General features: G+C 33.4%; 52 protein-coding genes and 1 other annotated feature (1 of these 53 running past the window's edge). Of the genes, 9 read left to right on the top strand and 43 right to left on the bottom strand.

Annotated features, from left to right (window positions below; all coding sequences use genetic code 11):
* Positions 1–105 carry the final stretch of a sigma 54-interacting transcriptional regulator gene (locus RT412_RS13935; RefSeq protein WP_313345014.1) on the top strand. Its footprint begins 1839 nt before the window's first position, so the window shows 105 of its 1944 coding nt (coding positions 1840–1944); its start codon lies off the left edge, out of view; the stop codon is at positions 103–105.
* Positions 106–130: 25 nt separating this feature from the next.
* On the opposite strand, the gene mce is transcribed toward RT412_RS13935, so the two are convergent.
* From mce to RT412_RS13855, 16 genes are all read right to left on the bottom strand, one after another.
* Positions 131–532 (bottom strand): methylmalonyl-CoA epimerase, encoded by a 402-nt coding sequence (mce, locus tag RT412_RS13930; protein WP_313345017.1) that lies wholly within the window; start codon positions 530–532, stop codon positions 131–133.
* Entirely contained in the window at positions 516–1463 is a 948-nt protein-coding gene (meaB, locus tag RT412_RS13925; RefSeq protein ID WP_313345133.1) for a methylmalonyl Co-A mutase-associated GTPase MeaB, read from the bottom strand. The genes mce and meaB overlap by 17 nt, the downstream gene beginning before the upstream one ends.
* 94 nt (positions 1464–1557) lie before the next feature.
* Positions 1558–1950, bottom strand: a complete 393-nt coding sequence (locus RT412_RS13920; RefSeq protein WP_313345019.1) for a cobalamin B12-binding domain-containing protein — start codon at positions 1948–1950, stop codon at positions 1558–1560.
* Positions 1951–1966: 16 nt separating this feature from the next.
* Positions 1967–3646 (bottom strand): methylmalonyl-CoA mutase family protein, encoded by a 1680-nt coding sequence (locus tag RT412_RS13915; protein WP_313345021.1) that lies wholly within the window; start codon positions 3644–3646, stop codon positions 1967–1969.
* Between the two features lie 228 nt (positions 3647–3874).
* Entirely contained in the window at positions 3875–5254 is a 1380-nt protein-coding gene (locus RT412_RS13910) for an FAD-binding oxidoreductase (protein WP_313345024.1), read from the bottom strand.
* 35 nt (positions 5255–5289) lie between these two features.
* Positions 5290–6285, bottom strand: a complete 996-nt coding sequence (locus RT412_RS13905; protein ID WP_313345027.1) for an electron transfer flavoprotein subunit alpha/FixB family protein — start codon at positions 6283–6285, stop codon at positions 5290–5292.
* A gap of 1 nt (position 6286) precedes the next feature.
* Positions 6287–7090: an electron transfer flavoprotein subunit beta/FixA family protein gene (locus RT412_RS13900; protein WP_313345030.1), complete on the bottom strand. Its 804-nt coding sequence runs from the start codon at positions 7088–7090 to the stop codon at positions 6287–6289.
* Positions 7091–7165: 75 nt separating this feature from the next.
* A complete protein-coding gene (locus RT412_RS13895; protein WP_313345033.1) occupies positions 7166–8302 on the bottom strand; it encodes a hypothetical protein in 1137 nt (378 codons plus the stop codon).
* 120 nt (positions 8303–8422) lie between these two features.
* Positions 8423–8660 (bottom strand) — a binding site (T-box leader).
* 140 nt (positions 8661–8800) lie between these two features.
* Positions 8801–10615: an ATP-dependent zinc metalloprotease FtsH gene (gene ftsH / locus RT412_RS13890; protein ID WP_313345136.1), complete on the bottom strand. Its 1815-nt coding sequence runs from the start codon at positions 10613–10615 to the stop codon at positions 8801–8803.
* A 105-nt stretch (positions 10616–10720) separates the two neighbouring features.
* Positions 10721–11260 carry a hypoxanthine phosphoribosyltransferase gene (gene hpt, locus RT412_RS13885; protein WP_313345036.1) on the bottom strand — a complete coding sequence of 180 codons (540 nt, stop codon included), beginning with the start codon at positions 11258–11260 and terminating at the stop codon, positions 10721–10723.
* Positions 11253–12638: a tRNA lysidine(34) synthetase TilS gene (gene tilS, locus RT412_RS13880; RefSeq protein ID WP_313345039.1), complete on the bottom strand. Its 1386-nt coding sequence runs from the start codon at positions 12636–12638 to the stop codon at positions 11253–11255. Before tilS ends, hpt begins: the two co-directional genes overlap by 8 nt.
* Before the next feature lie 283 nt (positions 12639–12921).
* On the bottom strand, positions 12922–14496 hold the full coding sequence (locus tag RT412_RS13875; protein WP_313345042.1) for a SpoIIE family protein phosphatase: 1575 nt from the start codon (positions 14494–14496) through the stop codon (positions 12922–12924).
* Between the two features lie 74 nt (positions 14497–14570).
* Entirely contained in the window at positions 14571–15026 is a 456-nt protein-coding gene (locus RT412_RS13870; RefSeq protein WP_313345045.1) for a septum formation initiator family protein, read from the bottom strand.
* A gap of 53 nt (positions 15027–15079) precedes the next feature.
* Complete coding sequence (gene yabQ / locus RT412_RS13865) at positions 15080–15649, bottom strand: spore cortex biosynthesis protein YabQ (protein ID WP_313345048.1); 570 nt, start codon at positions 15647–15649, stop codon at positions 15080–15082.
* 6 nt (positions 15650–15655) lie between these two features.
* Positions 15656–15928, bottom strand: a complete 273-nt coding sequence (gene yabP, locus RT412_RS13860) for a sporulation protein YabP (protein ID WP_313345051.1) — start codon at positions 15926–15928, stop codon at positions 15656–15658.
* Between the two features lie 130 nt (positions 15929–16058).
* Entirely contained in the window at positions 16059–16529 is a 471-nt protein-coding gene (locus tag RT412_RS13855; protein WP_313345054.1) for a hypothetical protein, read from the bottom strand.
* Positions 16530–16690: 161 nt separating this feature from the next.
* Here RT412_RS13855 and RT412_RS13850 point away from each other — a divergent pair, with 161 nt between their 5' ends.
* The 3 genes from RT412_RS13850 (at position 16691) to RT412_RS13840 (ending at position 18443) form a co-directional block, all read left to right on the top strand.
* On the top strand, positions 16691–17263 hold the full coding sequence (locus tag RT412_RS13850; RefSeq protein WP_313345057.1) for a sigma-70 family RNA polymerase sigma factor: 573 nt from the start codon (positions 16691–16693) through the stop codon (positions 17261–17263).
* Positions 17264–17267: 4 nt separating this feature from the next.
* Positions 17268–17411, top strand: coding sequence for a YvrJ family protein (locus RT412_RS13845; protein WP_313345060.1), 144 nt, complete (start codon positions 17268–17270; stop codon positions 17409–17411).
* A gap of 123 nt (positions 17412–17534) precedes the next feature.
* The gene (locus RT412_RS13840; protein WP_313345063.1) at positions 17535–18443 is read left to right on the top strand and encodes a DMT family transporter; all 909 of its coding nucleotides are present in this window, start codon (positions 17535–17537) and stop codon (positions 18441–18443) included.
* 151 nt (positions 18444–18594) lie between these two features.
* Here RT412_RS13840 and tlp read toward each other — a convergent pair whose 3' ends face one another.
* Together tlp and RT412_RS13830 are read right to left on the bottom strand one after the other, a co-directional pair.
* Positions 18595–18828: a small acid-soluble spore protein Tlp gene (tlp, locus tag RT412_RS13835; protein ID WP_313345066.1), complete on the bottom strand. Its 234-nt coding sequence runs from the start codon at positions 18826–18828 to the stop codon at positions 18595–18597.
* Between the two features lie 44 nt (positions 18829–18872).
* Positions 18873–19790, bottom strand: coding sequence for a metallophosphoesterase (locus RT412_RS13830; RefSeq protein ID WP_313345069.1), 918 nt, complete (start codon positions 19788–19790; stop codon positions 18873–18875).
* A gap of 264 nt (positions 19791–20054) precedes the next feature.
* Between RT412_RS13830 and RT412_RS13825 the strand changes: the two genes are divergently transcribed.
* Positions 20055–20378, top strand: a complete 324-nt coding sequence (locus tag RT412_RS13825; RefSeq protein ID WP_313345072.1) for a hypothetical protein — start codon at positions 20055–20057, stop codon at positions 20376–20378.
* Between the two features lie 140 nt (positions 20379–20518).
* On the opposite strand, the gene RT412_RS13820 is transcribed toward RT412_RS13825, so the two are convergent.
* Together RT412_RS13820 and RT412_RS13815 are read right to left on the bottom strand one after the other, a co-directional pair.
* Positions 20519–20704, bottom strand: coding sequence for a DUF1540 domain-containing protein (locus tag RT412_RS13820; RefSeq protein ID WP_313345075.1), 186 nt, complete (start codon positions 20702–20704; stop codon positions 20519–20521).
* A gap of 125 nt (positions 20705–20829) precedes the next feature.
* Complete coding sequence (locus tag RT412_RS13815) at positions 20830–21789, bottom strand: D-glycerate dehydrogenase (protein ID WP_313345078.1); 960 nt, start codon at positions 21787–21789, stop codon at positions 20830–20832.
* 223 nt (positions 21790–22012) lie between these two features.
* Between RT412_RS13815 and RT412_RS13810 the strand changes: the two genes are divergently transcribed.
* A complete protein-coding gene (locus RT412_RS13810) occupies positions 22013–22657 on the top strand; it encodes a hemolysin III family protein (RefSeq protein ID WP_313345081.1) in 645 nt (214 codons plus the stop codon).
* Between the two features lie 134 nt (positions 22658–22791).
* Here RT412_RS13810 and RT412_RS13805 read toward each other — a convergent pair whose 3' ends face one another.
* The 13 genes from RT412_RS13805 to RT412_RS13745 all read right to left on the bottom strand — a co-directional run bounded on the left by RT412_RS13805 (position 22792) and on the right by RT412_RS13745 (position 39125).
* Entirely contained in the window at positions 22792–23541 is a 750-nt protein-coding gene (locus RT412_RS13805; RefSeq protein WP_313345084.1) for an SH3 domain-containing protein, read from the bottom strand.
* A 97-nt stretch (positions 23542–23638) separates the two neighbouring features.
* Complete coding sequence (locus RT412_RS13800; protein ID WP_313345087.1) at positions 23639–24370, bottom strand: zinc dependent phospholipase C family protein; 732 nt, start codon at positions 24368–24370, stop codon at positions 23639–23641.
* A gap of 273 nt (positions 24371–24643) precedes the next feature.
* Entirely contained in the window at positions 24644–26377 is a 1734-nt protein-coding gene (locus RT412_RS13795; protein ID WP_313345090.1) for an S-layer homology domain-containing protein, read from the bottom strand.
* A gap of 73 nt (positions 26378–26450) precedes the next feature.
* Positions 26451–30518, bottom strand: a complete 4068-nt coding sequence (locus RT412_RS13790; protein ID WP_313345093.1) for a M28 family peptidase — start codon at positions 30516–30518, stop codon at positions 26451–26453.
* 73 nt (positions 30519–30591) lie between these two features.
* Complete coding sequence (locus RT412_RS13785) at positions 30592–31560, bottom strand: S-layer homology domain-containing protein (RefSeq protein WP_313345096.1); 969 nt, start codon at positions 31558–31560, stop codon at positions 30592–30594.
* 20 nt (positions 31561–31580) lie between these two features.
* Positions 31581–31937 (bottom strand): hypothetical protein, encoded by a 357-nt coding sequence (locus RT412_RS13780; protein WP_313345099.1) that lies wholly within the window; start codon positions 31935–31937, stop codon positions 31581–31583.
* Positions 31938–32325: 388 nt separating this feature from the next.
* On the bottom strand, positions 32326–32886 hold the full coding sequence (locus RT412_RS13775) for a chromate transporter (RefSeq protein ID WP_313345102.1): 561 nt from the start codon (positions 32884–32886) through the stop codon (positions 32326–32328).
* A complete protein-coding gene (locus RT412_RS13770; RefSeq protein ID WP_313345105.1) occupies positions 32883–33422 on the bottom strand; it encodes a chromate transporter in 540 nt (179 codons plus the stop codon). The genes RT412_RS13775 and RT412_RS13770 overlap by 4 nt, the downstream gene beginning before the upstream one ends.
* 114 nt (positions 33423–33536) lie before the next feature.
* Positions 33537–34511 carry a membrane dipeptidase gene (locus RT412_RS13765; protein ID WP_313345107.1) on the bottom strand — a complete coding sequence of 325 codons (975 nt, stop codon included), beginning with the start codon at positions 34509–34511 and terminating at the stop codon, positions 33537–33539.
* Positions 34512–34538: 27 nt separating this feature from the next.
* On the bottom strand, positions 34539–35750 hold the full coding sequence (locus RT412_RS13760; protein WP_313345109.1) for a DUF819 family protein: 1212 nt from the start codon (positions 35748–35750) through the stop codon (positions 34539–34541).
* Positions 35751–36006: 256 nt separating this feature from the next.
* Entirely contained in the window at positions 36007–37047 is a 1041-nt protein-coding gene (locus RT412_RS13755; protein WP_313345112.1) for a Wzz/FepE/Etk N-terminal domain-containing protein, read from the bottom strand.
* Positions 37048–37125: 78 nt separating this feature from the next.
* Positions 37126–37698: a GNAT family acetyltransferase gene (locus RT412_RS13750; RefSeq protein WP_313345115.1), complete on the bottom strand. Its 573-nt coding sequence runs from the start codon at positions 37696–37698 to the stop codon at positions 37126–37128.
* Between the two features lie 77 nt (positions 37699–37775).
* The gene (locus RT412_RS13745) at positions 37776–39125 is read right to left on the bottom strand and encodes an MATE family efflux transporter (protein WP_313345118.1); all 1350 of its coding nucleotides are present in this window, start codon (positions 39123–39125) and stop codon (positions 37776–37778) included.
* 202 nt (positions 39126–39327) lie between these two features.
* Here RT412_RS13745 and RT412_RS13740 point away from each other — a divergent pair, with 202 nt between their 5' ends.
* The gene (locus RT412_RS13740) at positions 39328–39549 is read left to right on the top strand and encodes a FeoA family protein (protein WP_313345121.1); all 222 of its coding nucleotides are present in this window, start codon (positions 39328–39330) and stop codon (positions 39547–39549) included.
* 14 nt (positions 39550–39563) lie between these two features.
* Positions 39564–41669 (top strand): ferrous iron transport protein B, encoded by a 2106-nt coding sequence (feoB, locus tag RT412_RS13735; protein WP_313371032.1) that lies wholly within the window; start codon positions 39564–39566, stop codon positions 41667–41669.
* A 332-nt stretch (positions 41670–42001) separates the two neighbouring features.
* Here feoB and RT412_RS13730 read toward each other — a convergent pair whose 3' ends face one another.
* Entirely contained in the window at positions 42002–42682 is a 681-nt protein-coding gene (locus tag RT412_RS13730; RefSeq protein WP_313347038.1) for an S-layer homology domain-containing protein, read from the bottom strand.
* A 252-nt stretch (positions 42683–42934) separates the two neighbouring features.
* Between RT412_RS13730 and RT412_RS13725 the strand changes: the two genes are divergently transcribed.
* On the top strand, positions 42935–44920 hold the full coding sequence (locus tag RT412_RS13725; protein ID WP_313347041.1) for a methyl-accepting chemotaxis protein: 1986 nt from the start codon (positions 42935–42937) through the stop codon (positions 44918–44920).
* A 46-nt stretch (positions 44921–44966) separates the two neighbouring features.
* On the opposite strand, the gene RT412_RS13720 is transcribed toward RT412_RS13725, so the two are convergent.
* The 9 genes from RT412_RS13720 to RT412_RS13680 all read right to left on the bottom strand — a co-directional run bounded on the left by RT412_RS13720 (position 44967) and on the right by RT412_RS13680 (position 57208).
* Positions 44967–46352 (bottom strand): sodium:solute symporter family protein, encoded by a 1386-nt coding sequence (locus RT412_RS13720; protein ID WP_313347043.1) that lies wholly within the window; start codon positions 46350–46352, stop codon positions 44967–44969.
* A gap of 164 nt (positions 46353–46516) precedes the next feature.
* On the bottom strand, positions 46517–46837 hold the full coding sequence (locus RT412_RS13715; RefSeq protein ID WP_313347046.1) for a DUF4387 domain-containing protein: 321 nt from the start codon (positions 46835–46837) through the stop codon (positions 46517–46519).
* A gap of 5 nt (positions 46838–46842) precedes the next feature.
* Positions 46843–48213: an acyclic terpene utilization AtuA family protein gene (locus tag RT412_RS13710; RefSeq protein ID WP_313347049.1), complete on the bottom strand. Its 1371-nt coding sequence runs from the start codon at positions 48211–48213 to the stop codon at positions 46843–46845.
* 199 nt (positions 48214–48412) lie between these two features.
* Positions 48413–49771 carry a sigma-54 dependent transcriptional regulator gene (locus RT412_RS13705; RefSeq protein WP_313347052.1) on the bottom strand — a complete coding sequence of 453 codons (1359 nt, stop codon included), beginning with the start codon at positions 49769–49771 and terminating at the stop codon, positions 48413–48415.
* Positions 49761–51362, bottom strand: coding sequence for an ATP-binding protein (locus tag RT412_RS13700; protein WP_313347055.1), 1602 nt, complete (start codon positions 51360–51362; stop codon positions 49761–49763). Before RT412_RS13700 ends, RT412_RS13705 begins: the two co-directional genes overlap by 11 nt.
* A gap of 121 nt (positions 51363–51483) precedes the next feature.
* Positions 51484–53103, bottom strand: coding sequence for a D-aminoacylase (locus tag RT412_RS13695; RefSeq protein ID WP_313347058.1), 1620 nt, complete (start codon positions 53101–53103; stop codon positions 51484–51486).
* Positions 53104–53124: 21 nt separating this feature from the next.
* The gene (locus RT412_RS13690) at positions 53125–54540 is read right to left on the bottom strand and encodes a C4-dicarboxylate ABC transporter permease (protein WP_313347061.1); all 1416 of its coding nucleotides are present in this window, start codon (positions 54538–54540) and stop codon (positions 53125–53127) included.
* A 379-nt stretch (positions 54541–54919) separates the two neighbouring features.
* Positions 54920–55930, bottom strand: coding sequence for a dihydrodipicolinate synthase family protein (locus tag RT412_RS13685; protein WP_313347064.1), 1011 nt, complete (start codon positions 55928–55930; stop codon positions 54920–54922).
* Between the two features lie 39 nt (positions 55931–55969).
* The gene (locus tag RT412_RS13680; RefSeq protein ID WP_313347067.1) at positions 55970–57208 is read right to left on the bottom strand and encodes a DHHW family protein; all 1239 of its coding nucleotides are present in this window, start codon (positions 57206–57208) and stop codon (positions 55970–55972) included.
* Positions 57209–57671: the final 463 nt, after the last annotated feature.

The raw sequence follows: 57671 nt of genomic DNA, 5'->3' as shown, positions 1-57671 counted from the left end.
TATATGGACAAATATGACGGAAATCGCTTAGCAATTTGCAAATCACTTGATATAAGCAGGACAACACTTTGGAAAAAATTGTCCGATATAAAACAGGAGAATTAAAAAAAAAGTTGCTGCGCAACTTTTTTTAATCTCTCTGGCAAAGTTCCACAAGAACTCCCCCCGTACTTTTCGGATGACAAAAGGCTATTTTAGCTCCGCCCGCACCATAGCGGGGCGTTTCGTCTATCATTCTCATTCCTTTAGCTTTCATTTCTTCGATTGTCTTTTCAATATCATCGACTCTGTAAGCTATATGCTGTATACCTTCACCGTTTTTAGCGATATACTTTGCTATAGGGCTGTCCTCTGACGTTGCTTCCAATAATTCCACCTCCGAGTCACCGGTAGGCAGAAAAGCAACTTTAACCTTCTGTTCTTCAACAACTTCAGTGCCGTCTGCCTTCAAACCAAGCACACCTTCGTAAAAGTTAAGAGCTTGCTCAATGCTGTTAACAGCAATTCCTATATGATCAATCTTTTTTACCATTTATACCTCCTAAAAATTCGTCACGAACTTCATACATATTTTTTTCTTTATTAAGTATATTGATTACTTCCCTGTCTAAGCGATTTTCACTATCGGTATGGGTAATAACTATTTTTCTGAGCTCTGACTCAATGAGCTCCACAACCTCAAGCTTAAGATTCTTCGTTCTTCTTTCAATAAGCCTGCCGCTTTCCTTCAAGTAATCAATATGGTTTTTAATTTCAACTATTAAATCATCAATACCTTCATTTTTAGAAGCAATAAGTTTAATTACAGGTGGTCTTCTGTCCATATCCATACTCAAATCAAGCATCATATTTACTTCAGTTGCAGTTCTGTCTGCTCCGAACAAATCACTTTTATTTATAGCGAAAATATCACCGATTTCCATTATTCCTGCTTTTATGGACTGAATATCGTCACCTAATCCCGGTACCATAACCATGAGAATTGTATCAGCTGTTTTTACTATATCAACTTCAGATTGACCGACTCCTACAGTTTCTATGATTATATAATCATAACCTGCAGCATCAAGGATTTTAAGAGCATTTTTTGTATACTTTGAAAGCCCTCCAAGATATCCTCTTGTTCCCATGCTTCTAATGAATACATTGGGATTTAACGCCAAATCCTGCATACGGATTCTGTCTCCAAGTATTGAACCGCCTGAATAAGGACTTGTGGGGTCAATAGCAATTATGCCAACCTTATGTCCTTGATCAATAAGACCTTTTGCAAGTTTATCCGTCAATGTACTTTTTCCTGCTCCGGGAGGTCCGGTGATTCCTATAACGTGAGCTTTTCCTGTATATTGATGTATTTCTCTTAATACTTTTTCAGCTTCTTCCGGGTAATTTTCAACTAAGGTTATAAGCTTTGCGCAAGCTCTTTTGTTTCCCTTTAAGCTTAGCTGAATTATATTTTCCACTAAATCACCTCTTATTACAATTGATTTGCAATAGATAAGCGATTGATTTGCGATTGCCAATCCATTACTTATCCATTGCCAATCCATTGATATTCTATCGTTTTACGTTTGCTTTTATGAATTCTATCATTTGTGTTGTTGTTGTTCCGGGTGTAAATATTTCAGCGATACCTGATTCTTTTAATGCCGGTATATCATCGTCAGGGATAACTCCGCCGCCAACTATCAACACATCGTCAACATCTTGTTCCTTTAACAATTCAACCACTCTTGGGAATAAATAGTTGTGAGCTCCTGACAACAAGCTCATTCCTATAACATCAACATCTTCTTGAACAGCTGCAGCAACAATTTGCTCAGGTGTTTGTCTAAGACCTGTATATATTACTTCCATACCTGCATCTCTAAGTGCTCTTGCTATTAATTTTGCACCTCTGTCATGACCATCAAGACCCGGTTTAGCTATTAAAACTCTTATTGGTTTCATTTTTTCCTCCTACAAATTATAGCAATACTGCTTGCTCATATTCTCCGAATACTTCTCTCATAACATCACATATTTCGCCTAATGTTGCATATTCCTTAACAGCTGCTAAAATATGAGGCATTACATTTTCAGTACCCTGGCAAGCTTTTCTTAAATTATTTAATTTAGCTTGAACTGCTTCGTTACTTCTGTTTGATTTAACTTCATCTATTTTCTTTTTCTGCATTTCAGCAACTATAGGGTCAACTCTTAACAATCCTTTTGGAGCTTCTTCTTGAACCTTGTATTTGTTAACACCAACAACAATTCTGTCAAGTGATTCAATTTCCATTTGATAATTATAAGCAGAATCCGAAATTTCTTTTTGTATGTATCCAAGGTCTATTGCTCTTGGCGCTCCACCTAACTCATCAATTTTTGTTATGTATTCTAATGCTTTTTCTTCGATTTCCTTAGTTTTAGCTTCTACAAAGTATGAACCTGCCAATGGATCAACAGTGTTTGTAACTCCTGTCTCGCTTGCTAATATTTGCTGAGTTCTAAGTGCAATTGTAACTGACTCTGTAGTAGGAAGTGCCAAAGCTTCATCTCTTGAATTAGTGTGCAATGATTGTGTTCCGCCAAGTACTGCAGCAAGTGCTTGCATAGCAACTCTTATAATATTGTTATCAGGTTGCTGCGCCGTTAATGTACAGCCTGCAGTCTGAGTGTGGAATTTAAGCATCATTGATTTTTCATCTTTAGCTTCAAATCTGTCCTTCATTATTTTTGCCCATAATCTTCTTGCTGCTCTGAATTTAGCAACCTCTTCAAATAAATCGTTATGAGAATTAAAGAAGAATGACAATCTTGGTGCAAAGGTGTCAACGTCAAGTCCTGCGTTTATAGCTGCTTCTACGTAAGCGATTCCGTCGGCTAATGTAAATCCAACTTCCTGTGCTGCTGTTGAGCCGGCTTCTCTGATGTGATAACCGGATATACTTATTGTATTCCATTTTGGAACTTCTTTTGAACAGTATTCAAAAATATTAGTGATTAATCTCATAGATGGTTCTGTAGGATAAATGTATGTTCCTCTTGCTATGTATTCCTTTAATATATCATTTTGTATTGTTCCTCTTAATTTATCTGCAGATACACCTTGTTTTTCCGCTACGGCAATGTACATAGCAAGCAAGACAGCTGCAGGTGCATTTATTGTCATAGATGTGCTTACTTTATCTAAAGGAATTCCGTCGAAAAGAATTTCCATATCCTTAAGTGAATCTATTGCAACTCCAACCTTACCAACCTCGCCTTGAGCTAAAGCATGGTCTGAATCATAACCGATTTGTGTAGGTAAATCAAATGCAACAGAAAGTCCTGTTGATCCCTGGTTTACTAAGTATTTGTATCTTTCATTTGATTCTTCCGCAGTTGCAAAACCTGCATACATTCTCATAGTCCATGGTTTGCCCCTGTACATTGTAGGTTGATATCCCCTTGTAAACGGATATTGACCCGGATAACCGATTTCTGTCTCGTAATCGATGTTGTCTACATCTTCGGGAGTATATAACCTGTTAACAACTGCTCCTGATACGGATTTAAATTCTTGCTTTGACTCGGGAGCTTTTGTTAATGATTTATTCAATACTTTTTCTTCCCAATTTTCTCGAGCTTGCTTTATTTTTGAAAGTTCTTCTCCACTAAACATGACTACCTCCTGATTTGCTTAAATCTATTCAGCATTTAATATAATCTAATTTACCTATTTTTGCAAGATGTTTACATAAAATGATTTTAACTTTTTATAACTTGCAAAATTTAACCTTGCTGGACCGACTTTATAGCAGACGACCCAAATCTTCCGATTTGGTGTCGATCGCTTATACTGTAAGTGCAAAAAAGGAGCCAGACGCACGTCTAAGCTCCCTATTAAATATCACAATGCTGTTCCCGGATTTAAAATGTTGTTCGGGTCGAAAACTTTTTTTATTTCTCTCATCAGGTGCAATTCAGCTTCCGAAAACTGAAGATTCATTTTTTTGTTTCTTACCTTACCGATTCCATGTTCTCCTGTTATTGAGCCTTCACATTCAATCACTAAAGAAAATATTTCATCTGCTATTGCCTCATAATTATTCGGTTTTACAGCTCCATTTGTCAATATGCTGTTATGCAGATTTCCATCTCCTATGTGACCTATAGTGGAAATTTCTACATTGTACTTTACTGAAATTTTTGCTATGTTCTCCATATATTTCGAAAGATTTTTAATCGGAATTGCAGCATCTATGGCATCTACTACCTCATCGTGTATGCTTGGATATACGTGGCTTCTGATATCAAGCAACGTTCTTTGATCCTTTGAGCTTTCAGCAACAAAGCTGTTCAGAGCATTATTTCCCTCACATATTCCGACTATCGTTTCATACATTTCATAAAGGTCATCTTCTTTTCTTTCTGATACTATAAAATACAAATCCACTGCTCCGTCATTTGAAGGCCACGTTAATCCTATGTCATTTGATGCTTTTAATATTGCCTCTTTCTCCATGTATTCAATAGCAAGTGGCTTAATACCGGCTTTGAATATTTCTGTTACTGCTTTTACAGCATCACTTTCATTATCAAACGAAGACACAAGGCTGCCTATATGCTTATCTTTTGGCTTAATAGACAATGTGGCTTTTGTAACTATACCTAATATTCCTTCGCTGCCTATTATCAGATTTTTCAAATCCAGTCCCGCGTTATTTTTAATAAGATTTTTGCCAAGTTTAATAACTTCGCCTGACGGTAATACAACCTCTAACTCTTTGATTTGATCCCTCATTACGCCATATCTTACAGCCCTTACACCTCCTGCATTCATAACAACCAAACCACCTACCTGAGCTCCTTCATCCCCGGGATGAATGGGAAAATACAGGTTATCATGTTTGTTAAACAATTCCACCAGCTGAAGCAAGGTTACTCCTGCTTCACATTCAACCGTCAGGGATGTTTCATCAACTTCAATTATATTATTCATTCTTTCCATTGATATAATAATGCTCGGCATTATAGCTACCGCTGCTCCCGAAATGGAAGTACCGCCGCCTCTTGCAATTACAGTCAGTTTGTTTTCATTGGCATATTTCATGATTTCAGATATTTCTTCTGTTGTTGAGGGCTTTACTACCACACAATCAGTACAAACTTTGGGCTTCATTGCCTTTTCAGTCTGGTCTTCGCAGTAACTTTTCACCTTTTCCAAATCAGTTACTACCCATGCTTCTCCTAAAATTTCCTGCATTTTTTTAATTATTGTTTCGTTCATATTTCCTCCGATATAAGTTTTAAGTATTATCGTTTTTAAATGGTAAGATTATTATTGCGAATTGCGCTTATGATTTCCGGAATAATTTTATACATATCACCTACTATTGAATAATCGGCAACATTAAATATAGGTGCCGAAGGGTCATTGTTAATAGCTATTATGACTCCTGATTCTTTCATGCCTGCCAAGTGCTGCGGAGCTCCCGATATGCCGCAGGCAATATATACTGTTGGTTTTATTCTGTTTCCACTATATCCTACCTGATGATCTTTTGAAATGATTCCTGTTTCAACCAAAGCTCTTGATGCCCCTACTTCTCCGCCTAACATGACAGCAAGCTCTTTTATCATATTTAAATCTTCCGCACTTTTAACGGAAGCTCCTGCGGCAACCACTACCTTGGCATCTTGTACATTAACACTATTGTTTGATATTTCTTCTAATACTTCAATTAAATCATTACTCGTTTTGACGGTAGGAATTTTAATTATTTCTCCTATCTTGTCCGTATCTCTTTTTTTTTCTTCGAATTCCTTGTACCTTACGGTTGCCATCTGCGGATATATGTCCGATTTAATGTGAGCAAGAATATTTTCGCTGAATGCCGGTCTGATCTGTATTAATTTCATATCATCATCTATTTTGAGGTCCGTACAGTCTGCAGTAAGTCCTGTCTCCAATAATGCTGCCACTCTTGGTGCAAGGCTTCTTCCAAAAGCTGTTGCTCCGAAAAGGCATATTTCTGGTTTAATATTTTTTATTAAACTAACTATATTTTCTGTATATATCAGCTCATCCGGCTTATTAAATACAGTTGTATCAACGATGTGGTATACCTTGTCAGCTCCTCTGTAAATCAGCTCCTGCGCCTCAATTTCTTCAGGTCCTAAAATAACCGCACTTAAGCTGCAGCCGATTTTTCGGGAAAGTTCACTGCCTTTTCCTAAAAGTTCATAAGATACTTTATGGATTATATTGTTTTTTTGCTCAGCGAAAATCAATACTCCGTTGTAATTTTTTTCTGTCATCTTATGCCTCCCTAAGAATCTTATGTGATTTTAAGACATTTAATATGTCTTCAACAGCTTTTTCGTCATCTTCTTTGTATAATTTACCTTCTCTTTTTGACTGCCGGGGTACCTCAATTTTTTTAACCTTTGTGGGGGAACCCTTTATCCCGATTTTCGAATCATCCAGCACTTCTTTTAAATCCTCGCAGGTCCATTTTGTAATTTCTGCCTTACGGGCTTTTATTTTATTTTTGAAGGAAGGAAGCCGCGGAACATTTACATCCTTAGTAACCGTTATTAAAAGAGGATATTTGCCTCTTTTCAAATATTGACTTTCCCATACGCTGCTTACTACCTCAATATCTTTTTCAGTATAACTTTTTATTGCTTCAACATTGCTTATATGAGGTATGTTAAGATAGCCTGCTACTTCTGCACCAACCTGTCCCGTATCTCCGTCAACACTTTGAATACCTGCAATTATTAAATCATATTGCCCTATTTTCTTGATTGCAGAGGATAATATTGTGGATGTTATCATAACGTCAGATCCGCCGAATTTCATGTCTGTTAAAAGAATCCCTTCATCAGCACCTCTTGCAATTGCTTCCTTAAGTGCTTCCTCTGCCTGCGGAGGTCCCATTGTCAAGGCTGTTACCTTACCATTCATGTTTTCACTGATTTGAAAGGCAGCTTCCAGCGCATTTAAATCAAAAGGATTTATTTCTGTGCCTGCGGATGATCTGTCTATTCTTCCTGCTTCTCTGTCAAATTTTACTTTTTCCATATCAGGCACCTGTTTTACAAGTACTATTATATTCATTTCTACCTCCTGTCACTGTTTGGAAGTGAAGAATCCGAAGAATCTCTTCAGGAAATTCTTCACTTTTACAGGTAATTATGTTGCTTTATTAATTTCTTTATTTTTTTTAATTCCCACCATTATAAATGGGAACAGTACTACAAATATAGAAAAATATCCGAGGTATTTGTAACCTATATTGATTATTTGGGCAATTCCGAAAGTTGATACAATTACGTCCAATGTTAGCATTACAAGAACTATAATCAGGCTTATATTTCTTTCACTCCTGATGTTATTAACAAATACCGGCTTATTCTTAAACCTTACAATCAATGAAAATGCAAATGTAATTATAGTTGACAATGATGCCATAACAACAAACAAGACATATGCGGTTTCTAAAACAGGAATTCCTATTTGCTGGACTATATAAAAGTTTGGAAGAAGACTGTTTATTGATTCCGGCTGAAATCCATAATTGACAATAACTATTAATGCAAGCATTAAACCGTTTAAAGCTACTCCTAATATGGCTGTTTTTGCACTGTCTCTCTTTGATGATAAGCCGTCGGAAACCGAAATACAATTTCCGATTATTCCCGTTGACTGAAAGCCGGCATATGATATTGCAGTCCAGATTGCTGCCAAAATGCCGAAATCAGAAAGTGACGAATTATTCCAGTTTAAAACTATATTTCCGCTGCCTTTGCTTATGCCGAGAGATACTATAATTGCCAGTATCACTAATATTCCCACAGTAAGTCCTGTAGAAGCAGCTTTAACCAAAGCAGCTCCATATATAACTAATATTACAGAAAGCAATGCCATCAGTACTGTTCCGATCCACACATTAAGACCAAAGAACTGCTGCATAAGCTGAACACTGGTTGCTATGCAAAGACCGGGAGCCAATAAGCATGTTACAAGGAAACATATTTCAAAGAATGTGCTGAATAATTTCTCATAAGGATGAAAAAACTTGTTTGTAAAGGTTTTAAAATTATTTATGTTATTAACTCTTGAGTATTCTAATGCAAAATAAATTGCCAATCCCAAAAGTGCCATAGCTATTAAGGGTGTAAATATACCAAGTTTTCCATATTCAGCGTAGTAAGATACTACCTGCTTTCCCGATGCAATTCCCGGACCTACATGAGTGCCGAACCATACTGCCGCAATTCCTATATAAGGCGGGATTGAAGATTTTTGATTGATTGATTTGTTCTCCATATAATGCTCCTTTTTAATAAAATTATATATCTAACTTTGGCCAAAAGTTGTATATCTGTTATGAATAAAGCATAAAAAAAATCTTTCATTCCTATAAACACATTTGAATCCAACTGTGCTTATAGGGACGAAAGATCTATTCCGCGGTACCACCCTAATTATGATATGTAAATATCATCACTTCAAAGTCTGACAACTTCTAACTCTGTAACGTGAGTTCACGTATCTGTCTACTTGGTATCCCTTTGAACAGATATGCTCCGCAGTGAATATTACATATCTTCTTCAATGTTGGCTTTCACCTATCCCAACTCTCTGTGTTTGTTAAAAATATCTTTCTCTGCATCAACGCAATTTTATATTGTTCTCTATACTAAATTATACAAACAAGTTTGTCAAGAGTTATTTTGAAAAAAATTAGAAAAAAATAAGATTCTTTACTGCCGCTGAGGATGACAGAATTGTCATTCTGAACGCAGTGAAGAATCTCATTAATATCTACTGTACTCCGTCAAACAACGTCTCAAATTCTTTTCCGGATATTGTTTCTTTCTCTAACAAAGCCTGAGCAACACGGTGTAACTTTTCCATGTTTTCACTAAGAAGTGTCTCTGTTTTATGATATGCAGCATCAATTATTCTACGCATTTCGTTGTCAATTTTAGCTGCTACTTCTTCTGAATAATTTCTTATTTTGTTGAAGTCTCTGCCGAGGAATACTTCTTCATCATTTGTTCCGTATGTCATAGGACCTAAATCATCACTCATACCGTAAGTTGTAACCATTGCTCTTGCAATTTTTGTTGCTCTTTCTATATCATTTGAGGCACCTGTGGATATATCGTTCAGGGCTAATTTTTCAGCAACTCTGCCGCCTAATAACCTGACAATACTTTCTTCCATGTCTGATTTTGACCTGTATGAACGGTCCTCTTCCGGAAGATACATAGTAAATCCGCCTGCTCCGCCCCTCGGTATGATGGTAATCATATGGACAGGGTCTTTACTTGATGAAAGCTTTGCTACAACCGCATGACCTGCTTCATGATAAGCTGTAAGCTTTTTCTCGTTTTCACTTATAACCTTGCTTCTCTTTTCAGGTCCTGCAATAACCTTTGTAATTGCTTCTTCTATTATATCCATTGATATCAAAGTTTTATTTTGTCTTGCAGTCAATAATGCCGCTTCATTCATTGCATTTTCCAAATCGGCAGGTGTGAATCCGGGAGTTCGTTTTGCAACTATTTCTAAATCAATATCATCCGCCAATGGTTTTTTTCTAACGTGAATTTTTAATATTTCTTCTCTTGCTTTTACATCCGGAAGTCCAACGTGTACTTGCCTGTCGAATCTGCCAGGTCTCATTAATGCAGGGTCCAAAATATCCGGTCTGTTTGTTGCCGCAATGATAATTATTCCTTCATTGCCTGAGAATCCATCCATTTCAACCAACAATTGATTCAATGTCTGTTCTCTTTCATCATTTCCGCCGCCAAGTCCGGCTCCTCTTCTTCTTCCTACTGCATCTATTTCATCTATAAAAATTATACATGGCGCATTTTTCTTCGCCTGGTCAAACAAATCTCTGACACGGGAAGCACCCACACCAACAAACATTTCAACGAAATCTGAACCGCTTATACTGAAAAACGGTACTCCCGCTTCTCCTGAAACGGATTTAGAAAGATATGTCTTACCTGTTCCGGGAGGTCCAACCAACAATACTCCTTTTGGTATACGAGCTCCGAGTCGAGCGAATTTAGCAGGATTCTTTAAAAAATCAACTATTTCGCTCAATTCTTCTTTTTCTTCATCTAACCCCGCAACATCTGCAAAAGTAATTTTTTTACTTGGATCATCGTCCTTCACCATTCTTGCTTTGCTTTTACCGAAGGACATTGCCTTGCCTGTTCCTCCGCCCTGAGACTGCTTCATAAATACATACCAAAGAACTCCCAAAAGAACTAACATTCCGATTGTGGGAAGTGCTTGAACCCACAAAGGTGTAGCAGGAACCGGTTCACCGACTAATTGTATTTCACCGGTTTCAACCTTATCTGCAAGATATCTGTCATAAAAGCTTGAAGAAAATAGAAATACTGTAGGCACATATGAGGTGAATGATGTATCATCCTTATAAACACCCTTCACTTCACTTTCTGTAAAGGACAGTGATTTTACATTGTTATTTTGTATCTGTATTATAAGCTCGCTGTAACTTATACTTTGTGCATCCTTTGCAGGTTCAACCATACTCTGAACCAACATTATTATTACTACAAATATAAGAATATACATGGCGATGCTTCTCATGAATCCTTTCAATTAAGCCCTCCTCTTAAATTACATCTTTACATTATGATGTAATTGTATCATAAAATGCAAATCATTACAATTGGTTTATATATTAACTCGAAATCAATTGGAATATACTTCTTCCTTTAATACTGCAATATATGGTAGATTTCTGTATTTTTCCGCATAATCGAGACCATAGCCAACCACAAATTCATCAGGAATTTTAAAGCCGGTGTATTTTATGGCTAAATCAATTTTTCTTCTGTCAGGTTTATCAAGTATCGTACATATTTCAACCGATGCCGGACCCCTGCTTTTTAAGTTTTCCACAAGGTACGACAATGTTAAGCCGGAATCAATTATGTCTTCAACTATTAGAACATGTTTACCTTCTATTGCTGTGTTCAAATCTTTTAATATTCTTACAACACCGGATGACTGAGTATTTGTTCCGTAGCTTGAAATTGCCATAAAATCTATGTCTAAAGCTGTATCGATTTGTCTCATCAAATCGCTTACAAATATAACCGCACCCTTCAAAACACATACTAACAATAAATCCTTATTATTATAATCTGCTGTTATTTTTGCTCCAAGCTCCTTAACCTTTTCTTGCAGAACTTTTTCTTCTATAAGTATTTCTCTTATATCCTTATCCATTTAGCTGCTCCCTTATTGTAATATTTAATATTTTCTTTGTTGATGAAGTTATTTTGAAACTATTGTGAATTCTAAAATCCTCTAACCACAATATGTTATTGTCGTCTGCTATAATCAGTTTTTTATCTCTTTCTTCTTGAGGTATTTTCATATCAATTAAAATATCTTTGACTTTCTTGATACCTGTCATTCCGCAAGGAATCATACTATCACCCGGCAATCTGTTTCTTGCAATCAGATTTCCTTCTACTAAATCATAATCCACACTGATTGTGTCCTTGTCCTCCGGATTGAATTCAGAAACGTCCAGCACTTTACAATGTATAACTTTTCCAACCTCAGAAATTTCCAATGGTTCATGTAATACAATATTATATTTAAATTTTGGAATATTTTCAAGATTTTTATTGATTATTAAATTTTTATAGCTTATTTCTAAGTTTACAGCTTCAGTCAGGTTTATTTTTTTGCCTGTCTTTCCGTTATTAATAAAGTCAATTGCATAATCTATATGCTTCATTTCAATGTTGACAGTATTGCCCTTCAACATATCTAAGGCATATCTCAAAATTCTTCCGGTTTCTTCCGGCTTTGTTTTATTCAATTTTTCTATACTTAGTATAACCTTATTATCGTCATTTGAAATAAGTACTTCATAAAATATTTTTTTTATATATTTTTCTATGATTTTTTTGTCCCTGTCCATTGCTTCAGACATTCTATACAGTGTATTCTGAATATTCGGATTAAAATTATTCTCTAAATAAGGTATCAAATCCAGTCGAATTTTATTCCTGCCGTATATACTTTGGGAATTAGTTATATCTACACAATATTCGTAATTATTACTATGAAGATACTCTAGAATTTCAGATTTAGGAACGTTAAGCATAGGTCTGATAATATTATCCTTTTTAACAGACATGGCACTCAGTCCGTCAATGCCTGTTCCTCTTATTATCCTTTGAAGCACGGTTTCTGCCTGATCATTTAAATTATGAGCAACCGCAATTATTCCGCCGCCTATTTCATTTAAGTTGTCTTTAAAAAAATTATATCTTAAAATTCTACCTGCTTCTTCTTCTGTTACCTTAAGCTCCTTGGCATACTCAGAAGCATGTTTTCTTTTAACAAAAAGCTTTATGCCATGCCTGCTGCATAGCTGTCTTACAAATTCTTCATCATTAAAGGCATCCTCGCCTCTATACATATGATTTATATGAGAAGCATACAGGTTAAAACTTAAATTTTCCTTTAGTTTTATTAAGTTATAAAACAAAAAAACAGAATCAGACCCTCCGGACAATGCTAATAACACATTATCACCGTGGCTGATTAAGTTTTTATTCAGTATATTATTTTTAACTAAATCGTGCATAGTTTTCCTCATGTTCTTGACATATTTAAAATTATACCACGAATTCATATTATTAAAACCACTTTTTTATTTTTTATTAAAAATAGAGGTTCCTACTGACGATGGGTGAACGATAGCACAACGATAGGTGAACAATTGTTAAAGGGATGCAAAGCATCCCCCCAGATTATTGACAAACTCTGTTTCGTCTTCCTGAGCAATAGCGAAGGATCTCAGCACTTCAAAATCTGAGATTCCTCGCTGACGCTCGGAATGACAATACCAGAATTGTTCTCCTATCGTTTTATCCGACTTTCGTTACTAATACCGTCATGTCATCTATAACTGAAGCCTGTCCTCTTAATGCATAGCTTAATATAGAATTAGCTATGGTCTGAGGATCTCTTTTTACAAGAAGCTCTAAATATTTATCCAGATTTTTCTTTTCATCCATACTGATGGAATCAGTAATCCCATCTGAAACCATAATTATTATATCCCCAATATGGATATTCTTTTTAAAAGAGCTGTATTCGAAATTGTCAAGTATACCAAGCGGCAGGCTTTTGCCTGATATTTTATCTACGTTTTTATTGCTTATTATATAGGTGGGAGCTGCTCCTGCCTTATAAACCCGCATTTCTTTCGAGCCGTAATCTATAATATTCAAATCAAAGGTTACAAATCTTTCGTCTCCTAATTTAAGCATTAATATTGAATTTAATGTTCTCAGTATTTGCTCTTCGGTAAAATCAGTGTATAAAAATTTCGACAGCAATTCTACGGCACCGTTACTTTCACTGCAGGCCTCTTCACCTGAACCGATACCGTCACACAAGACTGTATAATACTTGTCGGCTCTTGCTGCATGCGCGAAGTTATCTCCCGATACAATACTTCCATCCTTAGTTGCAGTTGCACTGTATGTCCTGATTTTAATTCTTTTTATATTCTTAAATTTAAATACATAATAGTTAGGAGATGCAATTATTCTCTCCGTACATTTAAGCTTTACACCGCTGACATTTCTTACAATTAACTCTATGGCACTTTCAGCTTCTTCGGAACTTTTTTCCGTTTTAACCGTTAAGCTTAATATAATGGAATTTTTATTGTAAGATACAACCTCAAAAAATTTTATGTTTATATTTTGCCATAGAAGCTGTTCCTTAATTTTCACCTTTGCTTTTTCAGAAAAAATATTTATATGTTTGGATTTTTTGTATTCATCTATATTTGTAATTGCAGGCGCAGCTGTTGTGGCAGCCTCATTTCTGATATGTTTACCATTTTCACGATTCAAATTATTATCTTTATTTTTAATGGATTCAAGTTTGAGAGATTTTTTTATATCACTTTTTAGCCTGTTAATATTTATTTTTTTCGTACCGCTTCTTATACCTTTAATAAATTTTATAGCTTCGTTGGATAAAATTATTGCACTAAAAATAAAAAAAGTTTCAAAAATATTTAATATCAATCCATTTTTGCTGAATCCGTCTGCTAACAGTATGGTAGTTTTGGAAACCAATAAAACCATGGCCGAATATCCTGCTGTCGATAGGATTGATTTGTCACCTTTTTTATAAAAGTAAGCATATACAGCCAACAGTATTATAATGTATACAAAGTTAAAATTAACTGATAAAACAGCTAAGATTGTAATAATAAGAAGAGATAATGACGCACCCTTGTTAAAGCTGTATACACTGAAAGCAATAATTGCAAAGGGAAATATTTCATGTATTATATTTTGTCTTGCAATCAAAAAACACACCAAAAAAATAATTAAATTATGTTTGATGTGTTCTAATTCATTTTTAACAATGTTTTCAAATAAGTTTAAACTGACATTTTTGTCATTTGTTTTACCGATCATATACTCCACCCCTTTATGATTATGGTAGCAGAGATATAATGTAAAAGGCTGTCTAAATACGCGATAAAAGAATTCTAATTTTCTAAATCTCCTTGAAATCCAATGCCTTGTATCAGCTTATTGTCGTTTTTGTTTTTATCTATGTAAATTGTTTCATTTGGTTTAACCATTTTATATTGATTTCTTGCAATTTTCTCTACAAGCTCTAAAAGTTCTTCTTCATTGTTCATTTTTTCAACATCAGTCTTAAGCTCTTGAACCTTTTTTTCTACTTTTGCTTTTTCAAACAATTTTTCATCAATCTGGTTGTTTAAATCATTCAACATCTGATATTGATTAATCGCAGTATAAGCAAAATATATGACAAAGACGGAAAACAAAAAATTAATTATATTAAATCTTCTTCTCTTCTTAATAGGAGCTTCAAATTTTTTCTGTCTGTTTTGTTCTTTAATTGCTTTTTCCTGTTGTCTGAAATCTTCATTGTTGATTCTTCTTTTTAATGCTATTATCTTTTGTTCGTCGTGCATTTGCCTGCTCCTTTCTTCGTCTTTTGCCCATCTAAGTTTATCTTTTATTGATTTTAATATTTAATTGATTTTTTCTTTTGTTGATTTTTTCTTTTGTTTGTTTTTTTTAATTGCTTCTTTTTATTATATAACATTTTTTTGTTTTTTGAAATCTTTTTTAATCTGAATTTATAAAATTTGTATCTCTTTTTTGCATTATTCCTTATTTTTTCGTATTTTAATTTAAAAGGATACAAAATAATCTTTAATTTTCTGATAATAGCTTTAATTGGTTTAATTAACAAATCTATTGTTTTCTTAATAAGCTTTAATATCTCATCAACAATAAAAATTAAAAGCTTTAATATATATCGGCTGATTCCATAAAAATATAATAGTGCTCCAATCATAAATCCCATTAGAATGAAAAATCTTACATTTCCGTAGCTTAAATCGAAGATAAGAGTAATGCCTATGTAAATACTTGTCAGCCAGTAAATCAAGTCTCCGATTGCAGTACCAAAGGGACCTAATTTGATATAACGTCTCAACAGCCTGTAAATATCCCACATGCTTCCAAGGAGCATGCCAGCCATTATTGATACTGCAAGCATATATTCTTGAGAATATGGTAAGTAGTCCATTATAACCTACTTAAACAGCTTCTTTACCAAGCTTACTTTTTCTCTCTGACCTACATATTCAGAAAAAATTAATGAATTAATCTCACCCTTTACAATAAGCTTTCCTTCATCTACGTTTAATTTGCTTATGTTTAATCTTTCACCCTTAATTGTAAGCTTTCCTTTATTAGTTAATAAAACAACCACTTCATCATTGAAATTATCAACACCTTCAACACCTGTTACATTTAATATTTCCTTATTCTCAAGCAACAAGCTTTGAGCTACTTTTTCATCCATATATTTTCCCCCTGATTCCGATAATATAAAAACAATTTTATTACTAATTATATGTCCAATTATTCATAATATGACGAGATATGTATAAAGGAGATTCTCAGTCTCATGCTCAGAATCTCCCTTGTTACTTTTAACTTTTTTTATGCTTTTCCTTGTATATATCCCTTGCTAACCTGCCGTTAAGAATGCTTCTTTTTAAAGATTTAATGCTTTGCCTTGTCTGAATAATATAACCTGAATTCATTATAATAGCTGCATGGCCATCCTTCAAAAATACTTCTTTGACAGAGTTAATATTTACATACCCGTATGCCGCATCATGCTTAAATATCGGTTCTCTTACATTAACATAGACATAGACTATGTTCTCGTTTATTACTATGGGGACTTTATTTGTAATACCAAGTTCATTACCATAATTTATTCTGTTGTGATACAAGCTTATATTATAATAATCAGCCAAATTCTTTACACATGTTTCTATTGTTGCACTTTTTATAAAAGAGTCGTCTTTTGTTAAAATTTCCGTGCAGTTTCCAGTATCTTTCACATATATAGGCAACATGGCTTCGATTTCGTTGAATTTCATCATTTTTTTCATTTTACACAAATCCTTTTATTAAAATTCACATTGAAATTTTAACATTATTTTTTTCTTGAATTTAATCAGTTTCCACTCTAACTTGCATGCTACCGGCATTTTTACATTATTAATGCAATTTGTTATCCTAAAGCTGCATTGTACGAGAAAGCAGGTGAAGCATGGATAAAAAGGCAGATACTGATATTAATTATATTATTCAGATGTCCCTAAAAGGGGACAAGAAATATCAGGAAATTTTATTAAATGAATTGAAACCTCTTATATGTAAGAACATTTTTATGTATTGGAGCTTAAGTGACCCGATAGCAGAAGATTTGTTGCAGGAAGGATACATTGTAGTGCTTCAATCTCTAAAAGACTTCGATATGAACAAAGGAGTGCATTTTCTTGCATTTATACACAGTAAGATAAAATATTTTTACATTAATTGTTACAAGAAAAGCTTAAAAGATGCAAAAAACTTAAACTGTTATCCAGATATTGATGATTTGGGAATAGTTGATTTTAAAGAGAACACAGAGAAAAAAATCCTTGAAAATGAAAAAATTTCTTTGCTTAAAACCTGCATTGATATGCTGTCGGCAGAGGAACAGCAATTAATATATTGCTTCTATTTTGATGAAATTCCAATAGGCGAAATAGCTAAAGATTTAAATATTTCCTACAGTGCTGCATGCAGCAAAAAATCAAGGATTATAAAAAAATTAAGGAATTGTGTTCTCAGGAGGTGACGATATGGAAGATATCTTAAATTTGATTGGTAATTTTGGATTTCCAATTGCCGTTGCAGTATATTTGCTGGTAAGAATTGAAGCAAAATTAAATCAATTAACAGAATCAATTTGCGAACTCACTACTGCTATAAAAAGCATGAGATAGAAAAGAAGAAATAGAGTTATAGCATCTTTTTTCCCTCTTCCATAATTTCAAAATACGTGATAATATAATTGTATATTATACGTCAATCTTCATGTTGACATTTATGGCAGAGGGAGAATTTTTATGAAAAACAAAGAAGTGAAATCAGTACTTATATTACTTTTAACTGCAGCCATATGGGGTTTTGCATTCGTAGCCCAAAGAGTAGGTATGCAGCATGTGGGAGCATTTACGTTTAACGGTGTAAGATTTGCATTAGGAAGCATGTCATTACTGCCGGTTATTTATTTTTTCGGTAAAAAGTCTACGGAAAGCATCGAAAAAACTGAAGAAGCAGATTTTAAAACCACTGTTAAATCCGGAATCATCGCAGGAAGCGTATTGTTTATTGCAGCATCACTTCAGCAAGTAGGTCTGATTTATACTACTGCGGGAAAAGCAGGTTTTATAACAAGCTTATATATTGTGTTGGTACCTATTTTAGGAATATTTTTAAAACAAAAAACCCATGTTACCACATGGCTGGGTGCACTTACGGCAGTAATAGGTCTTTATTTTTTAAGCATCAACGAAAGCTTTACCATTGAATTCGGAGATTTGCTGGAGATTATCGGTGCTTTCTTCTGGGCTGGGCACATTCAACTGATTGATAAATTTGTTAAAAACGTGGATGCAATTAAGCTTTCATCAGTTCAATTTGCAGCCTGTTCAGTATTAAGCTTAATTGTTGCATTCATATTTGAAGATATCAACTTGGGAAGTTTATCAAGAGCTATGGTTCCAATATTGTACGGCGGTATTATGTCGGCAGGCGTGGCATATACGCTTCAGGCAGTGGGACAAAAACACGCAAAACCGTCACATGCAGCAATTGCACTAAGTATGGAATCAGTATTCGCAGCCGTTGGCGGCTTACTTCTGCTTAATGAAATTTTACCGGCAAGAGGTTATTTAGGCTGCGCATTGATGCTTTTGGGTATGTTAATAGCTCAATCGGAAAATTTTAAAATAGATAAATCATTAGCGGAATAAATTACATTAAGCAGATGATCCAAATCTCAGATTTGGTGTCAGTCGCTTATACTGTAAGTGAAATTAGGGAGATTCCTCGCTTCACTCGGAATGACATAAACTGTCATCTTAGACTTTAGTCTGGAGGATCTCCCTGATTATTTGGATTAATCTACTTTATATTGCCGTTTCTTTTATCAAGAGCTTCATCTCTTATTTCTCTTCTCATATTTTTAATTGATTGTTCTCTTCTTTCGTTTTTTTCCTGAAGATCATTTTTTTGCTTATTACTAACGCTGTTTCTTATCATGTCTTCCGTTTCTCTGTAGTTTGCTATAGTATTATCAATATTTCTTTGAATTCTATCAACATTATCTCTTCTATCATCCTGTCTTGGTTTATTCATTTTTTTCACCTCACTGTTTTTTATTAAAGATTATATATAATCTATTAATTATTATGTGTAAGTATAAAGTTATTATTAATGTAATTTTTAATTTTTACAGGTCCTGCCAATATGTCCTTACCTATAAACAACTCTCCCGTATCTCTTGCCTTGACGCTCCATTTAACAAGCTGAATATTGCCTTCTGCTATTTCTAAACCTGTTATGCAGCGTGGATGAACACAACTTCCGTCATTAAAATACGAAACCATATTGTCTGAATCCAACATAGGTTTGTGATTATGTCCGGCTATTATTATTTTATTTTCTTTTATTGCCCATTCCGTTAATTTCTTTGCCATTTCATTTTTCTTCTCATAATTTTTCGCAGTCCTTGTTACATCATTTACACCGAAGTTTTCTAACGGCTTCCAAAAGTACCTCACTAAAAATCTTGCTATTTTCCATATATCACAGTTTAAAAAATCCACCTGATGTCCATGCAACAGCAGTATTTCTGTTCCGTCTTCTCTGTGCTTTAAAACCAATCCTTCATGAACTTTTATATCTTTAAATAAAGTAATAATTTTACCGTCTCTTTGTCTTAAATATTGGTATAAATTTTCCTCTGCAAATTTTTCTTTTTTCTTTACCATGTCATGGTTGCCGTAAATCATATAAAAACGGTTTTTATCGTAAAATTCTTTCATTATCCAAAAGGCATCTCTGTGCTGGTCAACGATATTTTGAAAATTTCTGTTTTCCCACAATTCATCTCCGTCACCTATCTCAATATAAGTATAACCTTCCTTATAGTAATGAGACAATGCAGCAAAAAATATATTACGATTTTTAGAAAAAGAATCTGACCAACTTCCGTCTCCCCTATGACAGTCACTCATAAAAATGAATTTGGAATCGTCATCGAAAAGTATTCGTTCTGCAGAGTTGTAAACTTTAGATATACGGTTTAAATAATTCATAATACACATCCCTTATCCCAAGGCTGTTGAAAAAGTTCATCCTGCAAGGCGCCGGAGGACGGCAACGAAGCAGGGGGCTTTTTCAGCAGCCTGAAGCATATTATTCATAATATGCTTCAGGAAAAATTATGTACTTCAAAATTCCCGACTTTTTGCAAAGTCCCTGCGTTTATACAATAATGAGACATACAGTAACAATCTTTATTTGACGGAATATGATAATAATGGGCTTGGCTCAAAATTAAAATAAGAAAAGGTGTTATTATGTATAATAATGAAGATAATGTTGCAGGTGCAAGCGATAGAAAAATAAATTTTGCTAACGTAAATGCAGCCGGAGATTTCGGCAGAAAAGACAGAAATAATAATGTTGCAGGTGAAGCAAGACGTATAAGATGTGACTGTGAATGTGTTTTTGAATGCTTATTAGAATTATTAGAAGATGCTCTTGATGATAAAAAAGATTGCAGACGTGATAGAGTAAGCCCAGGCGGCGGACGCAGATGCGAATGTGTTTATGAATGCTTGTTAGAATTATTAGAAGACGCTCTTGAAAAAGACAAACATCATCATTGCAGAAAAAGATAGTTAAAACAACGGAGATATCCCGTTTGATATCTCCGCCGTTCATATTGATGACAAAATCATCACAATAGCAGGTTGTTGAAAAAGTTCGTCCTGCAAGTCGCCTGAAGACGGCAACGAAGCAGGCGGGCGTTTTCAGCAACCTATCTCATATTATTATGCGGTGTATATGTCGCACAGTCAGTTTCATGCTTGCTTTGAGCATCACGGCTTGTAACTTCAATTTTTTGCGCATTGCAATGATCTCCCTGTGCCCAATAATGACATGAGTTTACAAGACATTTAATACCAGGATTATGTTGATCCATTCTTTGTATTTTGCCTTCCATATTATTTCTCCTTGTTTTTTATAAATTTAAAAGTTTATAAACTTTCATTTAGTATTATTTCACTTTTAAAACTATATATAAATAGAAATAATGGATAAATGCTCAAATATTGGCTTTTAACTTGTTTATTTCAATTCAGGAACCATATTAGGCGGAACTTCTCCATTAAGCGCCGCTACTAAATTTTCAGCAGCTAAGCGTGCCATATCATTTCGTGTTTTTATTGTTGCAGATCCAATATGCGGCAACAATACAACATTTGACATTTTAAGAAGCGGATTGTCCTTTTCTATCGGTTCTTTTTCAAAAACATCAAGACCTGCTCCTAAAATTTTCTTTTCACTAAGTGCTTTTATAAGTGCTTTTTCATTGACAGTTGCACCCCTTGATGCATTTATAAGTATTGCATCACTTTTCATTAAATTAAATTGTTCTTCATCAATCATATGATAGGTTTCGTCTGTTAATGCAGTCATAATAAGTACAAAATCGCTTTGCTTTAATAAAACATCTAAATCTGCATATTTTACGCCTAAGCATTTTTCTGCATCGTATTTTCTGTTTCTGTTATAATAAAGCACATCCATATCAAAACCATACTTTGCTCTTTTTGCAACAGTTTCACCAATTCTGCCCATGCCGATTATTCCTAATGTAGCATGATGCACATCTTTAGAAAATATTATACTTTCGTCTTGCTTATTCCACTTGCCATCTTTTACGTATCTATCCATTTCGGGAAGTTTTCTTGCTGTAGAAAGAATCAATCCAAAAATCAAATCTGCTACTGTATCATTCAGAACTCCCGGAGTATGAGTTCCGATAATATTTTTCTCCTTCATATCTTCGATATTAAAATTATTATAACCAACTGATATATTGCTTACTACTTTTAATTTTGGAGCGTGCTCAAGCAAATTTTTATCAATTTTTATTCCTGACAACATCAATCCATCCTTATCATGAATTATATTTATAATATCGTTATATCCCGCATCTGCAAGGATTTCATAATCGCAATAATTTCCTATGTATTCATTAACGTAATCAGGTATTTCTTTAGCTATTAAAACCTTTGGTTTCATAAAAGTCTCCTATCATTCTTCTTTTTTCTGTTCTATTGATTATATCATTTCTGTTTCATTAACTCAATATTTAGTCGTTCTGTACGCAGTAAAGAATCTACTTAATTGTACAATTTTTGCATAAAAATAATTAATAAATTAAAAATATCATTTATAACTTTGACATTTTTTAAAATTCATAATATTATTAATATATCACTTCTTAACCTTGGAGGTTTTATTATTGAATACAGATAAAAAAGAAATTACAAGTGCGTTGACTCATTTAGGCGGTGCAGTATTTGCGGTGGCAGGTATTTTAGTTTTCTTGTTCACCAACAAAATATCAAATTTAATTACTGCTGTTGCATTTTTGATTTTTGGAATAAGCATGTTTTTGTTATATTCTACAAGTACTGCTTATCATTTCATTGATAAATCAAAACAGAAAGCAAAGCTCATTATGAGAAAGCTTGACCACATTATGATATTTGTCTTTGTGGCAGGCAGCTATACACCTGTTTGCTTGCTTGTTTTAAACAATTACATAGGTTATAGATTATTAGCAGTGGTATGGTCAATAACCATTATCGGAACATTTATTAAATTGTTTAAAATTAATACTCCGAACTGGTTCAGTTCCGTACTGTATATCGGAATGGGATGGTTGGCAGTAATGGTATTCTCTCCGCTTGTTAAAAGTATGCCGTTAGGAGGTATTGTCTGGCTCATGGTTGGCGGATTGTTTTACACGGTGGGCGGCGTTATCTACGGAATTAAAAAGCCAAATATAAGCAAGAAATATTTTGGCTTTCACGAGCTGTTTCATATATTTGTTCTGGCAGGTTCCTTCTGCCACTATATAATGATGTATTTTTACGTAAGTTGACAAGATGGGAGGCTGTTGAAAAGTTCATCATGTAAGGCGCCGGAAGGCGGGCAACGGTCGCGTATTCAAAAATACGTGAGGATTGACCGGCTGAACGGCAACGATGCAGGGGGGCTTTTTCAGCAGCCTGAATTTTAAATTATTCTGATATATTGACCAAATACATATCCGTTTATATTGTTGTAATTGATTTGATACCAATCTCCGACTCTTCTGATTATTTCTACAGTTGCTCCGTTTGGTGCCATCCCTATGACAGGATTACTAAGTGAAGGACCATTTCGTATATTCAGGTAGCCGCTGTTTAATGTTACTCTTCCCATTGTTCGACCATTTTGTGTGCTTGCATTAGTAACCGGAATACCAAAATATTGCGCTAATGAATTGGCAAGAGCCAAAGCAATTAATTCCGTATTGTTTACTATCCAGTTTGCATCTGCCCAGTTATCATGAAAAGCAACTTCAACTAATACCGATGGTGCTCTCGTTCTTGAAACTTCACCTAATGTTGTTGTTGACATTGTTCTTACAAGATCAGGTAAAGGATAGATGCCTGTAAAATTCTGTCTGATAATTTCAGCCATTCTTTGTCCGTTAGTGCTTGAAGGATAATAGAATATAATAGGTCCTCTGTTTTGACCCGCATTTGCAGGTGGAGAAGCATTTGAATGAAGTGCCAAATGAAAATCGTAATTTCCTGCATTTGAGGCTGCAATTGAGGAGGATGCTGTCATATCGGGTGTATTTCTTGAAAAGTCGATGCCGTATCTTTGCAAATAAGGTATCATGGCATCAGTTATATCATTCATATGCTGCTCTTCAGAGCCGCCGTTTACAAATAAATTATATTCTTGAGTCGAAGGACTTAAATATACAGTAGGCATAAATCAACCTCCGTTTCCCTTAAATTTGTGTTACAATTTATTTTATGCATGAAGGTTTATTCAGTGCGCATATGCAGAGTATATAATAAATAAAACATTATCCGGCTCTTCTGATTTGATTAATCGCCTTTAATCTTCGAATGTCATAGAAAAAGTTATTCATTAATCCGGCCGTAGTTTTCTGTGCCATAATTAATGAAATAGATGTAATTTTATAAAATTTCATATTTTCATTTTTTAAGCTTGAATAAATTTGATATATTTCAATAGCTTTGTGCGTATTTAAATTGATATAATATTCCAACGAATCAAGGTAAATTCCCCCTCTTTCCACCTTAAACCTGCGATGCTTGTTATACATCTTTATAACCCAATTCTCATATGACCTGTGACTGTTTAACAGCTCAATATTTGCATGCTGCGGAATGGTCAAATCCTGAATCAGGTGACATGCTGCACCTAAATAAAACATAGCATTTTTAATATCTCCCTGAAAATACTCCTTGATAGCTCTCCTGTAATAAGTAATGCATTCTATCTTGGCATTGCTGTTACCGTACAGTCCTCTTTGAGTTTTTGGATTATAAAAATGATTGCTGCTTTTAAAATCCTGGTCAGCCCACACAGCTCCTTCGTTTATATCTTCAATATATTTTGAAACTATGTTATAAACAGCAATATGGTCGTCATTTCGCAGTATTTCAATTGCCTGATTATTAATAAATTTATGCACTATGCATTCTGTTTTTATTACCTTCTTTTTTAGCGGATTTACTGCTTTAACTGCTTTTTTATATAAATATGAATAAGATTTTTCGATTGCACTCATAGTATTCTATCTCCCTTTTTGCCATTCCAAGCTCACTTCTGTATATCAAGATTATTTTATTCATGTTTTAAACTATTATCCAATATTGATGACAAAGTCATCAAGATGGTAGGCTGTTGAAAAAGTTCATCCTGCAAGGCGCCGGAAGACGGGCAACCGCAGCGTATTCAAACATACGTGGGATTGACCGGCGCAGCGGCAACGAAGCAGGGGAACTTTTTCAGCGGCCTGAGAATCTAATTTATCATTAGATTCTCTTTTAATAATGTTGTTTTATTTATTTAGTATATTATAGATTATTGTTGCAGCTTCTGCTCTTGTTAAGCTGTCCTGAGGTTTAAACGTGTTATCAGGATAACCATTGATTATGTTTTCTCTTACTGCTGATGATACATAATTCATTGCCCATGCCGATATTTTATCTTTGTCGTTAAAATGCATTTTACTGAATTCAATTTTTAAATTCAGTGCTTTAGCTATAACCACTGCCATTTGTTCTCTTGTAATCATTTCATCAGGTTCGAACATATCATTTCCGTGACCTAATATAATATTGTTCTCTATAGCCGCAGAAATATAATCCTTTGCCCAATGATTCCTTGTATCATTAAATACATTGAATTTACTGCTTTCTAATCCAAATGTCTTTATAATAAGAGTTATGAATTCTGCTCTCGTAATGTTTTTATCCGGTCTGAAAGTGTTATCAGGGTAGCTGGATATAATTCCTCTTTCTACTAAGTAATTAACGTATTCTTTCGCCCAATGACCTTCAATATCAGTCGGTAAAGCTTTTTGCTCAGGAACAGGAATCGGAGCAGGTTTTGTTCGCCCACCGCCGCTGCTTCCGCCACCACTCGTCGTATCCACTATATTAACGGTAAATGTTGATGATAAGCCTTTATCAAATTCAATGCTAAGCACAAAACTGCCTTTTTCCTGTAGTGCGAGATACTCCTTCTTTATAGTCAGTTTATAATTATCTATTTTATAATTGTCTTTTCCGATAGATAAATTACCTGACTTTATGTCAATTACAGTTTCGGCATCATTCCAAATAATATTAGTTATAACATCCCTTTGATTTGCAGGATTTTTATCGAATGTTTCACTTGCTGGTGATATTTCGGCACTTATTATCGGTTTAGTATGAGATACTACAAATTTATCTGAAATATACTGTCTGTTTCCTGTGCTTATAACGGCGAAGTATGTACCGTTTGGTAACGTAAAAGCAAAGCTTAAGTTTCCGTTTCCATCTGTCATTCCTTGATCTAAAAAGACCCTTGTATTATCACTGTCTTTGTAAACTATCAGTGATATATCTTCATTAGTCTTATTTATCTTTCCTGTTATCCTAACATTATTTTCATTAACAACTGCATTAATATCTTCAGGTTCTTCATTATCAGGCTCTTTATATACTACTATTTTTTCAGTTGTATATTGCTTTTTATCCGTGCTTATTACAGCTATATAAGTTCCGTTAGGCAGTGTAAATGAAAAGTCAAAATCTCCGTTTGCGTCTGTCAATCCTTGGTCTATGTAGAATCTTGTATTATCGCTTACTCTGTAAACCATCAGAGACACATCTTTGTTCTTTTCATTTATCTGTCCTGTTATATTAACATTGTCTTCACTAACATCAACGTTAATACTTTCAGGCTCGTTTCCTTCAGGATATTTATATACAACAATATTTTCAGTAGTATACTGTTTTCCCCCTGCGTTTAGAACTGCGAAGAAAGTACCGTTCGGTAACGAAAATAAAAACTTAAATTCTCCGTTCTCGTCTGTTTTGCCTTGGTCTATATAGGTTCTCGAATTGTCCGAGCTTCTGTATACTATAATTGTTATATCCTTATTTGCTTCATTCAATTTTCCGGACACCGTTATTTTGTTTTCATTCATGCCTATGTCGATTTCTTCACTGATTGATTCAGCAAAAATATTGTCAGGCATACATATAATTAGCATTAAGGCTAATATAAATAATACTCTTTTCATTATATTCCTCCTTTCAAGGAGAGCTGTGTTATGGTATAGAGGAGAAAATTTCTCCTCTATAATATATATGTTTTTATTTAATAACACCTATTTCTAAAACATTAGATAATGGTCTTGCATTAGTCCAATTGTCCCAAATAAATGCTTTAACTCTATAATCTCCGGTTGAAGGAATTCTGAATCCTGTAGTAATTCTCCCGCTTTCTCCCGGTCTTGAACTTGTGCTGATGTAAGAGTAGTTAACCATCATATTGGTAGTTTTGTCATATAGTGCAACAATTAGAGCAGCATCCTTGGTTTCCTTTGTATTGTTTGTAATTTCTACTGTAACGTCAGCATCCCCGCCAAGTTTAAATGATAGTTTCGGATCTATGAATTTAATATTAAATCCATATTCATCTACTTCAGGCGTTCCATCATAGATTGCATTAGCAAGCATTCTAAATTGATGAGAAGGATGCGCTCTGTTTGTTATATGATTTGCAAACAATGTTATTGTAGCATCTCCTACATTGTCTTGAATGATATAAGGTTTGCCCTTTGCTGCTTCATGTCCCGGCCACCATCCTGCAACATAGAAATCATCTTCATCGCTTAATGTAGCTAAAACCTTTGAAGTAGCTGGTACAGATGCTATCCAAGAACCCGACTTATTGTATAAGAAGTCATTTTCACTGTAATTGCCTGTAATAACGCTGTCAGTATCTATTACTGCTCTAAGTACTCCCTCATGGCTTCCACCAGTTCTGCCTCTGGAAAGACCTGATAGAAGACCACTGTTTCCAACTGCATTTATAGGATTTCCGCCTATTCCTACGTAAGACATTCCGCCTTGAATAAAGTTCCTTACTGTAGCGCTTAGTGAACTACTCGACGCATCAACTATAATATCAGCTTCATTGTATGAACTTACTAAATTAAATCCTAATCCTTGTAAAACATAAATCAATTCATTTCCTATAGCCATAACCTTAGGTTGTTGTAATACCTTCATTTCAGCTTCTTCAGCAAACGGATATACTTCAAGGAAATATTTATTCTTAATAGTATCTAAGTCATTCTTTGCCACTACGAAATCACCCTTGTTGAATAATTCTCCTGCAGAATAAGTCATTTGAACTAATTTATCCTTACCTAAAAGTTCATTTACCGCTTTTATAACATCATTATTTGTATTTCTAATTACTATTTGTTCAACATTCCACGGAATATCTGTAGTCGGAATGTTTACGCCTGTAACTCTTTGAGTTATACCATTAAATGCTCCTGCTTCTCTCACTTCAAATTTGTCAAAACCTCTTAAGTGTGGGAAATTCATAGTTACTTCTGCATACATAGCTCCCCAATCAGAAAAATCAGAACCATCATATAATAATGAATTTACTAATCCCCGCTTAGCTTGATTCATTGAAATTACATAAGTCCCAATAGGATAGGTTATACCATCTACAGTAACAGGAGTTGTTGTTTTCTCAACCTTAATACTGTTTCTGATTAAATATTGAGCCATTTCAAAAGCAGCTAACGGATTTTTCTGCAATCCTTTATCAACAGGTATTATGAAATAGTCAGGGAAGAAATTTTCATTATCTCCTCTTGGTCTTCCTATTTCCACACCTTCAGCATTAATAAACCATTTATCAGCTGAGCGGTCATCTATACCTTCAACGCCACGTCTGTAAATTTCTAACTGATTTTTAAATAATCTTTCTTTATTTTCCAAAGCATGAAGAATCGAACCAAAACCTGCATACATAAATGCATCATTTGATTCTTGATTTAGCTCAGGAATTTCAAGAGTGTGTCCCATTGTACCATGTAACATAGCTGCCACAGGAGTGTACATCGGACCACCATCATCCCAACCGTCTTCATAATCAAATAAAGGAATAATGTAATTATTATACTTTGAATTAGCGATACCGGCCTTGCCCATGGCATGTGCATGATCAATCATTCCATCCATTAGGAGATCATACTCGAAGTTTGGATCGTGAGGAGGTGTACAAGGTTCTATCAAAAATGCTGATACATAACCATGGAAGTCATTCAAAATCATAGGTGACCACTTTCCGATACCTTCCATAACATTTACCATTTCTATCTGAGTTTGATAAGAAACGTCTCTGTTAGGGTCAAATCCCGCTAATGTTTCTCTTCTGTTATAATATCTTCCATCAGGGTTGTTGTTTAGGTTAAATAGTATTATGAAATTATCAAGAACTTCCTGAACATCTAAAGTAACTGTTTCTAATTCTGATTTATCTTGATTATTTACTGCTCTTTTAAAAGTGATTGTATCTTCGGTAGCCAATCTTCTCAGCAAATCTAACTGTGCGTCGACACCGTTAGCTTCATCCGAGTGAATGTTATTAAACCATATTGCCGGCTTATACGTACCTGCTTCGCCTTTATTTATTTTGTCAATAAACAACGCAGGCTCTTCCAACATCATAGGTAAAGTTTCATTTAAATATTTGTTAAGGTCGGCTTTGCTTCTTGCAAACATTACAAACGGAATCTCTCTTCCTTCAGAGGAATAACCCATTGCCTCATATTCTAAATATCTGTCTTTCTTAGCTATACTAATAATTCTTTCTACTTCCGGTTTTATTTGGTCGTAAGTATGATATGAATCATAAGCATTTAATTTCATAACAGTCTTTGCTGTTGCGTTAGTAGTGATATCTGAAACCGCAAGATTATATTCTCCAAGCAAAGCAGGATACGCAGTTCTTGGATAAGGTCTTCCCTGAAGATTTGAAGTTCCGTAAGGCAAGTCGCACTTAATCGTTGCTCTTACAGTATCTCCGTCAAGATATGGAGCCACTGTGAATGTAATAAACGGTGAACCTGTATAAGAACCGGACGCGAACGATTTCCAGTCAGTAAACGGTTTATTTCCAAGTGTCCATTGTAAATTTTTCAATTCAGGAACATAACCCAAGTTAACAGCAACTTCTACTTCTCTTGCCTCTGACATTGACAACAGGTTTGTACTGACATTGATACCAATCTTTCCTTCAGATGTAGCCGGCGGTGTTATGTTAACCAATAAATTTGAAAGTAGCGTTGTATATGTATATAATCTATCCTCCACTCTGCCCGGGAAATTTTCGTGCATGAAAGCAAGGTTGTCTTTTGATGTATGCATTATAGAACCATGCGATTCCGTTTCTTCATATCCGTCAAATTCACCTATCTCCCAGTTTGTGCTTTCAAAATATAACCAAGGTAAACCTAATCTCTTAAACGGTGCATGATCACTCCAGTCGCCTGTCGTGCCTGCAGGATAATCAGGATGTAACCCTCTTTGAGTAACTACTTCTAAGCCAAGTGTTTTAGCTAAAAACAGTGCTTGCTCTCTAACCCATCCAGCTTCTCCTAAATTGCCGTATGCGTACATATAATCTCCGACCAGCACGGTATCTAAATTTATCATAGCAATGGTGTTTGCTATGTCTTCTTCAGACATTTGAGAAGCATAATAGTTTGAACCTTGTAAACCTACTTCTTCAGCTCCGAAAGCTACAAATTTAATTGTGTAATCAGTTTGTACATCTTTAAGCATTTCGGCTGTTGTCAACATAACAGCTGTACCTGAAGCATTATCGCTTGCACCTTTGGTGTTTACTGAATCATAATGCGCACCTACGATAATTTGTTTTGCTGATTTGCCTTCTCTTGTTGCAATAACATTATTAGAATTTCTACTACTTTGGTATGTAAATGGTTGCACTACAGGCGAATATCCGGCATCTGAAAATACTTGAACTATATAATCTTTCGCCTCTATCTCTTTATCAGTATTAGCTCGTCTTGTACCAATTGTTTCCGATAAATGATACAAATGAGCATACATTGCTGAAGCGGTTGTTTTATCAACTTCCGGCAATAATGCTCTTTGAACAGTAAACTCACTTGATGAGCTTACTCTGAGCTCTCTCTCCACATCGTCATGAGCTTGCAATGCTCCAAAAGGATTGCTGTACTCTTCTATCTCGTAAGTTATGTCTTGTACATCGTATGCTCTATCACTGCCTTGATATATGTCCGGTATATCAGAAGCATATGCTGTTGGTACAAACATTGATAACAACATTGCAACAACAATAAATAGTGATAACCTCTTCCTTAACATATAAATTCCTCCTCTTATTTATATATATTTTAGACAGTTACATATGCAACCGTTAAAATAGTCATTAAATAATTTATCGATTAGTACCTTCTATTACTTCCATTAACCTGAAGATCATAACCGAAGCCTGAGCCCTTGTGGCATTTTGTTTAGGTTCAAATGTGAATTCAGTCATACCTTTAATAATTCCTTTTTGGGATGCCTTGCTTACACTATCCACTGCCCATTCTGATATATTATCTTTATCAACAAAGCTAACTCTATCGGCATCAATAATAACTTCTCTAAGCTCCATTGCTCTTACTATCATTACAGCCATCTCTTCTCTTGTAATTTCTTTGTTTGGATGAAAATATCCATCAGATCCTAAAACAATTCCTTTCTTAGCTACAGCTTCAACAAACAGAGAAAACCAGTCACTTTCTTTTACATCAGCAAATTTACCTGTATAATTCTCAGATTTAAGATTTAAGAGATTAAATAACAAAATTGCAAATTGAGCTCTTGTAATTTTTTCTTCAGGTTTAAAGACATCATCACCCATTCCGGATATAATGCCTTTACCAGCTAACAATTCAATTTCATTTTTAGCCCAATGATTTTCTATATCTTTAAAACTCTTCTTTATATCTACTTTCTCAATTATTGGAACATCAGCAGGTGCAGGATTATTGTTTTGACCGCCTGAACTTCCACCTCCTGGTCCAGGGTCAGAAGGTTCTTGGCTTGTCCCCTTTTTAACTTCAAATTTAATGTCATATTGGTTTATTTCTGTACTTATCTTTCCGGTATACTGTCCTTCTTTTAAGCTAAATTCAAATTTAAAACTTCCATTTCCGTCTGTTTTAACTTGATCCAAGTATTGTCTCTCATTGTTTCCATCCAATATTATTAGTGTTACATTCGAATTAAGCTCGTCCAACTTACCTTCAATTTTTACAGCATTGTTGCTTGTAACAACATAAGGTAAAGTAACAGCCATGGCCTTCAAAGAGAACAATAATATAATTGCGACGAAAAATAATACCTTTAATTTTCTCATACAATTCCTCCTTTTGCTCCTTAAGAATAATTTCCCCTATAGATACTATCACCATCTATTTTCCATCCACCAAAATCAGAAATTACATTGATAACGATATCCCTTTTCTTATTATTAATTTTTACAGTAATTTCAACAGCAATATAATCTTTTTCAAAGGTTATGCTTGTTACTTCTAAAATTGTTCCTAAATCAATATCATAATCCGAGTGAATTAAAAAATAGTTTAGTGGTATTTCTCTTTGAAATGATGTGTTAAGATAACTATAAAGCTTCAATCGGTCCGTTTTGTAATATGTGTCATAAAAATCAAGAATATAATTTTCGATCGTTTTTTTTAGATCAGCATTATTTGTTTTTTTACTAAAATCTTTCATTTCATAAATTTCACCTCCGGAGGAAAAGTCTTTAATAATATTATACTTGAATAAATCGCAATATTTGTTTAATTATGCAATAAGTGTATAAAATTTTTTAAGTAAAATAATGTATAAAGGTGTAATAATGAAAAGTATTTTGGTAAAATTTATATAAATAATACTAATTTATTAAAAAAAATATTTTCGACAATTAAAAAATCTAAGGGTTAAACCTTAGATTTTTCTAAATTTTTCTATATTATACAAAGAGAAATATATGCGGTAAATTCAGGTTGTTTCATTAATGAGTACACCTTTATCTTTTCTTTCCAACCAGACTATATTCTTTTTCGCCTGCTGTATTATTATATGTGAGAAATTGAGATATGACCCAACTTCTCAGTGATTACAGTTTAAAGATTATACCTATTATACCGGAGATTACTATATAGGAAACAGGATGTTTCTTGAATTTTATTATTGAATAAAATATAGCTAAGAAAATAATTGATTTTAATATATCTATGCTGTTAAATAAACCAGCTGTCAATATTAAGCTTTTATTTAATATTGCTACACTTAATAAATCTAAACCTACGTAGGCAAGCAAGCCTGCAACGCATGGTCTTATGCCATAAAATGCATGCTTAAAATCCTGGTTATTTTTGAATTTGAACAAAAAACTGGATACTAATGCAACTATTATTATAGAAGGCAAAATTTCCGAAACAGTTGCAATGATACCGCCAAAAATTCCTGCAACTTCATTGCCAACATATGTTGCCATATTTATGCCTATTGGTCCGGGTGTTGATTCTGATATGGCAATCATATCCGTTATAAATGACACCTCATACCAGCCGGTTCTCTCTGCTAAATCTTTCAAATAAGGTATGGTAGCCAGTCCGCCTCCAAAGGTAAATAATCCTATTACAAAAAATTCATAAAACAATCGTAAATATATCATGCTTTTAACCCTGATTTCTTGATAACTATTCCAATAACCGCACTTATTATAATCAATATAACCGGTGAAATATCAAATACAAACATTATTACAGCTGTTAAAGCAAAAACCGCCAAGCAAATTTTATCAATAACGCTTTTTTTCCAAAGTCCCACTATAGCGCTGAATATTAATGCTGTTGCACCAAGTGTTATGCCGGCAAAGGCATGCTGTATAATTTCTATGTCTCGGAAATTTGATATAAATGAAGTTAAAATAGTTATGATTAAAATGCATGGTGACACTGTTCCTAAGCTTGCAGCCATATCGCCTAATAAGCCTTTTCTGTGATGGCCTATCATAGCTGCTACATTAACAGCCAATATTCCAGGCAAGCCTTGACTGAGCGCATAATAATCGATCACTTCTTCATCAGTTACCCATTGCCTATCCTTTACGATTTCCCTTTGAAGTATCGGCATCATAGCCATTCCTCCTCCAAAGGTTACCGAGCTTATTTTAAAAAAAGTAAAATATATTTCCAGTAATTCTTTCATTTGTCTCCTTTTCTGTCATTTCATAGTTTTATTAATTGTAACATTAAAATTAATTTTTTTCCATATAAATTAAAGCCCCTAAATTCAATGGGGCTTCTTATGATCAAATTGACCTCACTTCAAAACTCTATCCATGAAATCTAAAAAATTTTTATAGGAAATTTTCTTTATTTCATCTTCTGAAAATCCTCTCTCTGATAGTTTGTTTATTAAGTATTTACCTTTTGTTATATTTTCAAGTCCAAATGTAGAATTAAAACCTCCATTGGTAAAGCTGTCTGTAGTTTCACTCTCCAAATAATCAAAAAAGTCAAATCCAAGTGCAACAGAATCAATTCCTATTAAATTGACCATGTGCTCTATATGGTTAATATAATGATCAATTGTTTTATTTGCCGGTTCTATGCTGATAAACTCATTAAATGCATTTAATCCTACAAGACCCTTCTTTTCTCCGATTGCTTTAATTTGTTTATTACTTAAATTTCTTGGTACATCACATAATGCTTTAGCATTTGAATGGGAAGCTATAAATGGATATTCTGTTTCGCTGATAATATCCCAGAATGTTTTTTCATTAACATGAGAAACATCAAGAATCATATTTAATTCATTGATAATTTTAATAATACTTTTACCTTTTTTGGTAAGTCCTCTGTTTTCATTACCTTTAACACCTGTTGCCAAGCCGTTTTCTTCGTTCCATGTCAAAGACGCATGCCTGAACCCCAATTGATAAAGAGTATATAAGCTTTCAATTTCATCTTCAATAGAGCTTAGTCCTTCCAGACCTAACATTACTGCAATTTTATTTTCGTTTAATGCCTCGTAAAAATCGTTGGAATTATAAATGACTTTTAGGATATCCCTGCTTTCCCACAGTTCACAGCTCATTGCTTTTACACTTTCTATTAATCTTTCTCTGGGGTTTTTGTCATATGGCGGATCTGCCCATATAACAAATATTCCTCCTGACAATCCGCCTTCTTTAAATCTATCAAGATGTTCATTACGTATTATATTTTTTCTTCCTAATCCTCTCTTAATCGTAACGTCTGTCCATATATCCCCATGTATGTCAAAAAGCATAATCTACCCCCTGTAATATTGTTTGCATTACATTAAAGCCAATAGATTTCCCATGAATATACCAAGATAATTTCCTATTATATATCCAAATATCCCTGCTAAAACAGTTGGTCCAATCAATTTATTCCATCCTTTTGCAATAGCCATGGCAGCTGCAGTTGTCGGTCCGCCTATGTTAGCATTTGAGCAAAGAAGAATTTCTTCAAGATTGAACTTAAATATTTTTCCGAAAATTAAAGATATAGCCATGTTGATTGCAACTATTATCAATGTAAATACAAGCAACAACGGAGCCTGTGACAGAATTACCGGAATAGAAGCAGGTACACCAATAACTACAAGGAATATATAAATTAGAAATGTACCTATTTCCTGAGCACCATTAATACTTCCTATAAATTTAGGAGCATAGGTTGCCAAAAGCATTGTGAATGTAGTTATTAATAAATACTTGTTTCCTAAAAAACCATTTATTAAATCAAGAAAGAAATTCCCTGTTGGGATAACACCTGCAAGTATAACTGCAAGCTCAGTTGATATCCATACTATAATAAATGAAATAGCAACTGCAAATGCAATATCTCTTAAGGATATATTTTTTCTGCCCCAATATTTTGCAGCTAAAGTTTCTCCTTCTTCCTTATTAACATTTTCATTAACCGAATCTATATGTGGATGGTTGAATTTATTGAGGAAAAAATTAATTGACGGTATTGCTAAAAGAACAAAGAAATATAACGCCATCAACAAATTGTCAGCAACAGTCAAAGCAGATATCCATTCTTCCCCTGTGCCAAAAGTACCCGCCATAGCTGCAAAATTTACTCCGCCTCCAATATATGAACCGGTCATCATCCCTGCCATTTTATATAAGTCAGGAATATAGTTATTCAGCATGAAAAACGCAGCAAATACACCGGCAATAGTTCCAATTGCACTTAACAAGAACATGATTAAAAATCTACCGCTTTCACGCCATATTTTTTTAATATTTGCATCAAACAGCAATAACGGAATAGCCAACGGTACAACGTAACTCCATACCACATCATAAGCAGGAGCATCTGTCGGAATCACATTAAAATTAGCTAACAACATTGCAATTACTAATCCGATTATAGCTCCTGTTACCTTAGCTGCCCATTTATAGGTCTGTTCAAGATAGATGCTTACTGCAGCAATACCAACTAAAACTGACCACAACGCCCACGTGTTTTCAGCACTAATTAAGGTTGTCATAAAATCCTCCATTCATTTTTTTAAAAAATTTTCGTTTTACTAAACGATTTGATACATTATATTTATAACTATCCTCAATTATTACTTACGCTATAAAAAACATCGCAGGGGAATGCATAAAATTTGTTTGCTCTCTGCCGTTCGCACAAATTTGGCATTCTGTGCGTTTGACCTGCCAACCATTTTTCAGAAAAAAGACTCTGAAAAATGGGGTTAGGGCATAAAAAAAAGAAGGTCATATTGAACCTTCCATAAACTATGCTTTTTTAAACCAATATTCTTGAAATAAAGCTACCATAACTCCCAACATACCGCCTAATACAGCACCTATTGCAATGTTTAATGCATTGCTTGGGCTTGTCTTTTGAGTTGGTGCAACAGGAGGTGAAGGTAAATAAACATTTGTCTCTACTACTCCGATTACACTTGATTCTAATTTTTCAGCTTGACCGGTTCTGTAGTATCTATATATTGCCTCTCTTTCCCTGTCTAATTCTTCTAAGTATTGGTTATTCATTCTGACAGTATTTTCTAAACTGCTAATTAATTGCTTGTTTGCAATAATATCATTTTCCAATTTTATATAGTTTGGATTTATAGTATCAACCGGCAGAATATAATCGCTGCTTCCGTTTAAAGGAGATTGTATTTCTATATTTGCATTACCGGAACTTATATTTTTAGGTGTTTGTGCCAATAACTCTTCATTACTTTTCAATATATCTTTTTGACTGTTTAATGAATTTTCTAATGCTCTTAATTCTATGGTGAAGTGATTATAATAATAATTAACGGCTCTTTCCTTTGTCATAGAATCTAAGAAATCTAAATAATTACTGTATAATGCTTGAGCTAATTTCAGAGATTCTTCGGGATTATTTGCTGAAACGGTCACTTCAAAGCTGTTTTGAACAGACCCTGACTTTGCTTCATTACCGATTGTAATTCTTTTCTTCAATCCTTCTATGCTGATAGTTCCTTTGTCATAACCCATTTTTTCAATCGTATGCAGCAGCACATCATTACTTGTAATTAAATTGATGTATTGTTCATTTGTTGTAATAGGTAATGCATACTCTCCGTATCTCGTGATATATTTTTCCGGCATGCTTATAACTATATTTAATTTTGTATTGTAAACAGGTGATAAAACAAACATACTAAACATCCCTGCTAATATTGCTGCTATAAGAGTAAAGCATATTATCATTATTTTTCTTTTCCAAAGAGCCATTATAAGCTCTCTTAAATCAATTTCATCTTCATAACATTGCACATTGTTTTGGTTTTCGTTCATTGTTTGCTCCTTTATCACTAATAAAAAGTATTGCTAATATATTATAACAGCAATTAAAATTATATTCAATTAATAAATTTATATATTAGTCCCTTTAGTTTTCTTTGTCATGTCGTATCCTAACTCATAGTAATTATTATTATTAAAATCAAAATTTTTTATCACTTCGAGCCCAAGCTTGCGGGTGTGAGCCTCGTAGGATCTGTTATTTGTATGATTTATAAAAGTGATTAAAACAGGGTATCTATCCTTCATCTGTAATCTCGAAAATTCAAACAAATTAGGCAGGACATCAGTTCCTCTGTATTCCATGTCTATACATATAGGGCCATATTGATAGGAATTTTCAGTATTTAATACAGTGTTTAAATATATAATATTCGGCAAGTCATTAATCATATGTTGAAACAAAGGCCACGCTGACCAATATTGCCATGATGCTGCCATTGCATATCCGACTATTTTTTCACCGTCACAAGCTATGGCAAGTCCATTTTCTTTTTCTATCAGTTCCTTAAATTGATTTTCCGTAAATAATGTTGTTACAAAGCCATGGGATTTATTATCATCGCTTATGGTTGATATATGATACTTTTGTTGCAGTAATTGTACCTTACTAATATCCTGAAGATTAGCATTTTTATATTTCATAAAACTACCTTCCTCTCAATTTTTATTGAACCATACTGATATGATAGTATCATTACAGAATTTTATCAAGCATTTTGTCATTCAGTTACAATTCTCTTCCTGCTCCATCTTCCTGTCAAATAATATGCAAATGAAATAATATAATTTGCTGCCCATCCCATTGGAATAGCATACCAAACAGCCTGAACTCCCCATTTGGGTGAGAAATAAAATGCTACAAAAACCCTGATGCTTAAATTTACAAGATTAGATATGGTAAACAGCAGCATATCACCCGAACCTCTGAGTACGCCGTCAGTAATTGATTTAAAACCGATAAAGGCAAAGAAGTACCCTATAAATTTCAGATATCTGATACCTGTATTAAAAGCTAAACTTCCATTTTCAACATCCAAAAATATTGAAATAATAGGTCTGTAGAATAACGCTATAATTATGGCAATAGCTGCCGCGAACGATATAATTATTCTATAGCCGGAATAATAGCCCTCACGTACCCTGTCTAATTGTCCTGCGCCAAGGTTTTGAGCCGTAAATGTGGAAATAGCATTTCCTGTTGCAATCATTGGAACAATACATATTGATTCTATTCTTGTTCCTGCCGAATATCCCGCTAAAACGGAGGAACCAAACCCATTTACCACTGATTGAACGAGCACCATACCGATTGAAACAATTGATTGCTGCAATATAGACGGTACTGCAATAAAAACCATCTTCTTAAGCATTGATTTATTAAATTTCTCTATATGCTTTGTTTCAGTAACGTAGCTTTTTAATGTGTTTATTAAAATGATATATGAAATTACCGCAGATATTCCTTGTGCAATAACAGTAGCGGTTGCAACACCTGCAACCCCCATATGCAATACCAATACCATAAACAAATCGAGAGCAACATTTAATACAGAAGAAAAAATCAAAAGATACAGAGGTATTTTAGATTTGCCTAACGCATTAAATACCGAAGCAAATATATTGTACATAAACAAAAACGGAAGACCTATAAAATAAATTGTAAGATACAACAATGCATCATCAAAAATATTTGCAGGCGTATTTAGTAAAAACAATAACCGTTCCTTTGTAACAGTGCCGAAAATCAACATTAATAAACTTAAAAGCATGAAGCTTATTAAAGCAGTATAAACGGATGTCTTCATCTTTTCATATTCTTCAGCCCCCAAGTATTGGGAAATAATGACTGACGACCCTATTCCGCCGCCTATTGCTATCATTATAAAAACTGTTGTCAAGGAATATGACGCACCTACAGAAGCAAGCGCCTCTTCGCCTACAAATTTACCGACTATAATCGAGTCAGCCATATTATAAAACTGTTGAAAAAGATTACCCAAAATCATAGGCAGTGCAAAGAATAATAATGATTTTCCGGGATTGTCTTTTAACATATCGTATTCTTTCATTATAAACCTCTACTATATCAAATAAAAATAACCCTTCAGACACTGTATATTATTGTCTTATATTTATTCTGATAAATCAAGAGGAAATTATTCTTGATACTTTTGTGTCATTTTTTATATTAAAACATAAGATAAAGCTAAAGAAGTTAGCTTCGGCTAAATTATTTAGTATAATAAAATATTTTATGACAGGAGATATGATATGAAAGCATTAACAGATGCCAATGTAGGTGAAGTTGTAAAGGTAAGAAAAAATACCGCACAGGATTCATTAAAAGAAAGATTGCTTGCCTTAGGTCTTACAAACGGGGCTGATATAGAAATATTAAGAAAAGGACCTAAAAACAATTTAACTGTTTACAATATACGCGGAGCTATGATTGCCCTAAGAAGAGAAGAAGCTCGACTAATTGAAATATTATAACAAGGGGTGATCATATGGGTTTAACTGCACAATCCGTCAAAATAGACGCTATGAAGGATGTTTTTGATATAGTAAAGACCGATTCTCAGCATGTAATAGCATTAGCCGGGAATCCAAACACCGGAAAAAGTACCGTTTTTAATTATTTAACAGGTCTTAAACAACATACGGGAAATTGGCCCGGAAAGACAGTTGTTTCAGCAAGAGGAGAATATTCATATAATGATGAAGAATATATAGTTGTAGACCTTCCGGGCTCTTATTCATTGTTTACTTCTTCAAGGGATGAAGAGGTTTCCAGGGATTTTATCTGTTATGGTAATTATGAAGCGGTAGTTGTTGTTGCAGATGCAACATGTTTAGAAAGAAATTTAAATTTAGCTTTTCAAATATCCGAAATAACAAACAAGGTTATTCTCTGCATAAACCTAATAGATGAGGCAAAGAAAAAAAATATAGTAATCAACAAGGAAGATCTCGAAAAAGAGCTTAATATTCCAATAGTTTTAACTGCCGCAAGAAACGGTATCGGAATGGATGAGTTGAAAAATTTAATAGAAAAGGTAACATTCAAGAATGAAAAAGGAAAGCCAACAATAATAAAGTACGATGATTATATTGAATCAAAAATCAATGAAGTTTCACCTCACTTAGAGGATTTAAATATTTCAAACATACGTTGGACTGCCTTGAGATTATTAGACAGCAGCTCAGATATTTTTTCAATAAATAAAGAAGACCACTTAACAGTTTCTGAAGCAAATAAAATAAAAAAAGCACTTAATATCAATACAGATAATATAAAGCTCCGTGAAATGATATCAGAACATAATTATAACTATGCTAATGAATTAAAACAAAAATATGTAACAGAAGATACAAAAAAAATAAAAAGAGACAAAAAAATTGATGATATAATTACCTCTAAAGTGTTTGGGCTGCCGATTATGCTTTTACTTTTGGGATTAGTATTTTGGATAACAATTCAAGGAGCAAACATTCCATCTCAAATGTTAGCAAACTTGCTGTTTGGACTTCAGGATAAATTATCGGCTCTGTTTGTTCAGGGTGGAGTACCAATGATTTTACACAACATACTTCTTGACGGTATATTTCGAACATTGGCATGGGTTGTTTCGGTAATGCTTCCGCCAATGGCAATATTTTTTCCATTGTTCACATTCCTGGAGGACTTAGGATACCTGCCAAGAATTGCATTTAACTTGGATCATATGTTTAAAAAGGCATGCGCCCATGGAAAGCAGTGTCTCACTATGTGTATGGGGTTTGGCTGCAATGCTGCAGGAGTTATCGGATGCAGAATAATTGACTCTCCAAGAGAAAGAGTTATTGCTATTTTGACCAATAATTTTGTGCCCTGCAACGGCCGGTTTCCGACAATAATAGTAATATCGTCCGCTTTCTTTGCAATTTCTTCAAATGCATATGTCAACAGCTTAATACCGTCATTGTTTATTACACTTATGGTTTTGTTTGGAATTGTTGTAACCTTACTTGTTTCATATATATTATCAAAAACGCTTTTAAAAGGAGTGCCTTCAACATTCACTCTTGAGCTTCCTCCCTATAGAGTACCAAAGATTGGTCGGCTTTTATATACTTCAATTATCGACAGAACCATATTTGTATTATCAAGGGCAATAATCGTAGCAGCCCCTGCAGGTGCTGCAACATGGCTTTTGGCAAACATTTATATAGGAGATATGAGTGTTCTGTCACATGTGGCAGGCTTTTTAAATCCTTTAGGCAAAGCAATTGGGCTTGATGGTTTTATATTGATGGCATTCATAGTTGGAATACCAGCCAATGAGATAGTCCTTCCGGTTTTATTGATGGCATACCTTTCTACCGGAACATTGACTGATTTTGATAGCATTCATTTTTTAAAACAGGTCCTGATTGAAAATGGATGGACCGGGCTTACAGCATTTAATGTAATGTTGTTCAGTTTATTACATTGGCCGTGCACAACCACCATATGGACTATAAAAAAAGAAACCGGAAGTATTAAATGGACACTGCTGTCATTTCTCATCCCAACAACTATAGCCTTTTCTGTTTGTTTTATTACAGCAAGCCTATATAAATTAATCTTTTAATACTAACCATATTAAGCAATTGACAAAAATAGCACCATATAGGTGCTATCAGATTGATGACAAAGTCATCAAGATGGTAGGCTGTTGAAAAAGTTCATCCTGCAAGGCGCCGGAAGACGGGCAACCGCAGCGTATTCAAACATACGTGAGGATTGACCGGCGCAGCGGCAACGAAGCAGGGGGACTTTTTCAGCGGCCTGATAGCACCATATAGGTGCTATTTTGCTTTTGTCATATTATTCGTTTAATGTCTCTTCTTCGTTACTGTCGTCAGAATCATCTTCAGATGTTTCTTCTTCTGTTGGTTCTTCATTGTTTTCTTCTTCTGCCGATTATTCACCTTCTACTGGTTCTTCACCTTCTACTGGCTCTTCTCCCTCTACCGGCTCTTCACCTTCTACAGGAGTTTCCCCTTCAGTATCTTTTGCTTCTATTGCTCTGTCTAAAGTTACTAAAGCTTCTGCTCTTGTTATATCATCAGTCGGATTAAAATTTCCTTCATCATTACCGATCATAAACTCAGCTTCTGCAACTGCTCCAACATATTCAACAGCCCATTCGGCAATTTTATCAGCATCAGTAAACATAGAAACATCAGAGTTTTCTTCTAAAGTATTTAGTCTTGTTATAACAACCGCTACTTCTTGTCTTGAAATTTCATCGTTAGGTCTTACTGCTTCGTCATTGTCACCAACAATATATCCTGCAGCTACTGCTTTTTGAATTTCAGCATAATACCATGCTTCAGCATCAGCATCCTCATAACCGATTTCCACTAATTCTTCAAAATCATAAGCGCTGTTTATCATAGTCATAAATTCAGCTCTGGTAATTGAATTGTTTGGTTTAAATGAACCATCCTCATATCCTGATATCTTTTCATCATCAAACCATTTTTGAATAGTTGCCTCTGCCCAATGACCTTCAAAATCTAAGCCAAATGCTAAACCTGACAATGAGGTTGACATAATCATAACTGTTGCTAATATTAAAGATAATTTTCTTTTAAACATTTATTGTCCTCCTAAGAATGTCTTTATTGTATAAAAACATTTTTACATAATTCATCTCCAATGTCAAAGTACTAAATATGTCAGCATAAAAAATATTTACCATTAGTTTGGGAGCTGCCCCTTTATTTGATTTATAAAGTTTATTTTTTTATTTATGTTTAAATCGATAATATATCGGTATATATTACATTGTAATTATTACAACTTAATATTGATAACAATAATTGTTATTACAACTAATGGAGGAGCAAAATGAAAAAAAATATCTTAAAATTTCAAAGCATAAGTACGGCTATATTAAAAATAAGTACAATCACACTGGTTTTGACCGTGGCAATAACATCATTAATTTCTTTGCTTTATTTTAATAATATAATAATTGAGATTTCAGAGGATAAGGCATTAGCATCAATGGATATTGTAGAAAAAGAAATAGAATCAATTAAAAACAATCTATCCGAATATGTAAGTGAAACAGCTAAAGATACAAAAATAATAAATTATATAAACTCTAATAATACAAGCATGCTTCAATCATATATAAACAACCTGAATGAAACGTCTAATTATAACAATATAACGGTAACTGATTTAAGCGGTACAATAATTGCCAGCACAAATGACGTATATAAATCAGGAGATAACATTTCAAGTAATACCATTATTAATTCAGCACTTAACAGAAAAGTGCTTTCAGATATAGGAAGAGAGCCTTCAGGTTTCTACGGTATAAATGTCGGTTCCCCTATTTATCAAAATAATAAATTGTTAGGTGTTTTATCAGTAGGATTTAAGCTCGAAGATATTAATTTTGTAGATAATATGAAGTCTTTAATAAATAATGAAATATCAATATTTGAGAATGATGTAAGAATAAGCTCTACAGTAATTCAAGACGGAAAACGGTTGATCGGAACTAAGCTTGATCCTAAAATAGCCGATATGGTAATAAACAATAAAAAGAATTATGTCGGTAAAACAGATGTGTTCGGTGTACCGTATATAACAGTATATAAACCCACCCTTTCACCGGATGGCTCAGTTAAAGGAGTAATAGTTACAGCAAGCGACTATTCTGTTATTGAAAAAAAGATATTAAATGAAGTTATAATAATAAATATTATTTCACTATTAGCCATTGTATTCAGTATATTTATAATGCAAAGATATTTTAAACTAAAGCTGAAAAATCCGTTAAGCAGTGTAGTTAACGCAGCAAAGGCTATAGAAACCGGTGATATACGCGAAGATATTATAAGCCAGATTAAAGAAATTAATTCTAATGATGAAATCGGCTCTTTGGCTAAATCGATGGATGGTGCAGTTGCATCGGTTAATATGCTGGCAAACAGCATAAATGGATATAAAACAGCTTTAACGAATAATGATTTAACATATACATCAGATACAACAATACATAAAGGAATATATTTTACAATTATTAAAATTGTAGAAACATTGTTTAATGACCTTAGAGCAATTTTAAATGAAATTAATTTGGCGGCAGATGGAATTAATTCAGGAGCAGAACATGTTTCTGCAGCTGCGCAAATGTTAGCACAAGGTTCTACAGAGCAGGCAGGCTCTATTGAGGAATTGGCTGCTACCATGTCAGAAGTAGCAAATCAAATTAAAAATGATGCTGAGAGTGCTGTTGATGTCAGCAGATTGTCTGATGAAACAGGATCTGTTGTACTGCAAGGCAGTCAGTATATGAATGAGTTAATGAATGCAATGGCAGAAATTAATCATACATCAAGTGAAATCGAAAAGATAATTAAAACAATAGATGACATAGCATTCCAAACCAATATATTGGCACTTAATGCAGCTGTTGAAGCAGCAAGGGCAGGTGCAGCCGGGAAAGGATTTTCTGTAGTTGCAGATGAAGTTCGAAACCTTGCATCCAAAAGTGCTGAAGCGGCTAAGAGTACTACTCTGCTGATTGAAAGTTCAGTAAATGCAATTAACAAAGGAACATTAATCGCAAAGGAAACTGAATCAGCACTAAAAGATGTTGTGGAAAAAACTCATAAAGCTAATTCTTTGATAAATGAGATTTCTGAAGCTTCACAAAAACAAAGCGATAATATTTATCAGGTTAACATAGGTGTTGAGCAAATATCAAGTGTTATACAATCTAACTCAGCAACCGCAGAACAAATAGCTGCATCAAGTGAAGAACTGTCAGGACAAGCTCATTCATTAAAAGGAATGGTAGGTAAATATACATTGTAATAAGTGCAAAAGCAAAAACCGGAAAGATAGTAATATCTTCCGGTTTTCACAATTTCTTATGATGCTTGTTCAAACCGAAAAGAATTGTTAATGCACTGATGCTTACACCGATAAATAAAGAATTTATATTCAAATCAAAGAATATTTCACATATTAAAAACGATAAAAACCCGAACGCACTTGATAAAACAGCGAAATTACTATTAATCTTGTTTTTGAAAAACAATGCTCCAATCATCGGAATTATCAATACTGTTGCTCTTAACCCCATTGACATGAATCCCCATGTCAATATGGCCGTTTTTAAATTTCCTAAAGTAAATATTGCAGATACTGCCAAGGTTAATAAAATTACAATCCTTGTGATTATTAATTCATTTTTGATATTTTCATTCTTGCTTATATATTTTTTATAAATATCATTAATAATAATTGTGCTGAATCCAAGTGCCATTCCTGCTCCGGTTCCTACTAATGCTATCAGCAATGTCGCTAATATAAGACCGCTGATAAAAGGCGGAATATTGTTAATAATAAATAACGGAAATGCCTGACTTGATTCTATGTAAGGATAATTAATTTTCATATACATTCCTACAAAAATACTGCCGATTCCTATAGGTGGTATAATAGCAGCACTTAATAATGCACCCTTTTTAGCTTCCTTTATATTTTTCCCTGATATAATAGCCTGAATATAGGTCTGAGTGGATAATACTCCCAAAACAACCGAAATTCCATCACCTACATCAATTCCAGCTCCTCTTGATACAATATTAAAATATTGTTGGTGATTAAGGTTATTATAAAATCCGGAAAATCCTCCCCCTAACTTAAGAGCTATAGCGGCACCTAAAAAAACAGAAAAATATATTAAAATAAGCTTTATAATACCTAAAATACCTGTACTTAAAACTCCGCCAAAAATAACGTAGACACTCATTAGTAATATACTGACAAAAGCACTTTCTACACTGCCTAAACCAAACATTGAAGATAATAATGCATTAGCAGCTAAAATTTGTGCAACGATATTCAATATTATCCCAAAGGATGACAAAACTGTAGTAATAATACCGGAGGTTTGTCCATACTCTGAAGATATCATTTCTTGTATTGTATTGCAGCAGCTTAATTTAAGAGGCTTAACAAAGACTAATCCAAGAGTTAAGCACCCCAAGCCGGCACCTAAAGTAAACCACCATGCAGAAAAACCATAATTATATGCCAGCTGTGCGGTACCTACAGTAGAAGAACCGCCTACCAATGTTCCGATTATTGTTCCTGCAACTAATAAAGAACTCGCTCTGTGACCGCCTGTTGAGAAATCCGATGCATTTTCAACTTTTTTTCCTGAATAAACTCCTATCCCCATTATAATTATCAAAGTAACCAATGCTCCGATAATATGAGATGCTGTAAGGTTTTCCATAAAATTCTCCTGTGAGCAATTAGGGTCGAACCCTAATTATCATAATATATAAGTCTTTCCTTTTTAGATTATATTAAATAATTATTAGAATAGCAATAATAAGAATTCATCTAAGAACTACACCGCAGCCTTAAGCTGCGGTGTAGTTCTTAGATTTTAATAAATTATACAGGTATTTCAATATCTAACAGCGGCGGATACTGCTGACACCCAAACACATCACCTTCACCGGGGCTTCCGCTTGGCTGAAGTCTTAGTATAGTAAACTTTATTGCATATGCCGGATCAAATTCAACAAAATCTGAAATCCTGCTTTCACAAATTTGAAATAGATTTGCTATAAATTCTTTTGTAATTATTTTACTTTCCTTAACTAATTCATAATTTTCTTTTTCTCTGAATATTATATCAAATGTAATTCGATCGGTACCGGCATTTTTACTTCTTATTGTTTTTGCTATATCAACTAATTTCATTGTCTTCATAATTCTTATTCTCCGATCTCTATCAGTTTAACATCAAATAATTCTAAAGGATCATCCACTTCAACAATATGATTTAAAGACCATCGGTAAGCGGAAGTAGCGGGTAAGACTTCATCAACAACAAACGCAGCTGTCCCGGCAGTACCCTTAACCTCAGGCAATCTTGCATAAAATATTTGTCTTGTACCGGTCATAGCAACTTCTTCAGCCATTTCCTTTGTAGGAGCAATACCTTGAACGATTATACATAGCTCATGTGATTTTATTTCCTTAACAGGCTCCAAGTCTCCCATAACACCATTTTTGCCATATACTCTGTAATGCAATTCGTAACCGTTATCACCAAACTTTTGCACAACTTGTTCTCTTGCTAATTCTATAACCTTATCAATATTTTTTATTGTATAAGGATCTCTGACACCTGCAATTCCAATATACATTTCTCCGACCTTTGTGGAGCCTTCAAGCTTAACTTTTATTTTACCTTCAATGGGTATATACTTCGGATTAGTTATTCTTGTAGTTTTTTCATCCCATTGCTCATACAGGCATTCGGACATATCCAGCATCCCGCCTGCAAAATATTCGTAATATGGATTCGATCTTTCATACATAGCATGACCTGCAACAGATGCTACCGTACATCTTTGCCAAGGAGCCATTGCTGTAACTTTAACATCATTATGTGTTATAGTTCCTATTACACTTTCCTTAGCTCCATAAGGTTCAGCGCAAAACGAAGCACACTCCAATACCTTTCCGGCATAATAAGCAATGTTTTCCGGGAATCCTTCTTTTATCGCAGGAGCGGCAAAAATTGCAATATCGGATGATCTGCCGCCTATTATAACATCTGCCCCCATTTCTAAAGCTTTAATGTATGGATGTACACCTGCTACGGCAACAATTCTTTCTGTTTTGTCTAATTCTTCAAAAGTAAGAAAGGACCTTGAATCTAATCCTTCGATCACAGCGCCGTTCTCCATTTTCCTCCGAAGGTATTTTTTATCAACTTCTGAATAGAAATATGCTAATTTAAATTTAGGAATTTTATGTTCTATTGCTAAATCTTTAATAATTTGCACATACATATCAACTCTGCTGTTTGTTCCCGTGTCACCTGCAGAACCTATAATCATAGGAACTCCCTGCTCTCTGGAAGCAAGAAGCATTAATTCCAAATCATGTTTTTGCCAGACATATAGACTTGCACATTTATCAGCACCTAAAGGTCCGGGACCAATATCATCACTTCCGGAATCACTGCAATAATAATCAGGCTTAGTTTGCGCTCCTAACCAAAAGCTATCTTCTTTTGTAGGAGAAAAACCTAAATGCCCATTAGGACAAATTATCCTAAGCTCTTTTTTTATCATTTTCAATCCTCCACTATTGTAATTAGTTTTCATACAATAATAGTAGCAATATCTGTGCCAATAAAATTACACAATCATTTAATTGCGATTACAAGCACTGCGGCTTAGCTATAATTTATAATTGCTTTTAATGTTTCATAAAATAATGTCTAATAATTAGACATTACTAAGAGTTTCTAATTTTATACTGTTATTAATTTTAACACTCTTCAATATTGTAATCTTTTATCTTATTATATAATGTTTGTCTCTTTATCCCTAATACTTTTGCAGTCATTGTTTTATTGCCGTTAAATCTGTTTAACGTGCTCAAAATTATCATTTTTTCATAGTCCGATAATGTTTTTTCTTTTCTTTCTTCTGACAAAGCGCTGTGTGTAAAACCTGTTATTTCCCTTGGCAGATATTCCGGCAATAAAAATTCCTCTTCTGCGTGAGCAATCAGCACAGAACGTTCTATTACATTCCTAAGCTCTCTGACATTACCTTTCCATTCATATTCTATTAGATATTTTATAGAAACCGGATCATAATATTTTATTTTTTTATTATATTCATCTGAATATTGCTCCATAAAAAATTCTGCAAGAGAAGGAATATCATCTTTTCTTTCTCTTAACGCAGGAATTTCAATGTTAACTACATTTAATCTGTAGAACAAATCTTCTCTGAAACTTCCATTCTTAACTTCCTCAGGCAGATTTTTATTTGTTGCGGCAATAATTCTGACATCTACATTTATACTTTTTTCCGAACCTATTTTATAAATTTGTTTTTCCTGCAAGGCTCTTAAAAACTTGACCTGTGCCTGAAAAGGAAGCTCACCAATTTCATCAAGAAACAGAGTGCCCTCATTAGCTAATTCAAATTTGCCCTTTTGAATATGATCAGCACCTGTAAAGGAGCCTTTTTCAAATCCAAACAGCTCAGCTTCGATAAGATTTTCAGGTATTGCTCCGCAGTTAATCACCACAAAACTGTTATTTCTACGACAGCTCAAATTATGTATCAGCTTAGCTATTACTTCTTTACCTACTCCACTTTCTCCTGTTAATAATACACTTGCCTTACTGTTTGCTACTCTGTTTACTATATCAAATACCTTTTGCATAATTTCACTTTTACCAACAACGCCCTCGTATTCATATTTACATTCTACTCTTCTTTTTAAATTCCTGTTTTCTTCTTTTAGAATTCTATGCTCAATTGCCCGCTCAATCGCAAATATTAGCTCATCGTTTGAGAATGATTTTTCAATATAATCAACTGCTCCCATTTTAACAGCTTTTACTGCTGATTTTATATCTGCATATGCAGATATAAATATAGTTTCTATGAATGGATCAATTTCTAATGCATTTTTCATTAGCTCAATACCATCCATCCTTGGCATTCGTAAATCTGTAATCAATATGTCAACAATGTTATTATTCAAAATTTCTATTGCCTCATATCCATCCTCTGCAGTAAAAACCTTGTAATTTAAGTCACTCAATATTACCTTTAAAGTTTCTCTTATAGATTTTTCATCATCAACTATTAATATATTAATTTCCATAATGCTCCTTCCTTTCCTGGATTATGGGTAACATTAATGAAACCATAGTTCCTTTGTTTATATTGCTATCAATAAATATATCTCCGCCGGATTTTTTTATTATGTTAAAAACAATAGATAATCCAATACCCGAGCCATATTCTTTTGTAGTATAGAAGGGATCAAATATTAAATTAATATCTTTTTCAGAAATACCAATTCCATTATCCTTAATATCAATAAACGCATAATTAGATTTATTTTCTATTCTGATTTCAATAATGCGATCATCTTTATCCTCTTTTAATTTCAGAGCATCAATTGCATTCAATAATAAATTAATGAACACTTGTTTTAAATTATCTTTGTTATAAGGTAATTCAATTTTGCGGTTAATATATTCTAAATTTAACCTTATTTCATTCTTATTAATAGTGAATTTTAACAAAGTTAATACTTCATCAATAATTTCATCTAAACAACAACTTCCAATTAAATAATAGCTGTCTTTACTCATACTCACAAATTGATCTATAACGCGGTTTAATCGATTGCTTTCTTCTCTTATAATATTTAAAAGAATAGATAATTCAATATTGTTTTCTTCATCTCCATATTTAGACAGCAAATATTCACTGGCATTTCTTATAGGTAATAAAGGATTTCTAATTTCATGAACCAAGCCTGCTGTTAATCTTCCTAACGCAGCAAGCTTGTCAGCCATAAATATTTGCTTTTGCAATTTTTCAATTTCAGTATTATCTCTAAATATACATATACAGCTTTTAATAGAATTATCATCATTATACATAAATGAAGTACTAAAACGTATTCTTAAAATGTTGTTATCTTTTTTGACTAAATACCCCGGTTCTTCAAAAAATGTTTCTTGACTTTTCAAAAACTTCCAAGTGTTTTCTTCATTTTCTAATTTTAGCTTTAAAACAGAAATATCTTTACCTAATAATTCATCAATTTTATAACCTGTAATTATCTCTGCGGATTTATTAAAAATGGTTATTCTATTCATATTATCAATAACCATAATGCCGCTATTGACATTGTCCAATATTTTATTTGAAAATTTTTTCGTTTCGGTAATATTGTTGTTTAACTCCAATAATACAGCTGCTTGAGAAGCAATGATATTAATCACTTGAACCTCATAGTCATCATATTGATTAATTTTGGAACTGGATACGCTCAATATACCTATTGTTTTATCTCCAACTACTAAGGGTACTGCTAAAAATGATCTGATAATAGGATCTTCATTATAGTATTGCCTTACCTTTACTTCACTAAATTCAAGGACATCATTAATAAGTATCGGTTTTTTATTTTTTGCAACTAAACCAACCGCTCCTTCTCCAATCCTAAACGGCATCCTTTTTCTTAACTTTTCTGTATCAGTTCCGAGACATGAAACTATTTCCAAAGTATGTTCTTTTTCATTAATCTTATATATTACAGCCATGTCAAATTTAATAAATTTTTTTATGAAATTAAAAATTATTTCGGCTGTAACCTGGAAATCCTTTGCCTTAGTAATCATGCCTATGGTTTCGGAGAGTAATTCAAGATCACTATATTGATGTTTATCAATATCCACTTTTCACCTCAACTGCAATAAATTATATACAAGAATATATTATCATAAATTTTGTTTATTTTCTATTATAATATTAAGAACAAGTTGTAAACTATACAACTTGTTCTTAATATTTGTTAGTTTAATTCTTTAAAACTATTCCAGGCAATTCTCCGGTATGATCACCTTTTGAAATAACTATTTTGCCATTTACAACTACATATTCAATTCCTATCGGATATTTGTGTGGATCATCAAAAGTATTAACATCAAGTATTTTGTCTTTGTCAAATATAGTAATATCAGCAAAATACCCTTCTTTTAGTTCACCCCTATGTTTCAAGCGTATTGTTTTTGCCGGCATAGATGTGGATTTTTTTATTGCTTCCTCTAATGTCATTAACTTCTTTTCTCTTACATATAGACCCATTATTTTAGGGTAAGTTCCATAATATCTAGGATGAACAGAGCCTTTTGATAATTCTCCATAAGTTGCAACTGCTCTTCCATCAGTACAGAATTTAGCTTTGGGGTGTTTCATGATAATTTCTAAATCCTCTTCACACATTGCAAAATAAATGCATTTTACAGAAGCTTCTTCTTCAATCATCAGATATATAACAGCTTCAAACGGTGAACATTTCATATGTTTCGCTATTTCATTTATTGTAAGTCCTTCATACTTTTTATTCTTTTCTGTTTTTAACATTGCTATTTTTATTGTTTTATCCCAACCTTCTATTGTCATAGGATTTTCCCATGCTTCACTTTCAGTCTGCATGTCCTTAATAACTTTATCTTTTATATCATTGTCTCTCAATAATTCTATCATTTTTTTAGGACCACCAACTTTAACCCAAGGAGGAATTAAATCAAGTAACCCGCTTCCAAATGCAGTATATGGATAAACATCAAAACCTATATCTATACCCTCATCAAATGCATTGTCAATCAAGTCTAAAGCTTTATTAACTTTTCCCCAATTAGCTTTATATTGAGCCTTTAAATGGGAAATTTCCACTGATACCCCTGATTGTCTGCCTATTTCTATTGCTTCTTCAATGCATTTTAAAACATCTTTCCCTTCATTCTTCATGTGAGTTGTATAAATGCCATTATACTCTTTTACTACTCTACATAGTTCAATTAATTCTTCAGTATTCGAATATGAACCTGGCTCATATTCAAGTCCTGTAGATAATCCATATACACCTTTTTGCAGCTCAATTTCAAGCAATGCTTTCATCTTCAATAATTCTTCATCGTCCGGTTCCCTTTTATCAAAACCCATAACGGCAACCCTGATTGTTCCATGTCCAACTAAAGGTACTATATTAAAAGATAAACCATCTTTAGAAGAATAATCTAAAAAATCAATTTGGCTTTTCCATTTCCAATTTTGCTTTTGCTCATCATTAAGAACTATTGTATTTGCAAGATACTGTAGCAAATCACCATAGTGAGCATCAGTCGATGGGCCTGCTGTAAAACCGCAATTGCCTAAAACTTCTGTTGTTATACCCTGTCTGATTTTACTTTCACCCTTATTGTTAGTAAATAAAGTAAAATCCGAATGACCATGAATATCTATAAAACCGGGACAAACTATATATCCATCAGCATTAATAAATTTTTTAGCTTGTTCCTTAATACTTCCTTCTATTTTATATATCCTATCATTTTTAATACCGATATCAGCACTAAATCTTTCACTTCCGGTACCATCTATTACCATACCATTTTTAATTATTAAATCAAACATTCTTCTCTCCTTTCAAAAATTTTAAAACGGACCCAAAGGAATTGCATTAGCAATAATTAACACAATACAAGAAACAGCTGTCCATATCATTGTTAATTTCCACATAAATTTAAACCATCTATCAAATGGTACATCTGCCATCGCACAAGTTGCAAGTAATGTTGATGACGTTGGCAATATACTGCCATTTATTCCATCTCCAAGTTGAAATGCCACTACTGTTACCTGACGGTTAATTTTAAGCATGTCAGCTATTGGAGTTAATATTGGCATAGCAATTGCTGCTAATCCTGTTGAGGATGTAATTATTATATTAATAAACCATTGAATAATAAATAATCCAATAATAGCTATAGAGGCTGGGAATATATCTAATATACCTACAGTAGAGTTAATCATTGTGTCCAAAATCATAGAATCACTTAATATAATGTATATGCCCTTTGCTACACCTACAATTAATGCTCCAAATGTAATTCCTTTTGCCCCAGCAACAAATTCATTTGCTATTTGAGTAAAACTAAGTCTGCCAATTAAACCTGAAACAACACCTATAATTAAAAATATAGCCGCAATTTCTTGTACATACCATCCAAAATTGTATGCTCCGTAAAGTATTGAAATAACAGCAATTAAGAAAGCAATATAAATTAATATATGGCTAAAGTTAAGCTTCACATCAATTTTAGATAGGTCTACAAACTTACTTTCATCTACTTTTATATCTGCTACAATACTTAATTCAGGATTCTTTTTTATTTTTGCTGCATATCTCATTACATACCATCCTGTAATAACCATAAAAATAGCCCATATTAGAAATCTGAATCCTATCCCTGAAAACATAGGTAAGTTAGCAATTCCTTGTGCAACGCCTACATTAAATGGATTCATCATACCTGCAAAAAATCCAACTTGAGTTGCTAAATAAGATATACAAATACCAACAATTCCATCATATCCTAAATATCTTGCAACACTTACAGCTAAAGGAACAAAAACGATATTTTCCTCAGAAAAACCAAGAAATGCACCTGTAAAAGAAAAGAAAATCATAAAAATAGGTATTAATAATTGTTCTCTGCCTGCAAAAGATTTCGTCATTCTCAAAAGTCCGGCATTTATAGCACCAGTTGCATTAACTATTTGTACTGCACCAGAAATAATAAATATAAAAAATATTATTTTAGCACTATCAACCATGCCTCGAGGTATTGCTAAAAATAAATCAAATAATGAAGCAGGGTTTTTTTCAATATAATGAAATGAGTCTGGGTCAGCTAACATTCTGCCAGTATTAGTATCTTCAAACAGTTCAAATTTCCCTGCCGGAACTAAATATGTAAGTATTACAACAATAATTAAAATTGTAAATAATAGTACATAGGTGTTAATATTCAGTGCCAACTTTTTCTTGTTTTTTTCTTCTTTCAACATAACATCCTCCTAATATTTTTACATTTTATATACATACATAATTAATTGCAATTTCAATGCCAATATTAAAAAATTTTACTTATACACTTAAAATATGTATTATTTGATGGTAACATTTTCACAGCTCTAATTTTAAAGTAATTTTTCTTAATGCACAATAAGAATATGTGTTAATAAATTTTACATTTTAAATTAATAAAAATGTGTCATTGTCCAATTGTTGGACATAAATATATATTATGATGAAGTAAAGTAATAGAGATATTAAATAAATAAAATCGAGTAGGAAGCAATTAATTACCTCCTACTCGATTTTATTTATTATCAATATTCTATAATCTCATACTGATATCTGAAGCACCATACAAAACTCTTGTTACTAATGCGACTCTCTATACTTTGCAAAAGCTTCTGCAGCATTTTGCACATTTCCATCTTCCATATCATCATAACCTTCTTGAAGCAATGCGCGAATTTCCTCAGTCATCAAGTCGGTATTCAATTCTGCTTTTTTCAATATTTCTATTAATTCTGTCTTTTCATGCTCTTTGATTTGAATTAGTGGTTTTCTCACGTAACCGCCTTCAAACCCCAATAAATCACAAGCATACTTTAATCCTGCTATGCCGTATTTTCCTGTTACTGCACTGTTAACAGGAAATATCCTTTCATATAGCTCTCTTGCCTTTTCTAAATTACCACTTTCAAATTCCTTTTGAACTTCAATACATTCATCTGGGCAGCAATTTGCAAGAGCCATAACAGAACCTTTAATACCCAATGTCAGTGCAGGATACCAAACAGATGCGGTGCCAACCATTAAATTAAATTCAACATCACCTACGGCTCTTTTAAAATCTATTAGCTGCGAAACATTACCTGAGCTGTCTTTCATCCCGATTATGTTAGGATGCTTACATAATACACCAACGGCATATGGAGAAATATTAACATGTGTAAACTTAGTAACATTGTAAATCATTACTGGTATTTTTACATTATCTGCAACATCAGTATAGAAATTAATCAGTGCTTCATCGTTCATTTTACCTCCATAATAAAATGGAGTAACAATAAGTGAGCAATCAGCTCCCAAATCAGCTGCCTTGTTTGTTAAATCAATAGTAGCGATTGTTGATTCCATACCGGTTCCGGCAACAACAATTTTTCCCGTCTTTTTATTCTTAACCGTAAGCTCAATCAATTTTAATTTTTCTTCTTCTGTCAAGTACACAGTTTCACTGTTTGAACCGAGCACTAAATAACCTGCTAAATCATATTCGTTCCATTTTTCAATATTTCTTGTAAATTTATCGTAATCCACCCTATCATTTTCATCAAACGGTGTTATCATTGGTGGTATTACTCCCTTAATATTTATAAATGCCATTTTTACCCCCTACATAAAATATTGTTTACTTGTTAATAATTAATTTGCCACCGCAGCATTTATTGCAGCTGCGCTGGTAGCATTACCTGTTCCCATATCGCCTAACATCTGAGAAAACACCGGCAATTGCAAGACCGTTGAATAGTTAATTATGAGTACATCATCAATTTTATTTTCTTCTATTAGTTCATAAATATTATCATTAAAGTAGCGAGGATCAGCTATAAAAATGTCGCCATAATGAGGTAGAAGAAACGGAATAAAAGCATTACCGTAAGAATCTTTTATTACTAATATTTTTTTCTTTACCTGGGAATCTACTTCAATATGCGAGAAAGCAGCATCTCCACCCATGAAAACGGAATATTTTCTGCTATGCTCAAAATATGACGGAAAAACAATCTGACTTGAATTCCATGATGTTGCATCCCTATTTATTGCTGAATATTTAACCGGTAATAAAGGATTGTAATACCATATATCATCTAAATTATTTTCTAATCTTTCATTTTGAGTCATATTGTATATAGAGCCGAGATATTTATTTCTTGAATCTATTTTTTTGTATTTTTCTAAGGATATAGGTTCCTCACTTTTAGTTTTCATAAATGATTCATATGCTCTATATGCTCCTAAGCCGGTCCAATGATGATCCGTTTTAAAATATAGGTACTCATCTTTATTTGCCTCTATATTTGAATATGCATCCACCGTTATGACTTTATTATCCATATTTGAATAAGCATATAGAATCCCGTCTTTTTGTGAATCACTCAAATCACTGTATTCATCAGGCATGTTAAATTCGCTGGATGTGGGTGCAATGAGATTGTATATTGTTATATCGCCGTCTAAGTTTGCCGCATATTTGTTAATTGAATCTATGTAAACATTTGCATTATACTTATTAAATTTGAATTTTTCAAAACCTATGCTATTTATTATTACAAAACTACCCACATGTTCAGGTGAATGCTCTATAGCTAAATCATTTCCTATGATATCATCCTCTGCTTCAATGCTGATATCATTTTCAGATTCAATTGATTCATCTTCCTTTGACTCTTCATCTGATTCTTCTATCTCTCCTGTATTTACTGTTCCTTCGCTTATTTCACTGTTTATCAAAGCTGTTTCATCACTCAAAGCTGCTTCATTTAAATCATTAGCAACATCATTTTCAATTGTAGGTACATTCGTGTTATAAATGATTAATACTAAAATTAAACCAATTGCTATAAATGTACATATTAATCCTATTTTTCTTGAAATAATCATAAAATCTCCTAATTATGTAAATAAAGTCCTGATACTTCCGTTCACTTCCTGATATTTCGCACCTAAATTATAGCATAATTGTGTAAATTTTTCAATTCGTAATTGGTCATAAACCCACTAACCATTGTTAAACATTCAGGAAGAGTATTAAAGTTATAAAGCGGACAAGGCTCTTTATCATAATAGTTCCTTATTAGCTCATTAGTTTTTATACCTTTAACAGTTGTTTTTATAGTATATATAATTTTTCTCTTTCATAGGCTGATTATCTTTAATATCATTATAACAACATTTACCCAGGAAACAATAATGTATTGTAAAAATATAATAATCTAAAGTAAGTTAATAGTTTGTTATTGATACCAAAAAGCTGATAATTGATTTTTACATCATATTATCAGCTTTTTCATATGGTTTTAATTGTTTATTTTAAAGATTTCAATACATTTTTTACAAATTCAAT

This window comes from Sedimentibacter sp., from assembly GCF_032080165.1.
GTDB lineage: Bacteria > Bacillota > Clostridia > Tissierellales > Sedimentibacteraceae > Sedimentibacter.
Note: the sequence above shows the minus strand (reverse complement) of the source record. Positions and strands in the feature narration are given on the sequence as shown.

What these genes read in the sequence shown, in the direction of transcription:
- RT412_RS13750 (WP_313345115.1), bottom strand. Translation starts at nt 37,698, where the DNA reads ATGAAATATAAAAATGCTAATCTTCAGGATATTAGTAAGGTACAATTA.
- RT412_RS13780 (WP_313345099.1), bottom strand. Translation starts at nt 31,937, where the DNA reads ATGAAAGATTTTAGTAAAAAAACAAATAATGCTGATCTAAAAAAAACG.
- RT412_RS13840 (WP_313345063.1), top strand. Translation starts at nt 17,535, where the DNA reads ATGAAAAACAAAGAAGTGAAATCAGTACTTATATTACTTTTAACTGCA.
- RT412_RS13820 (WP_313345075.1), bottom strand. Translation starts at nt 20,704, where the DNA reads ATGGAAGGCAAAATACAAAGAATGGATCAACATAATCCTGGTATTAAA.
- RT412_RS13825 (WP_313345072.1), top strand. Translation starts at nt 20,055, where the DNA reads ATGTATAATAATGAAGATAATGTTGCAGGTGCAAGCGATAGAAAAATA.
- RT412_RS13850 (WP_313345057.1), top strand. Translation starts at nt 16,691, where the DNA reads ATGGATAAAAAGGCAGATACTGATATTAATTATATTATTCAGATGTCC.
- RT412_RS13855 (WP_313345054.1), bottom strand. Translation starts at nt 16,529, where the DNA reads ATGAAAAAAATGATGAAATTCAACGAAATCGAAGCCATGTTGCCTATA.
- yabQ (WP_313345048.1), bottom strand. Translation starts at nt 15,649, where the DNA reads ATGGACTACTTACCATATTCTCAAGAATATATGCTTGCAGTATCAATA.
- RT412_RS13770 (WP_313345105.1), bottom strand. Translation starts at nt 33,422, where the DNA reads ATGAAAGAATTACTGGAAATATATTTTACTTTTTTTAAAATAAGCTCG.
- feoB (WP_313371032.1), top strand. Translation starts at nt 39,564, where the DNA reads ATGGGTTTAACTGCACAATCCGTCAAAATAGACGCTATGAAGGATGTT.
- RT412_RS13740 (WP_313345121.1), top strand. Translation starts at nt 39,328, where the DNA reads ATGAAAGCATTAACAGATGCCAATGTAGGTGAAGTTGTAAAGGTAAGA.
- RT412_RS13720 (WP_313347043.1), bottom strand. Translation starts at nt 46,352, where the DNA reads ATGGAAAACCTTACAGCATCTCATATTATCGGAGCATTGGTTACTTTG.
- mce (WP_313345017.1), bottom strand. Translation starts at nt 532, where the DNA reads ATGGTAAAAAAGATTGATCATATAGGAATTGCTGTTAACAGCATTGAG.
- RT412_RS13715 (WP_313347046.1), bottom strand. Translation starts at nt 46,837, where the DNA reads ATGAAGACAATGAAATTAGTTGATATAGCAAAAACAATAAGAAGTAAA.
- RT412_RS13815 (WP_313345078.1), bottom strand. Translation starts at nt 21,789, where the DNA reads ATGAAACCAAAGGTTTTAATAGCTAAAGAAATACCTGATTACGTTAAT.
- tilS (WP_313345039.1), bottom strand. Translation starts at nt 12,638, where the DNA reads ATGCACGATTTAGTTAAAAATAATATACTGAATAAAAACTTAATCAGC.
- RT412_RS13725 (WP_313347041.1), top strand. Translation starts at nt 42,935, where the DNA reads ATGAAAAAAAATATCTTAAAATTTCAAAGCATAAGTACGGCTATATTA.
- tlp (WP_313345066.1), bottom strand. Translation starts at nt 18,828, where the DNA reads ATGAATAAACCAAGACAGGATGATAGAAGAGATAATGTTGATAGAATT.
- RT412_RS13910 (WP_313345024.1), bottom strand. Translation starts at nt 5,254, where the DNA reads ATGAACGAAACAATAATTAAAAAAATGCAGGAAATTTTAGGAGAAGCA.
- yabP (WP_313345051.1), bottom strand. Translation starts at nt 15,928, where the DNA reads ATGGATGAAAAAGTAGCTCAAAGCTTGTTGCTTGAGAATAAGGAAATA.
- ftsH (WP_313345136.1), bottom strand. Translation starts at nt 10,615, where the DNA reads ATGAGAAGCATCGCCATGTATATTCTTATATTTGTAGTAATAATAATG.
- RT412_RS13775 (WP_313345102.1), bottom strand. Translation starts at nt 32,886, where the DNA reads ATGATATATTTACGATTGTTTTATGAATTTTTTGTAATAGGATTATTT.
- RT412_RS13830 (WP_313345069.1), bottom strand. Translation starts at nt 19,790, where the DNA reads ATGAATTATTTAAACCGTATATCTAAAGTTTACAACTCTGCAGAACGA.
- RT412_RS13690 (WP_313347061.1), bottom strand. Translation starts at nt 54,540, where the DNA reads ATGTTGAAAGAAGAAAAAAACAAGAAAAAGTTGGCACTGAATATTAAC.
- RT412_RS13915 (WP_313345021.1), bottom strand. Translation starts at nt 3,646, where the DNA reads ATGTTTAGTGGAGAAGAACTTTCAAAAATAAAGCAAGCTCGAGAAAAT.
- RT412_RS13685 (WP_313347064.1), bottom strand. Translation starts at nt 55,930, where the DNA reads ATGGCATTTATAAATATTAAGGGAGTAATACCACCAATGATAACACCG.
- RT412_RS13805 (WP_313345084.1), bottom strand. Translation starts at nt 23,541, where the DNA reads ATGCCTACTGTATATTTAAGTCCTTCGACTCAAGAATATAATTTATTT.
- RT412_RS13875 (WP_313345042.1), bottom strand. Translation starts at nt 14,496, where the DNA reads ATGATCGGTAAAACAAATGACAAAAATGTCAGTTTAAACTTATTTGAA.
- RT412_RS13705 (WP_313347052.1), bottom strand. Translation starts at nt 49,771, where the DNA reads ATGGAAATTAATATATTAATAGTTGATGATGAAAAATCTATAAGAGAA.
- hpt (WP_313345036.1), bottom strand. Translation starts at nt 11,260, where the DNA reads ATGGATAAGGATATAAGAGAAATACTTATAGAAGAAAAAGTTCTGCAA.
- RT412_RS13695 (WP_313347058.1), bottom strand. Translation starts at nt 53,103, where the DNA reads ATGTTTGATTTAATAATTAAAAATGGTATGGTAATAGATGGTACCGGA.
- RT412_RS13745 (WP_313345118.1), bottom strand. Translation starts at nt 39,125, where the DNA reads ATGAAAGAATACGATATGTTAAAAGACAATCCCGGAAAATCATTATTA.
- RT412_RS13790 (WP_313345093.1), bottom strand. Translation starts at nt 30,518, where the DNA reads ATGTTAAGGAAGAGGTTATCACTATTTATTGTTGTTGCAATGTTGTTA.
- RT412_RS13730 (WP_313347038.1), bottom strand. Translation starts at nt 42,682, where the DNA reads ATGTTTAAAAGAAAATTATCTTTAATATTAGCAACAGTTATGATTATG.
- RT412_RS13760 (WP_313345109.1), bottom strand. Translation starts at nt 35,750, where the DNA reads ATGACAACCTTAATTAGTGCTGAAAACACGTGGGCGTTGTGGTCAGTT.
- RT412_RS13755 (WP_313345112.1), bottom strand. Translation starts at nt 37,047, where the DNA reads ATGAACGAAAACCAAAACAATGTGCAATGTTATGAAGATGAAATTGAT.
- RT412_RS13765 (WP_313345107.1), bottom strand. Translation starts at nt 34,511, where the DNA reads ATGCTTTTTGACATACATGGGGATATATGGACAGACGTTACGATTAAG.
- RT412_RS13920 (WP_313345019.1), bottom strand. Translation starts at nt 1,950, where the DNA reads ATGAAACCAATAAGAGTTTTAATAGCTAAACCGGGTCTTGATGGTCAT.
- RT412_RS13785 (WP_313345096.1), bottom strand. Translation starts at nt 31,560, where the DNA reads ATGAGAAAATTAAAGGTATTATTTTTCGTCGCAATTATATTATTGTTC.
- RT412_RS13795 (WP_313345090.1), bottom strand. Translation starts at nt 26,377, where the DNA reads ATGAAAAGAGTATTATTTATATTAGCCTTAATGCTAATTATATGTATG.
- RT412_RS13845 (WP_313345060.1), top strand. Translation starts at nt 17,268, where the DNA reads ATGGAAGATATCTTAAATTTGATTGGTAATTTTGGATTTCCAATTGCC.
- RT412_RS13800 (WP_313345087.1), bottom strand. Translation starts at nt 24,370, where the DNA reads ATGAGTGCAATCGAAAAATCTTATTCATATTTATATAAAAAAGCAGTT.
- RT412_RS13905 (WP_313345027.1), bottom strand. Translation starts at nt 6,285, where the DNA reads ATGACAGAAAAAAATTACAACGGAGTATTGATTTTCGCTGAGCAAAAA.
- RT412_RS13680 (WP_313347067.1), bottom strand. Translation starts at nt 57,208, where the DNA reads ATGATTATTTCAAGAAAAATAGGATTAATATGTACATTTATAGCAATT.
- RT412_RS13895 (WP_313345033.1), bottom strand. Translation starts at nt 8,302, where the DNA reads ATGGAGAACAAATCAATCAATCAAAAATCTTCAATCCCGCCTTATATA.
- RT412_RS13900 (WP_313345030.1), bottom strand. Translation starts at nt 7,090, where the DNA reads ATGAATATAATAGTACTTGTAAAACAGGTGCCTGATATGGAAAAAGTA.
- RT412_RS13710 (WP_313347049.1), bottom strand. Translation starts at nt 48,213, where the DNA reads ATGATAAAAAAAGAGCTTAGGATAATTTGTCCTAATGGGCATTTAGGT.
- RT412_RS13870 (WP_313345045.1), bottom strand. Translation starts at nt 15,026, where the DNA reads ATGCACGACGAACAAAAGATAATAGCATTAAAAAGAAGAATCAACAAT.